This is a genomic window from Marinovum sp., from assembly GCF_048263515.1.
Taxonomy (GTDB): domain Bacteria; phylum Pseudomonadota; class Alphaproteobacteria; order Rhodobacterales; family Rhodobacteraceae; genus Marinovum.
In genome coordinates, this window is the sequence record NZ_JBLXEC010000028.1 from 1 (window position 1) to 49960 (window position 49960).

The 49960-nt window shown below is 65.5% G+C and carries 41 protein-coding genes and 2 tRNA genes; 23 read left to right on the plus strand and 20 right to left on the minus strand.

The genetic code is table 11. The features are described from left to right. Positions 1-821 precede the first annotated feature (821 nt). The gene (locus ACN0SE_RS18625; RefSeq protein WP_417526035.1) at positions 822-2054 is read right to left on the minus strand and encodes a urate hydroxylase PuuD; all 1233 of its coding nucleotides are present in this window, start codon (positions 2052-2054) and stop codon (positions 822-824) included. Positions 2055-2153: 99 nt separating this feature from the next. On the opposite strand from ACN0SE_RS18625, the gene ACN0SE_RS18630 reads away from it, so the two are divergent. Next, entirely contained in the window at positions 2154-3080 is a 927-nt protein-coding gene (locus ACN0SE_RS18630) for a LysR family transcriptional regulator (RefSeq protein ID WP_417526036.1), read from the plus strand. 288 nt (positions 3081-3368) lie between these two features. On the opposite strand, the gene uraH is transcribed toward ACN0SE_RS18630, so the two are convergent. Then, on the minus strand, positions 3369-3725 hold the full coding sequence (gene uraH / locus ACN0SE_RS18635) for a hydroxyisourate hydrolase (protein ID WP_417526037.1): 357 nt from the start codon (positions 3723-3725) through the stop codon (positions 3369-3371). Positions 3726-3872: 147 nt separating this feature from the next. Between uraH and puuE the strand changes: the two genes are divergently transcribed. The 3 genes from puuE to ACN0SE_RS18650 are packed head-to-tail and all read left to right on the plus strand — an operon-like array spanning position 3873 to position 7249. Further along, positions 3873-5288, plus strand: coding sequence for an allantoinase PuuE (puuE, locus tag ACN0SE_RS18640; RefSeq protein ID WP_417526038.1), 1416 nt, complete (start codon positions 3873-3875; stop codon positions 5286-5288). Beyond that, positions 5285-5773 carry an ureidoglycolate lyase gene (locus ACN0SE_RS18645; protein WP_417526039.1) on the plus strand — a complete coding sequence of 163 codons (489 nt, stop codon included), beginning with the start codon at positions 5285-5287 and terminating at the stop codon, positions 5771-5773. Before puuE ends, ACN0SE_RS18645 begins: the two co-directional genes overlap by 4 nt. Before the next feature lie 60 nt (positions 5774-5833). Further along, complete coding sequence (locus tag ACN0SE_RS18650) at positions 5834-7249, plus strand: uracil-xanthine permease family protein (protein WP_417526040.1); 1416 nt, start codon at positions 5834-5836, stop codon at positions 7247-7249. A 165-nt stretch (positions 7250-7414) separates the two neighbouring features. Here the strand turns inward: ACN0SE_RS18650 and ACN0SE_RS18655 are convergent, their stop codons facing one another. Further along, positions 7415-8389 carry a type I glyceraldehyde-3-phosphate dehydrogenase gene (locus tag ACN0SE_RS18655; protein ID WP_417526041.1) on the minus strand — a complete coding sequence of 325 codons (975 nt, stop codon included), beginning with the start codon at positions 8387-8389 and terminating at the stop codon, positions 7415-7417. Between the two features lie 197 nt (positions 8390-8586). Here ACN0SE_RS18655 and ACN0SE_RS18660 point away from each other — a divergent pair, with 197 nt between their 5' ends. Genes ACN0SE_RS18660 through ccmI form a run of 4 tightly spaced genes read left to right on the plus strand, consistent with a single transcriptional unit; the run spans position 8587 to position 12764 of the window. Next, positions 8587-10578, plus strand: a complete 1992-nt coding sequence (locus ACN0SE_RS18660) for a heme lyase CcmF/NrfE family subunit (RefSeq protein WP_417526042.1) — start codon at positions 8587-8589, stop codon at positions 10576-10578. Between the two features lie 6 nt (positions 10579-10584). Beyond that, the gene (locus ACN0SE_RS18665) at positions 10585-11139 is read left to right on the plus strand and encodes a DsbE family thiol:disulfide interchange protein (protein WP_417526043.1); all 555 of its coding nucleotides are present in this window, start codon (positions 10585-10587) and stop codon (positions 11137-11139) included. Beyond that, positions 11136-11615, plus strand: coding sequence for a cytochrome c-type biogenesis protein CcmH (locus ACN0SE_RS18670; protein ID WP_417526044.1), 480 nt, complete (start codon positions 11136-11138; stop codon positions 11613-11615). The genes ACN0SE_RS18665 and ACN0SE_RS18670 overlap by 4 nt, the downstream gene beginning before the upstream one ends. A 3-nt stretch (positions 11616-11618) precedes the next feature. Then, positions 11619-12764 carry a c-type cytochrome biogenesis protein CcmI gene (gene ccmI, locus ACN0SE_RS18675; protein ID WP_417526045.1) on the plus strand — a complete coding sequence of 382 codons (1146 nt, stop codon included), beginning with the start codon at positions 11619-11621 and terminating at the stop codon, positions 12762-12764. A 117-nt stretch (positions 12765-12881) separates the two neighbouring features. Here ccmI and ACN0SE_RS18680 read toward each other — a convergent pair whose 3' ends face one another. Continuing rightward, positions 12882-14909 carry a protein-disulfide reductase DsbD family protein gene (locus ACN0SE_RS18680; protein WP_417526046.1) on the minus strand — a complete coding sequence of 676 codons (2028 nt, stop codon included), beginning with the start codon at positions 14907-14909 and terminating at the stop codon, positions 12882-12884. Between the two features lie 202 nt (positions 14910-15111). Then, positions 15112-18228, minus strand: a complete 3117-nt coding sequence (locus ACN0SE_RS18685; RefSeq protein WP_417526047.1) for a hypothetical protein — start codon at positions 18226-18228, stop codon at positions 15112-15114. 239 nt (positions 18229-18467) lie between these two features. Between ACN0SE_RS18685 and ACN0SE_RS18690 the strand changes: the two genes are divergently transcribed. Then, entirely contained in the window at positions 18468-19127 is a 660-nt protein-coding gene (locus ACN0SE_RS18690) for an SIMPL domain-containing protein (protein WP_417526048.1), read from the plus strand. Positions 19128-19135: 8 nt separating this feature from the next. On the opposite strand, the gene ACN0SE_RS18695 is transcribed toward ACN0SE_RS18690, so the two are convergent. From ACN0SE_RS18695 to ACN0SE_RS18715, 5 genes are all read right to left on the minus strand, one after another. Beyond that, positions 19136-19882 carry an FkbM family methyltransferase gene (locus ACN0SE_RS18695; protein WP_417526049.1) on the minus strand — a complete coding sequence of 249 codons (747 nt, stop codon included), beginning with the start codon at positions 19880-19882 and terminating at the stop codon, positions 19136-19138. Positions 19883-20019: 137 nt separating this feature from the next. After that, on the minus strand, positions 20020-21312 hold the full coding sequence (locus tag ACN0SE_RS18700; protein ID WP_417526050.1) for an O-acetylhomoserine aminocarboxypropyltransferase/cysteine synthase family protein: 1293 nt from the start codon (positions 21310-21312) through the stop codon (positions 20020-20022). A gap of 585 nt (positions 21313-21897) precedes the next feature. Continuing rightward, positions 21898-22899 (minus strand): hypothetical protein, encoded by a 1002-nt coding sequence (locus tag ACN0SE_RS18705; RefSeq protein WP_417526051.1) that lies wholly within the window; start codon positions 22897-22899, stop codon positions 21898-21900. A gap of 134 nt (positions 22900-23033) precedes the next feature. Next, the gene (locus ACN0SE_RS18710; protein ID WP_417526052.1) at positions 23034-24143 is read right to left on the minus strand and encodes an alkylphosphonate utilization protein; all 1110 of its coding nucleotides are present in this window, start codon (positions 24141-24143) and stop codon (positions 23034-23036) included. 437 nt (positions 24144-24580) lie between these two features. After that, a complete protein-coding gene (locus ACN0SE_RS18715; protein ID WP_417526053.1) occupies positions 24581-25492 on the minus strand; it encodes a LysR family transcriptional regulator in 912 nt (303 codons plus the stop codon). Positions 25493-25617: 125 nt separating this feature from the next. On the opposite strand from ACN0SE_RS18715, the gene ACN0SE_RS18720 reads away from it, so the two are divergent. Continuing rightward, positions 25618-26589: an NAD(P)-dependent alcohol dehydrogenase gene (locus ACN0SE_RS18720; protein ID WP_417526054.1), complete on the plus strand. Its 972-nt coding sequence runs from the start codon at positions 25618-25620 to the stop codon at positions 26587-26589. 489 nt (positions 26590-27078) lie between these two features. Here ACN0SE_RS18720 and ACN0SE_RS18725 read toward each other — a convergent pair. Next, positions 27079-27162, minus strand: a tRNA-Tyr gene (locus tag ACN0SE_RS18725). Between the two features lie 169 nt (positions 27163-27331). Between ACN0SE_RS18725 and rlmB the strand changes: the two genes are divergently transcribed. From rlmB to ACN0SE_RS18760, 7 genes are all read left to right on the plus strand, one after another. Further along, entirely contained in the window at positions 27332-28114 is a 783-nt protein-coding gene (gene rlmB / locus ACN0SE_RS18730) for a 23S rRNA (guanosine(2251)-2'-O)-methyltransferase RlmB (RefSeq protein ID WP_417526055.1), read from the plus strand. A 58-nt stretch (positions 28115-28172) separates the two neighbouring features. Next, positions 28173-28511: a hypothetical protein gene (locus tag ACN0SE_RS18735; protein WP_417526056.1), complete on the plus strand. Its 339-nt coding sequence runs from the start codon at positions 28173-28175 to the stop codon at positions 28509-28511. A 17-nt stretch (positions 28512-28528) separates the two neighbouring features. Then, positions 28529-29161: a CDGSH iron-sulfur domain-containing protein gene (locus tag ACN0SE_RS18740; protein WP_417526057.1), complete on the plus strand. Its 633-nt coding sequence runs from the start codon at positions 28529-28531 to the stop codon at positions 29159-29161. An 81-nt stretch (positions 29162-29242) separates the two neighbouring features. After that, a complete protein-coding gene (gene ribB, locus ACN0SE_RS18745; RefSeq protein ID WP_417526058.1) occupies positions 29243-30355 on the plus strand; it encodes a 3,4-dihydroxy-2-butanone-4-phosphate synthase in 1113 nt (370 codons plus the stop codon). A 5-nt stretch (positions 30356-30360) separates the two neighbouring features. Next, entirely contained in the window at positions 30361-30912 is a 552-nt protein-coding gene (locus tag ACN0SE_RS18750) for a 6,7-dimethyl-8-ribityllumazine synthase (protein ID WP_417526059.1), read from the plus strand. After that, the gene (gene nusB / locus ACN0SE_RS18755; RefSeq protein WP_417526060.1) at positions 30909-31406 is read left to right on the plus strand and encodes a transcription antitermination factor NusB; all 498 of its coding nucleotides are present in this window, start codon (positions 30909-30911) and stop codon (positions 31404-31406) included. The genes ACN0SE_RS18750 and nusB overlap by 4 nt, the downstream gene beginning before the upstream one ends. Positions 31407-31521: 115 nt before the next feature. Then, positions 31522-31851: a hypothetical protein gene (locus ACN0SE_RS18760; RefSeq protein WP_417526061.1), complete on the plus strand. Its 330-nt coding sequence runs from the start codon at positions 31522-31524 to the stop codon at positions 31849-31851. 978 nt (positions 31852-32829) lie between these two features. On the opposite strand, the gene ACN0SE_RS18765 is transcribed toward ACN0SE_RS18760, so the two are convergent. From ACN0SE_RS18765 to dctP, 3 genes are all read right to left on the minus strand, one after another. Further along, the gene (locus ACN0SE_RS18765) at positions 32830-34122 is read right to left on the minus strand and encodes a TRAP transporter large permease (protein ID WP_417526062.1); all 1293 of its coding nucleotides are present in this window, start codon (positions 34120-34122) and stop codon (positions 32830-32832) included. After that, positions 34119-34622 (minus strand): TRAP transporter small permease, encoded by a 504-nt coding sequence (locus tag ACN0SE_RS18770; protein WP_417526063.1) that lies wholly within the window; start codon positions 34620-34622, stop codon positions 34119-34121. Before ACN0SE_RS18770 ends, ACN0SE_RS18765 begins: the two co-directional genes overlap by 4 nt. 186 nt (positions 34623-34808) lie before the next feature. After that, positions 34809-35813, minus strand: a complete 1005-nt coding sequence (dctP, locus tag ACN0SE_RS18775) for a TRAP transporter substrate-binding protein DctP (protein WP_417526064.1) — start codon at positions 35811-35813, stop codon at positions 34809-34811. Positions 35814-36306: 493 nt separating this feature from the next. Between dctP and ACN0SE_RS18780 the strand changes: the two genes are divergently transcribed. Further along, positions 36307-37167 (plus strand): carbon-nitrogen hydrolase family protein, encoded by an 861-nt coding sequence (locus ACN0SE_RS18780; protein ID WP_417526065.1) that lies wholly within the window; start codon positions 36307-36309, stop codon positions 37165-37167. A gap of 48 nt (positions 37168-37215) precedes the next feature. Beyond that, on the plus strand, positions 37216-40881 hold the full coding sequence (gene putA / locus ACN0SE_RS18785) for a bifunctional proline dehydrogenase/L-glutamate gamma-semialdehyde dehydrogenase PutA (protein ID WP_417526066.1): 3666 nt from the start codon (positions 37216-37218) through the stop codon (positions 40879-40881). Between the two features lie 255 nt (positions 40882-41136). On the opposite strand, the gene ACN0SE_RS18790 is transcribed toward putA, so the two are convergent. Together ACN0SE_RS18790 and ACN0SE_RS18795 are read right to left on the minus strand one after the other, a co-directional pair. Further along, positions 41137-41883: a hypothetical protein gene (locus ACN0SE_RS18790; protein ID WP_417526067.1), complete on the minus strand. Its 747-nt coding sequence runs from the start codon at positions 41881-41883 to the stop codon at positions 41137-41139. Beyond that, the gene (locus ACN0SE_RS18795) at positions 41880-43214 is read right to left on the minus strand and encodes a hypothetical protein (RefSeq protein WP_417526068.1); all 1335 of its coding nucleotides are present in this window, start codon (positions 43212-43214) and stop codon (positions 41880-41882) included. The genes ACN0SE_RS18790 and ACN0SE_RS18795 overlap by 4 nt, the downstream gene beginning before the upstream one ends. A 108-nt stretch (positions 43215-43322) precedes the next feature. Here ACN0SE_RS18795 and ACN0SE_RS18800 point away from each other — a divergent pair, with 108 nt between their 5' ends. Then, positions 43323-43790: an MmcB family DNA repair protein gene (locus tag ACN0SE_RS18800; protein WP_417526069.1), complete on the plus strand. Its 468-nt coding sequence runs from the start codon at positions 43323-43325 to the stop codon at positions 43788-43790. A gap of 3 nt (positions 43791-43793) precedes the next feature. On the opposite strand, the gene ACN0SE_RS18805 is transcribed toward ACN0SE_RS18800, so the two are convergent. Further along, entirely contained in the window at positions 43794-43988 is a 195-nt protein-coding gene (locus tag ACN0SE_RS18805; protein ID WP_417526070.1) for a DUF6324 family protein, read from the minus strand. 70 nt (positions 43989-44058) lie between these two features. Here ACN0SE_RS18805 and ACN0SE_RS18810 point away from each other — a divergent pair, with 70 nt between their 5' ends. Both ACN0SE_RS18810 and ACN0SE_RS18815 read left to right on the plus strand, forming a co-directional pair. Further along, positions 44059-44541 (plus strand): GNAT family N-acetyltransferase, encoded by a 483-nt coding sequence (locus ACN0SE_RS18810; RefSeq protein ID WP_417526071.1) that lies wholly within the window; start codon positions 44059-44061, stop codon positions 44539-44541. A 71-nt stretch (positions 44542-44612) separates the two neighbouring features. Further along, positions 44613-44689 (plus strand) — tRNA-His (locus tag ACN0SE_RS18815). A gap of 926 nt (positions 44690-45615) precedes the next feature. Here the strand turns inward: ACN0SE_RS18815 and ACN0SE_RS18820 are convergent. The 3 genes from ACN0SE_RS18820 to ACN0SE_RS18830 all read right to left on the minus strand — a co-directional run bounded on the left by ACN0SE_RS18820 (position 45616) and on the right by ACN0SE_RS18830 (position 49156). Beyond that, positions 45616-46239, minus strand: coding sequence for a glutamate synthase-related protein (locus tag ACN0SE_RS18820; protein ID WP_417526072.1), 624 nt, complete (start codon positions 46237-46239; stop codon positions 45616-45618). 11 nt (positions 46240-46250) lie between these two features. Next, positions 46251-47789, minus strand: a complete 1539-nt coding sequence (locus tag ACN0SE_RS18825; RefSeq protein ID WP_417526073.1) for a recombinase family protein — start codon at positions 47787-47789, stop codon at positions 46251-46253. Positions 47790-47983: 194 nt separating this feature from the next. Next, entirely contained in the window at positions 47984-49156 is a 1173-nt protein-coding gene (locus ACN0SE_RS18830) for a type IV secretory system conjugative DNA transfer family protein (RefSeq protein ID WP_417526074.1), read from the minus strand. Between the two features lie 197 nt (positions 49157-49353). Between ACN0SE_RS18830 and ACN0SE_RS18835 the strand changes: the two genes are divergently transcribed. After that, on the plus strand, positions 49354-49884 hold the full coding sequence (locus tag ACN0SE_RS18835; RefSeq protein WP_417526075.1) for a DUF3768 domain-containing protein: 531 nt from the start codon (positions 49354-49356) through the stop codon (positions 49882-49884). The last annotated feature ends 76 nt before the right edge of the window (positions 49885-49960 follow it).

Genomic DNA, 49960 nt, shown 5'->3' on the forward strand with positions numbered 1-49960 from the left:
GGATGACACCTGCACAGAAACTGAAGATGGCCGCATAAATTCTACGACCAAGCCCCCGCAAAAACGGGGGGATTACCTTTTGGTGGACGTTAGGGTATAGGCACCCTTCCGATGAACTTGGAACTTCTCCACCAGGTCGGCAGTCGGACACCTCGATGCCCGCCGTCCTTTCGGCGGCAATCTCTTGGGAATGATTGTCAACTCAGTCCCGAAGGACCGGCAGTCTGGATTCCCGCACGAGTTCAGTCTCAGCGGACCTCCCGGAGGGAGCATCTCTTCGAGATCGATATTGAAACTTGCCAAACTTGCCATGGACCCTCGGGATTTTCCGCGAATCCACCCTTCTTTTTTTCGGACCGTTCTAAAGAACTGTCGACGAGAGTGAAGAGGACTGGCGGAAATATTGAGACTAACAAGGCCGCAGGTAAAACTTGCGGGACAAGAATATTGGCCGTGTCTTCAGAAACAGAAGGAGAAATCTGCCCCTCGTGCGGATTTTTCCATGCACCGGGCGATCAATCGGTTTTGCGTAGAAATTAATACGCAAGTTCGTCCGTGTCGCCGGTCGCGTCAGGCGAACAAATCACGTAAAAATATGACCTTGCCGACGGATCGCCGACAAGGTCTGGTCTTTGTGCCCCACTACGCGGAATGCGTCACTTTGAGGGGCCGCCCTTTTTCATGTGGTGCGCTGCGCGCTCGGGTTGGTTTGCGTTCAGGCCACGCAGGCCTTGGGGGCTCAGCCCCCAAACCCCCGAGGGTATTTTCAAACAGAAGAAGGGGTGGGGTGGGACCCTTTTGGCGGGCGGAGGGCGAGGGGGTCAGTAGGCCTTGGCAGCCTGGTACCAGGCGACGAGGGTTTGGCGTTCCTCGGGGGCGATCTCGGTGATATTGGCGGGGGGCATCGCGTGGGTGACGCCGGCGTGGAGGTAGATGGCGCGGGCGTTCTGGGCGATGTCGCCGGGGGTTTCCAGGAAGACCCCCTTGGGTGCCCAGCGGATGCCGTCCCAGACCGGCTCGCGGGCGTGGCACATCGAGCAGCGGCCGGTGACGATATTGGCGGCGTCCTCGAAGTGATCGGCCTGGGCGAATTTCTCCTCGTAGGGGGTCAGCGCCCGGGCCTCGGCCTCGTCATAGGTGCCCCAGCCCGGCTGTGTCGAGAGCCAGGCGGCGAGGATGAAGAGGATCACCGTGACGGCCCAGGTCCAGTTCGGCGCGGCTTTGCGGGCATGCGTCGAGTTGAAGTAATGCCGGATGGTGACGCCCATCAGGAAGACGAGGCAAGTGATCAGCCAGTTCCACTCGGTGGCAAAGGCCAGCGGGTAGTGGTTCGACAGCATCAGGAAGATCACCGGCAGGGTGAGGTAGTTGTTGTGGGTCGAGCGCAGCTTGGCGATCTTGCCGTACTTCGGGTCGGGGGTGCGGCCGTTCTTCAGGTCGTCCACCACGATGCGCTGGTTCGGCATGATGATGAAGAACACGTTGGCGGTCATGATCGTGGCGGTGAAGGCGCCCATGTGCAAGAGCGCCGCCCGGCCGGTGAAGATCTGGGTGTAGCCCCAGGACATCGCCACCAGGATGACGAAGAGCAGCAGCATCAGAAGCGTCGGGGTTTCGCCGAGCTTCGACTTGCAGAGGAAGTCGTAGCAGATCCAGCCGATGGTGAGCGAGGCGGCGGAGATCAGGATGCCCTGCCAGAGCGCCAGGTCGGCCTTGGCGGCATCGATCAGGTAAAGCTCGCCGCCCACCCAGTAGACGATCATCAGCATCGCTGCGCCCGAGAGCCAGGTCGAATAGCTCTCCCATTTGAACCAGGTCAGGTGGTCGGGCATCTCGGCCGGTGCCACCAGGTATTTGCGGATGTGGTAGAAACCGCCGCCATGCACCTGCCATTCCTCGCCATGGGCCCCGGGGGGCAGGTCGGGCGCCTTGCGCAACCCGAGGTCGAGGGCGATGAAATAGAACGACGAGCCGATCCAGGCGACGGCGGTGATCACGTGCAGCCAGCGGACGGCAAAGGCCAGCCAGTCCCAGAGAATTGCAGCTTCGAACATGCGGGGAATACTCCTGTCTTCTTTGCCGTCAGACTAGCGGACCTGTGGCTTTTCTTGTATTGCAGAGAAAAGCGCATCTGCATCAAAAATTGACGAAGAATGTCCTATCTCGACAATATCCGCACCTTTGTCCGTGTCTATGATCTTGGCTCGATGTCGGCCGCCGGGCGCGATCTGCGGATTTCTCCGGCAGTGACATCGGCGCGGATCTCGCAGCTTGAGCAGCATCTGAACGTCAGGCTGTTCCAGCGCACCACCCGGTCGCTGACGCCGACGGAGCAGGGGCGGGCGTTTTACGGCGGTGCCTGCGCGGTGCTCGAGGCGGTGGAACATGCCGAGGCGCAGGTCTCCTCGATCACCGAGAATCCCAAGGGCGTGCTGCATATCGCGGCGCCTTTGGGGGTGGGGCGTCGGTTGATCGCGCCGCTGGTGCCTGAATTCGCCGAGGCCTATCCGCTGATCGACATTCGGTTGCGGCTGACGGATCGGAACGTGGACCTGACGGCGGAGGGGCTGGACGTGGCGTTCTTCCTCGGCCAGCCGGAGGATTCGACCCTGCGCATTCGCAATATCGCCGACTGCAAGCGGGTGGTCTGTGCCGCACCGGAGTACGTCGCGGCACGCGGCATGCCCGACAGCGGCGAGGCGCTGGTGCGCGACAAGCACAATTGCCTGAACCTGCGTTATCCCGGCGCGCCGGAGTTCCAGTGGCGGCTGCAGACCGCCAATGGCACGCAGCGGTTCCGGGTCTCGGGGCGGTTCGAATCGGATGACGGTGACGTGCTGACCGATTGGGCGCTCTCGGGGCAGGGGGTGATCCTGAAGCCGGTCTTCGAGGTGGTCGATCACCTGAATTCCGGGGCGCTGGTGCCGGTGGCGGTGGAAACGCCGCCGGAGGATATCCAGATGGCCTTTCTCTATACCCACCGGCGGCACCAGGACCCCAAGACGCGGCTGTTCATGGAGTTCATGATCGACCGGCTGGGGGCGACGATGCGGCGGATGGAGAAAGAGGCGAAGGTCTGAGCGAGCCGCGCGGTCGCCGGACCGCGGGGGCCGGCGGCCTTCCGCATTGGTCGCTATGACAACCGCAGCCCCAGACGTGATCCGGGGCCTCCACGTTGGGCGAGAGGCCCCGGATCACGTCCGGGGCTGCGGGAGTGCGGCGTTTGATGGCGTGCCCGGCTGTCAGCCGGGAGACCCCGGATCAGGTCCGGGGCGTGGATGCGCGACAGTAAAGGGTGAGCCTTCACGCAGGCCATGACGCCCCGGATCAGGTCCGGGGCGCGAGGCACCTGGCCAAGTCGTAAACACTCAGCTCCCCCGGTAGGTCGAATACCCATAGGGCGAGAGCAGCAGCGGCACATGGTAATGCGCCTCGGCGTCATTCATCCCGAAGCGCAGCGGGATCTCGTCGAGGAACAGGATATCCTCGGACACTTGGCCGGTGCTCCGAAGATACTCTCCCGCGTGAAAAACCAGCTCGTAGCTACCGGTTTCGAAACGCTCGGCCGGCAGGATCGGCGCATCGGTGCGGCCGTCGTCATTGGTCACCGTCTCGGCGATCTGCTCGCGCGACCCGGACGACAGACGATACAAGGTGATCCGAATGCCCTCGGCCGGGCAGCCGCGGGCGGTGTCGAGGATATGGGTGGTGAGATAGCCGGACATGACATCCTCCTGCATTTGAACCTGCGCCCTATGTGACCGGAAGCGCCGGCCAAGTGAAACCCCGAGATCCGGAGAGTGCTTCAAAGATTTTTTGGTAATTCCCGGCATTGTTCTGATTTAACGTAGCCTCAAATTCTGGAGGCAGACGTGACAAGATATCCCCGTGACATGATCGGCTATGGTCCCCGCATCCCCGACGCCCAGTGGCCCGGTGGCGCCAAGGTGGCGGTGCAATTCGTGCTCAACTACGAAGAGGGCAGCGAGAACTGCGTGCTGCATGGCGATGCGGCCTCGGAGGCCTTTCTTTCCGACATTCCCGGCGCCGCCATGTGGCCGGGCCAGCGCCACTGGAACATGGAATCGATCTACGAATACGGCGCGCGGGCCGGATTTTGGCGGCTGCACCGGCTGTTCACCGGCGCGAATATCCCGGTGACGATCTACGGCGTTGCCTCGGCCCTGGCGCGGTCGCCCGAGCAGGTGGCAGCGATGCAGGACGCCGGCTGGGAGATCGCCTCTCACGGGCTGAAATGGGTTGAACACAAGGACATGCCCGAGGAGGAGGAGCGCGCTGCCATCGCCGAGGCGATCCGGCTGCACACCGAGGTGACAGGTGCGGCGCCGCGCGGCTGGTACACCGGCCGCTGCTCGGAAAACACCGTTCGGCTTGTCGCCGAGACTGGCACGTTCGACTACATCTCGGACACCTATGACGACGATCTGCCCTATTGGCGCGAATACGGCGACCGTGATCAGCTGATCATTCCCTATACGCTCGAAGCCAATGACATGCGCTTTGCCACTGCGCCCGGCTGGGTCACCGGCGAGCATTTCGGCAGCTATCTCAAGGATGCCTTCGACACGCTCTACGCCGAGGGGCAGGAGGGTTCGCCCAAGATGATGTCGATCGGGCTGCACTGCCGGCTGATCGGACGTCCCGGCAAGATCGCGGCGCTCAAGCGCTTCATCGACTACATCCAGGGCTTTGACGATGTCTGGTGCCCGACACGGCTCGAGATCGCCGAGCATTGGGCCAGCACCCATCCGCACCAGCGCCGGGAGCGGCCGTCGCAGATGTCCAAGGCGGATTTCGTGGCGAAATTCGGCGGCATCTTCGAGCATTCCGCCTGGATCGCCGAGGGCGCCCATGATCTGGAGCTCGGCCCGGCGCATGATACCGCCGCCGGCCTGCACAACGCCCTGTCACGGGTCTTCCGCAGCGCCAGCGAGGACAAACGCCTGGGCGTGCTGACAGCCCACCCCGACCTCGCCGGAAAACTGGCCGCCGCCGGACGCCTGACCGCCGAGAGCAGCTCGGAACAGGCCGGCGCCGGTCTCGACATGCTGACCGACGCCGAGCGCGAGACCTTCGCCCGGCTCAACACCGAATACGTGGAAAAACACGGTTTTCCCTTCATCATCGCGGTGCGCGACCACGACAAGGCCTCGATCCTCGCGGCCTTTGACCGGCGCATCAACAACGACCGCGAGACCGAGTTTGCCGAGGCCTGCCGACAGGTCGAGCGCATCGCCGCCTTCCGGCTGAAGGACCTGCTGCCGTGAGCGAAACCATCGTCATCACGCCGATCACCGCCGAGGGCTTTGCGCCCTTCGGCGACCTGCTCGACTGCGCCGGCGCGCCGGACAAGCTGATCAACCAGGGCAAATGCGGCCGTTACCACGACCGCGCCAGCCTCGATTTCACCGACGGCCGCGCCGGGCTCAGCCTGTTCAAGGCCGAGCTGCGCCGCCTGCCACTGACGCTCGACATGATGGAGCGCCACCCGCAGGGCTCGCAGGCCTTCATCCCGATGTCACATGACGCTTTTGTGGTCATCTGCGCCGAAGATGCGGGCAACCGCCCGGGAAAACCGCGCGCCTACCTGACCGAACCCGGTCAGGCGATCAACTTCCACCGCAACACGTGGCACGGAGTCCTGACACCGATCTCGGGATCGGGGCTGTTTGCCGTGGTGGATCGGATCGGCGCTGGCGAGAACCTGGAAGAACACTGGTTCGACACTGCCTATCAGGTGGTGGAGGGCTGAAAACCGGGCCGTCAGGAGGAGTGATGGCCCATCCAAAAACAGCTATACGGGGAGAGAACTATGGCTGACACGACAATCGGGACGGCAGCACAGCTGCGCGATCCCAACTACACGCCGCCGCTGGCAAAGGCGGTGCCGCTGGGCATCCAGCACGTGCTGGCAATGTTCGTCTCGAACGTGACACCGGCGATCATCGTCTGCGGCGCGGCGGGCTTCGGCTTCGGCTCGAACTCGCCGGACTTTCCGCAGATGATCTACATGATCCAGATGTCGATGTTCTTTGCCGGTCTGGCAACGCTGATCCAGACCATCGGCGTCGGGCCGGTGGGCGCCAGGCTGCCGATCGTTCAGGGCACGTCTTTCGCTTTCCTGCCGGTGATGATCCCGCTGGTGGCGGGCAAGGGTGTCGACGCGGTGGCGGTCCTGATGGGCGGCATCGTGGTGGGCGGTCTGTTCCATGCCACGCTGGGGCTCTTCATCGGCCGCATCCGCTTTGCCCTGCCGCCGCTGGTGACGGGCCTGGTGGTGACGATGATCGGTCTGGCCCTGGTCAAGGTCGGCATCCAGTATGCCGCCGGCGGTGTGCCGGCCATCGGCACCGAGGAGTACGGCTCGGCGTTGAACTGGTTCGTGGCCTCGGTGGTGATCCTGGTGACGCTGGGGCTGAAGTTTTTTGCCCGCGGCATGATCTCGGTCTCGGCGGTGCTGCTGGGGCTGCTGGTGGGTTACGGCGTGGCCTGGGCGCTGGGCATGGTGAACTTCGGCAATGTCGGCAATGCCGCCAGCTTCGCGCTGCCCAATCCGCTGCACTTCGGCATCGAGTTCTCGGTGGCGGCGATTGTCGGCTTCTGCCTGATGTCCTTTGTCTCGGCGGTGGAAACCGTGGGCGACGTCTCGGGGATCACCAAGGGCGGCGCCGGTCGTGAAGCCACCGACAAGGAGATCGAAGGCGCGACCTATGCCGACGGTCTGGGCACCGCGGTCTCGGGGCTGTTCGGCGCGCTGCCCAACACCTCGTTCTCGCAGAACGTCGGCCTGATCGCCATGACCGGGGTGATGAGCCGCCACGTGGTGACCATCGGCGGCATCTTCCTGATCCTCTGCGGGCTGGTGCCCAAGATCGGCGCGATCATCTCGACGGTGCCGATCGAAGTGCTGGGCGGCGGCGTGATCGTGATGTTCGGCATGGTGGTCTCGGCCGGTATCTCGATGCTGTCTGACGTCAACTGGAACCGCCGCAACATGGTGATCTTTGCCATCGCTCTGTCGCTGGGCCTCGGCCTGCAACTGGAGCCCGACGCGCTGCAGCACCTGCCGCAGACGCTGAAGGTGCTGGCCACCTCGGGCATCCTGCCGGCGGCGCTGATCGCCATCGTCCTGAACCTCGTGCTGCCGGAAGAGCTGGCCGACGAGGCGACCGAAGAGGTCTCCGGCGGTCTGGCCGGCAAGGGCACGGGCTCGATGCCCGGCGAGTGACCGGTGGGTTGAAAACCCACCCTACACAAGGGACCCCGGGTGTCGCGTCAGGCACCCGGGGTTTCTTTTTGTCCGGCGTTGGTGTGGCGTATTTTGCAAAGAGAAGAAGACCTGGACCGGTCCTGTCATTCTTCTCTTTCCAAATACGCCAAGCAACGTTTGCCCTCACGCCATGCGGCGGGCCATGTCGAGCATGCGAGCGGAAAAGCCCCATTCATTGTCGTACCAGCCGAAGATCCGCAGCACGCCGCCCTTGGAGACCGAGGTTTCGCGGCCGGCGACCACCAGCGATTCCGGCCGGCCGCGCAGGTCGGTCGAGACCAGCGGCAGGTCGGTATAGCCAAAAAGCGTCGGATCGGCGGAGGTGACCAGCCCGTTGAGCGCCTCGGCGGTGATGGCGTCGCGGGTCTGCACCGTGAGGTCGATGGCCGAGACCGAGGCGGTGGGCACGCGGATCGCGCGCGCCTCGATGCGGCCGGCGAGATGCGGCAGCACCGTGCCGATCAGCCGGCCGGCCGAGGTGGTGGTGGGCACCATCGACAGCGCGGCGGCGCGGGAACGCACCAGATCGCCACGCGGCGCATCCACCGTGGGTTGCGAGCCGGTGTAGCAATGGACCGTGGTCATGTGGCCGCTCTCGACGCCGGCGGCCTCGTCGAGCAGGCGCAGCAGCGGCGCCAGCGCATTGGTGGTGCAGGAGGCGTTGGAGATCACCGGCTGGTCGCCCAGAAGCTCGGTATTCGCGCCGAGGACGATGGTTTCGTCGGCGGCATCCGACGGCCCCGAGATCAGGATGCGGCGGGCGCCGGCGGTCAGGCCGCGGCAGGCCACGTCGCGGGTCTGGGCCTTGCCGGTGCATTCCATGACGATGTCGACGCCCGTCAGGTCGAGGCTCGAGATGTCCGGCGCATGGGTCACCGGCAGGGCGCGGCCGGCGGCATGCAGCGTGCCGTCACGGCCAGAGGCACCGCCGGGGAAGGGGCCGAAGACGCTGTCGAAGGCGAAGAGATAGGCGCAGGTTTCCAGCGAGGCAATGTCGTTGATGCCGACGATCTCGACGTCCGGGTGATCGGTCAGGACCATCCGGGTGATCGTGCGGCCGATGCGTCCGAAACCGTTGATGAAGATGCGAAGGCTCATGGCGGATCCCGAGGCGTGTGCAAGGTCAGCGGATGTGACCTGATTGCGCCGCAAGAGGCAATGCCCCGGGGGAAACTTTTGCCGCCATGCGTGGCTGCGACCAAATGATACGACAATCAACGAAATGGTGACTTAAATCTTCACGCCCCAAGGGCTAGGAAGATGCAACGATCTGACAGCCCTTGGGGAGTGGTGCGATGATCCCGGAACTCGGACAATTTGCCTTGGCGCTGGCGCTGGCGCTGGCGCTGGTGCAATCGCTGGTGCCGATGATTGGCGCGGCACGCGGCAACCTGGTGTGGATGCGCTCGGCGCAATCGACCGCGCTGGGGCAGCTTCTGTTCACCGCCGTGGCCTTTGGCGCGCTGATGTGGGCCTTCGTGGTCAGCGATTTCACCGTGCGCAACGTGGCCGAGAACTCCAATTCGCTGAAACCAATGATCTACAAGGTCGCCGCGACCTGGGGCAGCCACGAGGGCTCGCTGCTGCTCTGGACGCTGATCCTGACGCTCTTCGGCGCGGGCGTCGCGGTCTTCGGCTCGAATATCCCGCATGCGCTGCGGGCGCGGACCCTGTCGGTGCAGGCCTGGATTTCGGTGGGCTTCCTGACCTTCATGCTGTTCACCTCGAACCCGTTCGAGCGCATCCTGCCGCCGCCGGTCGATGGCAATGACCTCAACCCGCTGCTGCAGGACATCGGCCTCGCCATGCATCCGCCGCTGCTCTACGTGGGCTACGTCGGCTTTTCGATCGTCTTCAGCTTTGCCGTTGCCGCGCTGATCGAGGGGCGGGTCGATGCTGCCTGGGCGCGCTGGGTGCGGCCCTGGACGCTGGCGGCCTGGATGAGCCTGACCGCCGGCATCGCTCTGGGGTCATGGTGGGCCTATTACGAGCTCGGCTGGGGCGGCTGGTGGTTCTGGGATCCGGTGGAGAACGTCAGCTTCATGCCCTGGTTGCTTGGCACGGCGCTGCTGCATTCCGCCATCGTCACCGAGAAGCGCGGGGCCTTCAAATCCTGGACCATCCTGCTGGCAATCCTCACCTTTTCGCTGTCGCTGCTGGGCACCTTCATCGTCCGCTCGGGGCTTTTGACCTCGGTGCATGCCTTTGCCGTCGATCCCGAGCGCGGGGTCTATATCCTTGGCCTGCTGGGGGTCTCCATCGGTGGCTCGCTGACGCTTTACGCGGTGCGGGCCCCGGCGATGGAGGGCGGCGGGCTGTTCGCCCCGGTCAGCCGCGAGGGCGGACTTTTGATCAACAACCTGCTGTTGGCGGTGGCCACAGGCACGGTGCTCTTCGGCACGCTTTATCCGCTGTTTCTCGAGGCGGTGACCGGCGACAAGATCTCGGTCGGGCCGCCGTTCTACAATGCCTCCTTCGTGCCGATCATGCTGCCGCTGGTTTTTGTCATGGCGCTGGGGCCGTTCCTGACCTGGAAGCGGGCCGACCTGAAGGGCATCCTGCAACGGCTCTGGCTGGCGCTGGGGCTGGCGGCTCTGGCGGCGCTGGTGGTCTGGTACATGGTGACCGGCGGGCCGGTGCTGGCGGTGCTGGCCTTTGGCCTGGGTATCTGGCTGATGGTTGCGACGCTGCAGGAATGGGCGAACCGGATCAAGCTGTTCCGCGCGCCCCTGGGCGAGAGCCTGCGCCGGGCGCGCAACCTGCCGCGGGCGAGCCACGGCATGACCCTGGCGCATCTGGGCCTTTCGGTCTGCATCCTGGGGTTTGTCGGCTCTTCGGCCTGGAAGGAAGACGTGATCACCTTTGCCAAGCCCGGCACGCAGGTGCAGGTCGCGGGCTTCGACGTCACCTTCGAGGGCGTGGAAGAGGTGCCGGGGCCGAACTACATGGCCTTCCGCGGTACGCTGGAGGTGCGCCGTGACGGCGAGTTCGTGCAATACCTCTATCCCGAGCGGCGCAACTACCCCGTCGCCCGCAGCCAGACCACCGAAAGCGCCATTCGCCATTCGCTGGCCGGCGACCTCTATGCCTCGATCAGCGAGCCCGCCTCGCAGACCGTGGGCGAGGCCTGGACACTGCGGGTGCTCTACGAGCCGCTGGTGAACTTCATCTGGCTGGGCTCTTTCATGCTGGTTCTGGGCGGGGCGCTCAGCCTCAGTGACCGGCGGCTGCGCATCGGTGCGCCGCGCCGGGCCAAGGTGCCTCAGATGGCGCAACCTGCGGAGTAAAGTGACATGCAACGTATCCTCGTCCTGCTGCCGATCGCGGTGGTGCTGGTCATCGGCGGCTTCTTTGTCTGGGGGCTGAACCCGGACCGCGACCCCAATGCCATCCCCTCGGTGTTGATCTCGAAGCCGGCGCCGGAATTTGCCCTGGCGCCGATTGCCGGGGTCGCCGTGCCGGGGCTGGCGACGGCCGACCTGGCGACCGGCGAACCGGTGCTGGTCAATGTCTTTGCCTCCTGGTGCGTGCCCTGCCGGGCCGAGCACAAGGTGCTGACGCGGCTGGCGGCGCAGGAGGGCTTTGCGCTTTTCGGCATCAATTACAAGGACAAGCCCGAGGCAGCGAAGGCATGGCTCGAAGAGCTGGGCAATCCCTACCAGCGCATCGGCTCGGACGAGAGCGGGCGCGCGGGGCTTGAATGGGGCATCTCCGGCGTACCGGAAAGCTTTCTGATCGACGCGTCGGGCACCGTGGTCTGGCGGTATGTCGGGCCGATTGCCACTGAACAGGCGCAGGACGATCTGCGCGCGGCCCTGGCGGCGGCGCGGGCGGAGGCGGGCTCGTGAGGGGGCTGCTTGCCGCGCTGCTGATCGTGCTGGCCGGCATGGCGGCGGCGGTGGAGCCTGACGAGATCCTCGACGATCCGGTGCTGGAGAACCGCGCCCGCGTGATCTCGCGCGATATCCGCTGCGTGGTCTGCCAGAACGAGCCGATCGACAGCTCCAACGCCGGCGTGGCGCGCGACCTGCGGCTGCTGATCCGCGAACGGCTGGTGGCCGGCGACAGCGATGACGAGGTCAGGCAATACCTCGTCGACCGCTACGGCGATTACGTGCTGTTCAAGCCGCCGTTCAAACCTTCGACCTATGCGCTCTGGCTGGCGCCCTTTGTCCTTCTGGGGCTGGGGGCGGTGGCGGCGGGCGTCGCCCTGCGGCGGCGCGGCGGGCGCGGCAGCTCCGAGGCGCTGAGCCCGGAAGACGAGGCGCGCGTGGCCGAGCTCATGTCGCGCTATGACCAAGAGCAGACCAAGAAAGACGGCTGACGCATGACATTCTGGATACCCGCTGCCGCCATGGCGCTTGTTGCCGTGCTGGTGATCCTTCTGCCGCTCTGGCGCCGCGAGGGCATCGCGGTCGATCACCGCGACGGCGCCCTGGCGATCTTTGTCGACCAGCTGCGGGAGATTGACGCCGAAGCGGCGCGTGGGCTGATCTCGGCCGGCGAGGCCGATGCGGCGCGGCTGGAGATCAAGCGCCGGATGCTGGCGGTGGAACGCGAGGAGGGCCGTGGCCCGGCCCGTGTCGGTGGCGCCGTGGTGCTGATGGTGCTGGCGGTGCTGGTGCCGCTGCTGGCCGGCGGGGTCTATGCGCTGATCGGCGCGCCGGGGGCGCAGAGCCTGCCGTTCGCTGAGCGCGCCGCCGAGCGCGAGGAAGACCAGAAGATCGTCGAGCTCACCGAGCGGCTGCGCGCGCGGCTCTTGTCTGACGAGGACGGCGGGCCGACCGAAGGCTGGGAGCTGCTGGCGCAGACCTACATGAAGATGGGTCGCTACGGCGCCGCCGCCGAGGCGTTGGGCCGGATCGTGACCCGCGACGACGCCCACTCCGGCCATCTGACGCAATGGGCCGAGGCACTGATCGCCGCCAATGACGGTCTGATCACCGCCCAGGCGGCCTCGGCCATCGATCAGGCGCTCGACATGGACGTGCTGAACCCGGCGGCGAGCTACTACAAGGCGCAATGGCTGGAGCAGGAAGGCCGCGGCGCGCAAGCCCGCGAGCTGTTGATGCTGCGCTTGCGGCAGGAGCGCGAGGCGCAGCCGTGGATGGAGATATTCGTCCGCCAGATAAACCGACTGGGCGCCGAAACCGGCGCCGAGCCTGTAGCGCTGAGCGATTTCGTCACGCAGCGCGGACCCAGCGCCGCGGATGTCGAGGCGGCGCAGGAGATGACCGAAGAGGAGCGCGGCGATTTCATCCGCTCGATGGTGGCTCGGCTGGCGGAACGGCTCGAGGACGAGCCCGACGACATCGACGGCTGGCTGCAGCTCGGGCGCGCCTATGGCGTGCTGGGCGAGCGGGAGAAGGCCCTGGAGGCCTACCGCGCGGCTGAAGGGGTGCTTGGGGGGCTGGCCTCTGACGATCCGCGGCGGCGCGCGGTGGCCGAGGGGCTTGCGGAGTTCGGCGGGTAGTTCTCTTGTCGGGTAGCGGGAGCGAGGGGCCAGCCCCTCGCGCTCCCCGAGGGTATTTGCAGCAAGAGGAAGATGGGGGCGGGGGCTGTTGGGCAGCCGCGCGCCCTTTTGGTGTGGTCAGCCGCCGGCCTGGGTGATGGCTTCGAAGATCGCGGCTTCGGTCAGGATTTCGGGCAGGGGGATGCCATTGGGGGCGGCGGGGCCGTAGACGGCGTTGAAGGGGATGCCGTAGCGGCCGAAGCTTTCCAGGTAGGCCGAGATCGCGTCGCTGGGGCGGGTCCAGTCGGCCTGCATCGGGATAATGGCGTCGCTGGCGAGGGCCTCCGAGACCGGGCCACGGTCGAGGACCAGCGCCTTGTTGGCCTTGCAGGTCAGGCACCAGTCGGCGGTGACATCGACGAAGACGATGCGGCCGTCCTTGACGTGGCTAGCGAGGCTTGTGGCGTCGAAACTGGCCCAGTTGGTGGCGCCTTGGGCGGCGTCTGCCGGGGCCGGGGCGCGCAGGGCGGGCAGGGTGATCGCCAGCGCTGCGAGGGCCGCCACGGTCAGGGCGCGGGCCGGCAGGCGGCGGAAGGCCAGGGCGGCGAGGATCAGCGCCATCAGCAGGGCCGTGAGACCCGCGGCCTGAAGTCCCGAGACCGCGGCCAGGACAAAGAACAGCCAGGCGGCGGTGAGCGCCAGCAGGGCGCCCATCACCAGTTTCAGCGCCAGCATCCAGCGGCCGGGTTTCGGCAGCAGGCCCACCACGCCGGGGAAGGCTGCGACCGCCAGATAGGGCAGCGCCAGGCCGAGGCCAAGGGCAGTGAAGATCACCGCGATCTCGCGGCCGCCACCAGACAGCGCATAGGCCACCGCGGTGCCGAGGAAGGGTGCCGAGCAGGGCGTGGCCAGCACCGCGGCAAAGGCGCCGGTGGCGAAATCGCCCAACCGGCCCTTGCCGCCGGCGACCGACAGGCGGGTTTGCAGCGTGGACGGCAGCGACAGCTCGAAGAGGCCGAAGAGGTTGGCGGCGAAGAGCACCAGGATCACGATCATCGTCGAGAGGAACACCGGGCTCTGGAACTGCAGGCCCCAGCCCACGGCCTGGCCCATGCTCTGCAGCCCCCAGGTGACCGCGGCCAGCGCCCAGAAGAACACCAGCACGCCAGCCGCCGAGAGCAGGAAGCCGGCGCGCACGCGGGCGCGGCCCTGGTCGGCCTTGCGCACCGCTGAAGCGAGCTTGATCGACAGCACCGGCAGCACGCAGGGCATGACGTTGAGGATCAGCCCGCCCAGCACCGCGATCAGCGCCATGGTGACAAGACCGCGGGCGGCGGTTGGCGCGGCCGGGGCGGTCTCGGTCAGCGCGGATGTGACGGTGCCGGCGATGGCGCCATCGGTGACCGTCAGGCGCAGCGCCTCGGGCGTGCCGTCGAGCGGGTAGAGCAGGGGTACCCGGGCCCAGAGGCGGGTGCGGTCGTCACCCAGGCGCAGTTCGGGCTTGCCGAAGATCGCCGTGCCAAGCTCGGGGAAGACATCGGGGGTGCGGAAGGCCGTGGCCTGGCGCACCGCGAAGGTCAGGGCGCTGTCTGACAGATGCGCGGCCTCGATCTCGAAGCCAGAGGCGGCGCCTTCTTCGGGCACCTGGTCCAATGCCGTGGCCAGTATCGCGGCGGCATCGGCGTCGATGCCGGTGCCTTGCGGCAGCGCGAGCGTCAGGTCGAAATCCTCGGGAATGCAGATGTCTTTGCAGACCAGCAGCCGCACGCGGGTTGTCAGATCGACCGGCTGGCCGGGCCGGTCCAGCGTCAGGCTGATCGGAAAGGTCACCGCATCGCCATAGCCGAAGTTTTCGATGTCGAAGGCGGTAAACCGCGTCGGCGCGGGAAAGAGCAGCTCGGCGCCGGCAAGGTTCTGCGCCTCTGACCAGTCGAGCTCTGGCGGCAGGCCGACCTCGCCGGGGCTGCGCCAATAGGTCTTCCAGCCTTCGCCCATCTCGATCACCAGACCGGCCGACAGGGTGCTGGCATCGGGCGCCACGCCCTGCTCGGCGGCGATCAGCCGGGCAGTCAGCGCCGGAGAGCTGTGGGTCTCGGACGTGGCGGCACCGGCGGCCAGGGGCAGGGCAAGGGTCAGCAGGGTCCAGAGGACGCGGGCAAGGCGCATGAGATCTCCTTTGATGAGAGATATTAGCCGATCACGCGCCGGTATGCGCCATCCGCCCGATCACGTCGAGGGGGGCGGGGTGTCACTTTGGCGCGAGGCCTGGCCGCACGGCGATTCAGTGTCTGCTGGTGACGCGTCGGAGACCCGAAGGCCGGCGGTGACCCGGGGAACCGCAGGGCGCGCAATCGGCCGGCGGTGAGGCTCAGCCGCGCGGCATCCGCAGGACGATGTTGCGGCCGCCTTTCACGTAGCTGAGCTGGCCGTCGCTGATCGCCGAGACCCGGCCGCCGTCGATCCGGTCGCCGACCTTGACCTTCTGGTAGCGCCCATTGGCCAGACGCACCAGGGCGCGGCGGCTGGAGGGTTTGCCGTAGACGCCGATCAGGTTGACCTTGCGCAGGTTGATGGCGTTCTTCTCGGTGGCGGCAGCGGCCACGGAGGACCGCGACGGGATGCTGGGCTGCACCGTGCGCGGCTGCACCGCGGCGGTCTGGCGCGCGGTGGTCTCGGCCTCGGCATTGCGGGTGGCACGAGTGACCAGGGCGGCAATGTTGGCCGGGCGCGTCTTGGGCTGCGGCGAGGCGGCGACGGCGAGCGCGCTGGCCTCGATCTTGGCGGCCTCTTCCGCGTCGTCTTCGGCGATGTCCTGGGCGAGCGAGGCGGCGGCGGCCGGGCGTTCGACCTCGGGCCGCGGGCGCGGGCGCTTCTGGCGCAGCTCGGCCAGGCTGACGCCGCCGAGGTTGGCGCGTTCGTTCTGTTCCTCGAGATCGCCGGGGCGCGGCCGGGGCTTGAGCCCGGCCAGCGTCTCGTCCACCACGGTGGCGATGCTGGCGGCGGGTTCCTCGGGCTCGGTCACATCGGGGGTGACCGGTTCGTCGGCATCAAGATCGGCGTCGGTCTCTGGCGCTGGCTGCGCGGCCTCGACCGGGCGTTCGGCACCGGGGCGCAGCGGCGGTTTCAGCGGCGGCGGGCCCTGGACCAGCAGGAAGCCGGCGGGGTGGCGCACGCCTTCGGGGGTGGGCAGGATCAGACCGTTTTCGTCAAAGGTCAGGCCGGCGTCGGCGGGATAGGGGTTGATCTGCGCCGGCGGCGGAAGGTCCGTCTGCGCCTCGAGGCTGGTGGGAATGGCCACGGCGTCCCCCACGGCGACCGAGGGGTCGATCGAGGCGACGTAGACATCGCCGACGAGGTTGTGGCCGGGTTCCGCCGGCGGCAGCGGTGCGCGCTGCCAGATGCCGGTGGCGGCATAGCGCGCCTCGGCCTGTTCGGGCGTCAGCGCCTCGGCCTCGAAGGGCACCGACAGGCCGTCGACCTGGTCTTCGACCAGATCGCGTGACAGCGCCGGCACGCCGGAGCTGAGCGCCGCGAGGTTGATCGCGGCCGGGTCCTGCGGGTCGATCTCGGTGCCGCTGTCGGGCAGGGCGAGCGCGGTTTCCGGCAGCGGTTCGACCACGGCGGGCGGCGTGTCGGGATTCGCCGTGGCGGCGGCTGCCGGCTCGGCAAGGGTGGCGGCCGGGGGCTCGACCGCGGCGACCTGTGTCTCGGGCGTGCGGCGGAAGAATCCGGCGAGCCCTTCGTCGAGGAAGATCGAGGCCATGGCGGCCACGGCCAGCATCGTCAGAAGCAGCACGGCGGTCAGGATCAGCCCGAGGAAGCGCGGCTTGCCGCCGATCTTCTGCTGGCCGCGAGCGCCGAATACAGTCATCCGCTCGCCTTCGTCCAGCACGGCGCTGCCGCCGGCGGTGGCCGCGGCGCCCTTGCCCCTGGCCTTGCCGAAGGCGGGCTTGCGGATGTCGGCCTCGGGCTTGCGCGGCTTGCGACGGCTGGCAAAGCCGATGGATTTGCCGGTCGCATCCGGCACGGCCGTGCTGGCGGCGATGGGGGGCGTGTCCTCGGCGGTGGGCTCGTCAGGCTTGGCCTTGGGGCGCATCGAGAACGAGGCGCGGGCCTTGGCGGCAAGGTCTTCGCTGACGTCGCGGGCCTTGGGCGCGGCCGGGGCCGGCGCGTCGCGGCGGCCGGGCATCTCGTCCTGGACGGCGCTGATCGGAGTGACCGGGCGCGGCGCCGGGGTGTCGCGATGAGCACGAATGCTGGCAAAGCTGGGCGCGGCCACAGGATCTTCGGCGGCGGGCTTGGGGGCCGGGGCCTTGGGCGCGGCGGCTTTCGCCGGCGCCTTGGCGGGAAGCTTGGGCTGCGGCTTCTGCGCCGCCGGGGCGGGTGCGGGTTTCGACGCGGCGGCTTTGGCGGCCGGCGTTGGCGCAGGTTTCGGCGCGGCGGCCTTGGCGGCGGGCTTGGGCGTCGGCGCGGGTTTGGGTGTGGGAGCAGGTGCGGGCGCGGCCTTTGCGGCCGGCGTCGCCTCTGGCTTGGGCTGCGGCGTCGGAGCCGGCTTCTGCGCTGGCGCGGCCTCTGCCTTGGGGGCGGGCGCGGGTTTCGGCGCCGGTTTTGCCTCTGCCGCCGGAGCGGGTTTGGCTTCCGGCTTGGGCGCTGGCTTCGGTTCAGGCTTGGCCTCTGCCTTGGGTGCAGGCTTCGGATCAGGCTTGGGTTCAGGCTTAGCTTCTGCCTTGGGCGCAGGCTTTGCGTCCGGCTTGGCCTCAGCTTTTGGGGCCGGCGTTGCCTCGGGCTTGGGCTCAGGCTTCGGAGTGGGCTTCGCTTCGGCCTTGGGCTCCGGCGTCACCTCTGCCTTGGCGTCCGGCTTCGGAGCAGGCGTCGCGTCAGGCTTCGGTTCCAACTTCGGCGCTGCTTCGACCGGCTTCGGTGCCGGGCGCGGGACGACGGTGATCGGGGCCGGGTCGGCCTGGACCTTTACGCCGGGGGCGAGCGAGGTCAGCGCGGTCTCGGTCGGGCCGAAGAACGGCTCGCGGCTGAAACCGGCGTCAGGCCCGATGTCGGACACAAAGGCCAGCGGGTGGAAGCCATGCGCGGCGGCAAAGCTCTCGGCCTCTTCCAGCGTCTCGCGCGCGACGGCGGCAATCTGCACCCGACCGTCGCGCTGCTCGTAGTCGTAGACCAGATCGTCGATCGCATAGGGCGTGGCCCCGTCGAGCGCCGATTCGACGGCCTCTTCCACGGAACTGCCGGCCGTCGGCGCGGGAATGTCGAGAAAGCGGACCTGTTCGGTCGGCAGGACAAGCTTGACGTCGGCCGGATCGCCCGGCAGGCCGGCGGCGGATTCCCGCAGCGCTGCAAGGGCTTTGGGCAGGTTCGACGTCTCGGGCGAGACATCGCCGAGCTTGTACCAATGGCCCGTGGTTCCGCCCTCTGCACGGCGCAGCAGGGCGATCCCGTCGAAGGACAGCAGAAGTGCAAAATCAGGTTTCATTCGTCCGGCTTTCGCACTCCTTCACGGGTCACACAAGTCACGACCGCCTCACGCAATATTTAGGGCAGCTTCCCGCCGAGAAAACCCTTTGCGCCGCTTCACGGCCCCCCATAGACTTGGCGCGACCACGGCGCGCGCGCAAGATGCGGTGAGGCCGCAGGTAGTATAGCACAAAGGTTGCGCCAATGTTGAGACGTCTGATTATAAACACTTTTGTCACTCTGATCGCAACGATTCCCGTGGCCGCGCAAGAGACGCTTTCGCCCCGGCAGATCGTGGTCACCGGCGAAGGGCTGGTGCAGGCGGCACCCGACATGGCGACGCTGTCGATCGGCGTCGGCCACGAGGCGCCGAGTGCCGCCGAGGCGATGGCCGAGGTCAGCGCCACGGTGCAGCAGGTCTTCACCCGGCTGACCGAGCTGGGGGTGGCGCAGCGCGATGTTCAGACCGCCTCGTTGCGGATCGATCCGATCTGGCGCGAGCGCAATCGCTCGACCCCCGAGGAAGTGCCCGAGATCGTGGGCTTTCGCGCCAACAATGACCTGACCATCCGCCTGCGCGACATGGCGCAGCTGGGCGCGATCATCGGCGTGCTGATCGCCGACGGGGCCAACCGGCTCTCTGGCATCGGTTTCGGGGTCGAGAGCCCCGAGGTCTACCTGACCGAAGCGCGGCGGCTGGCGGTGGTCGACGCCCAGGCCCGCGCGGCGCTTTATGCCAAGGCGGCGGGGGTGGAGCTGGGACCGGTGCTTGAGATCGTCGAGCCCAATGGCGGCGGCATGCCGGGGCCGATGTACGCCCGCGCCGAATCCATGTCGATGGCCAGCGACGTGCCGGTGGCGGCCGGAGAGATGACCTTCAGCGCGCAGGTGCGCATGACCTTTGCCATCGCCCGCTAGGGGCGGCGTCAGACCGGGTCGGGCAGGTAGAAGGCATTGCGTTCCATCAGCCCGACCAACCGGTAGCCGAGGCCGGGAAAGTGCTCCGAAAGCTGCGCCTCGTAAGCGCGCTGCGCCCAGGGCTTGTCGGCCTCGAGCACGATCAGCGGCCGCCGGGTCTCGATCACCCGCTGTGCGCCGAGGATGCCAGGCCATTCGTGACCCTCGAGATCGAGATGCAGGATCGACACCCGCCGCGAGGCGTCGACCAGATCGTCGATCGGCACCACCGGCACGCTCTCGGTCTGCCCTTCGATCGCGCTGTCCACCACCCGTGCCCTGGCCGCCATCGGCCGGCCGCTGTCCGAGACCGTCTGAAGATGCAGCGTGCCGGGCTCGGCGCCCACGGCCACCGGGTGCAGCGCCACGTTGTCGAGCCGGTTGAGCGTGATGGTGATCTGCGCGGCGGCATGGCTGAGCGGCGCGGGTTCAAACGAGTGTACCGTCGCGCCGGAGGCCATGACCTGTGACAGCGCGGGCAGGAAATCACCCACGAAGGTGCCACCGGTGATGATGTCGCCGTCGCGCACCCAGCGCCGCATCAGCCGCAGGGTGTCGGGCTCGTAGACCCCGCCCGAGAGCAGCACCCGCGGCACCTCTCGCCGGGCATAGGCGTCGGGCACGCAGTAGAAGCCGTATTCGTTGACGGCCGTTGTATAGCCGAAGTCCGGACCTGCGGTCTCGGCGCCTTTGACGGGGATGGTTCTGTGCTGCATCGATCTGCCCTTTGCGGCATTTTTCAGCAGTATAGGCCCATGCGTGTCCGCGCCAAAGACAAATCGCGCCCCGAGGGTGCCCGGGGCGCGATCTGTTGCTCAGCGTCTGTCGTGGCGCGGGGCGCCGCGGCGTCGGCTCAGGCCGAGGCGGCCTTGAGCGCCTGGTCGAGATCGGCGATCAGGTCGTCGGCATCCTCGATCCCGATCGAGATCCGCACCACATCGGGGCCGGCGCCGGCGGCTTCCTGCTGCGCCGGGGTCAGCTGGCGGTGGGTGGTCGAGGCCGAGTGGATCACCAGCGAGCGGGTGTCGCCGAGGTTGGCCACATGGCTGAAGAGCTGCAGCGCGTCGACGAACTTGACGCAGGCGTCGTAGCCGTCCTTGAGCTTGACGGTGAAGAGACCACCGGCACCCTTGGGGCAGAACTTCTCCTTGCGCGCCTTGTGCGGCGAGCTGTCGAGGCCGGCATAGGTCACGCCCGCCACCGCGTCATGGGTTTCCAGCCATGCGGCGATCTTCTCGGCGTTCTGCACGTGGCGCTCCATGCGCAGCGACAGCGTCTCGATGCCCATCAGCGTGTAATGCGCCGCCTGCGGGTTCAGAGTCATGCCGAGATCGCGCAGGCCGATGGCGATGCCGTGGAAGGTGAAGGCCAGCGGCCCGAAGGTCTCGTGGAACTTGAGCCCGTGGTAGGCCTCTTCCGGGGCGCTGAGCGAGGGGAACTTGTCCGAGGCCGACCAGTCGAACTTGCCCGAGTCGACCACCACGCCGCCGGTGACGGTGCCGTTGCCGGTGAGGTATTTGGTCATCGAATGCACCACCAGCGTGGCGCCGTGCTCGATCGGCTTGCAGAGGTAGGGCGTGGCCGAGGTGTTGTCGACGATCAGCGGGATGCCGGCCTCGTCGGCGACCTTGGCGGCGGCGGCGATGTCGGTGATGTAGCCGCCGGGGTTGGCAATCGACTCGCAGAAGATCGCGCGGGTGTCGTCATCCACCGCCGCTGCGACGGCATCCATGTCGTCGAAGTCGACGAACTTGGCCATCCAGCCGAAGCGCTTGATGGTCTGGCTGAACTGGGTGATCGAACCGCCGTAGAGCCGGGTCGAGACCACGACGTTCCTGCCCGGTCCCATCAGCGGAAAGAGCGCCATGATCTGCGCCGCGTGCCCCGAAGAGCAGCAGACCGCGCCGACGCCGCCCTCGAGCGTGGCGACGCGTTCCTGCAGCACCGCGATGGTGGGGTTGGTCAGGCGCGAGTAGATGTAGCCCACTTCCTGGAGGTTGAAGAGCGCCGCCGCATGTTCGGCATCGCGGAACACATAGGCGGTGGTCTGGTAGATCGGCGTCTGCCGGGCGCCGGTTGCCGGATCGGGGCGGGCGCCGGCGTGGATTTGCAGGGTGTCGAAGCCGTAGGTCGGGGCGTCGGTCATGAGGTCCTCCGTTGAAATTGCGCGGAGGGTATGCAGAGAGCGGGGTATTGGCCAGACCTGAAATGGCCCTTGGGTCAGCTTGGGCTTTCGGAGCGGAGCCGCGCATCGACGGGCCGCGGTGCGGCGACCAACGGCCAGTTCTACGGAACTTTATCCCAGCCACTTCCGCAAAAGACATGAGCGGAGCGCCTACGTCAGCCCAATCGCCGTGCCGGGGGGCGGCCCGGCGAAGCGCGGCGGCCTGTGGCCGCTGTTAACGCGCTTGGGGAAGAGGCCGTGGGGGAGGGGTTTTGGGGAAGGCGCACCCTTACCAACGCCAGCCTCAAGGAACGAGACGTGCATCGACGGGCCGTGGCGCGGCGATCCGCAGTTAGCTCGGCAGCACTTTATCTCAGCCCAGCCCGGAAAAGATCGGAGCGCCGTGCTTACGGCCGCCGCGCATTGCCGTGCCGTGGGGCGGCCCGGCGATGCGCGGCGGCCTTTGGTCGCTGTGAACGCGCTGGGGGTGTAAGTCAGCGGGAAGGGACCAGGACTGGCGCGGCGGCCAGCGATCACTGTCAACGCTCCGGGAGAAACCTGCGGCAGTTACCGCATCCAGAATCCCTCTCGCCGGATCTGGTTGCGGATCGCTTGTTCCTTGCGCGGCAGGTTGTCCTGGTCGAACATGTCGCGCACCTTGTGACCGCGCCCCTGGTAGATCATCCGCAGCGCCGGCTCGTAATCCTTCAGCCGTTTCTTCACCTTGTTCGGCGCCGCCACGATTTCGAGCGTGTCGACCACATGCTTGCCCTCCCGGGCAAACAGCAGCGGCAGGAAGCGGTAGTGACAGGAATGCGTGCCATCGAGCATCCCCCCGGGCAAAGTATCCCGTCCGCCGCCCAGCGCATGGATCACCAGCGGCAGCGCCACCTGGTCGAGCCACGGCGTCAGCGGCTGACAGACCAGCGCGGCAGGCGGATCGTCTCGGATCGCCAGGGCATACTCCAGAAACTTCGCGCCGAACTCCCGCGGACAGCGGTAGAAGAAGAACCCGGCGTTGAAATAGAGATAGCGCTGCCAGTATTCGTCGGGCTGCGACAGGTCGAGCGAGCTCTCGAAATCCAGCCCGAACTTGTCGTAGAGCGACTTCCAGATCTCGGTATAGCCCGGCCCGTATAGCTCGATCTTCGGCCAGGTTCCCTCGCGCCGCATCGAGGCGGTGGGGCGGTCGAAGTCGAAGGGCACCTCGCGCAGATCGCCGGTGATCAGCGTGTCGGTGTCGAAGAACACGAAAGGCTCGCCCTCGGGCAGCGCAAACAGCGCCTCGATCTTGTTGCCATGCGGATAGCTGTGGCCGAAGTGGCGGCTCTCGAAGGGCAGGAACTCGGCGCCCAGTTCTAGCAGGAAGTTGCGCAGGTCCTCGTTCTTGATCCGCGGGTCATTGGGCCAGAGCGGTCCGGGCTGCGGCTCGGCGATGAAGAACTTGCCGCGAAAGCCGCGATTGTACTGCCGGAACGAGGCGGCAAACAGCAGCGCCTCGTATTGCAACCGCCCGGCCTGGGCCACGATCACGATGTTGAACGGCGTCTCGCCTGCTGCCTGTGCCACTGATGTCCCCGGCTTGGTTCTTGATCTTTTGCAAGGGACTATAGGCCGGAACCCGGCGCGCCAAAAGCCGTCTTGACGGGGAAATTTCGAGCGTCATTCGGGCTTTGCGGGCAAGGCGCGGCCCCTGCGCCGCCTCAGGTTGCGCACCTGCGGTCGGGGCCGCGCGGGCCTTGGGTCGGATGCAGGGCAAGGGCGAAATCCGGGTTGCGATAGGTCCAGCGCCCGCCAGACATGGTGGCGGCGATGGCGCCGCTGGCGCGGTGCATCAGCACCAGGTCGGCGCGCTGTCCCGGCACCAGCCAGCCGCGGTCCTTCAGCCCCAGCACCCGGGCCGGCCGCGCCGAGATCAGCGACCAGGCCCCGGCCAGCGGCAGCACGCCGCTGCGGGCCAGCTGCAGCGCCGCCTGCATCAGGAGCTCGGGCGCGCCGTCGGACACCAGCGCGTCGCACATGCCCGCCGGGATCAGGTCGCGCGGATCGGGGCCGGTGCCTGCGCCGGGACAGGCCAGGGGCGCGGTCACCCCGGCCGCCGGCAGCACCACCGGATCGGACCAGGCCCGCGCCACGGCGGCAGCGCCGGTTGCGGCGGGGGCCACGCAGATCTTGGCGCCCATCATCGCCAGCTTCTCGCGCGATTGGCCGTCGCGGTCGCCGTAGCTGCCAGAGCGGATGTTCATCACGTCGAAGGCATGGGCGAGGTTGCACAGAAAGCGCGGCACCTCGTCACCGCGCAGCCTCAACGCGCCGGCGATGGCGCGCTCTTCGGGCGCAAGCGCCAGGGTGTTGTCGCCCAGGCTGTCGACAAAGAGCACCGCGCCCACGCCGTAGCGCTCGATCAGGTCGAGCAGGCGGGTCTCGCTGTCCATCATGTGGGTGTCGCAGTGCAGCAGCACGCGCAGATCGGTCCTGGCCAGCATGCGGTGGTGGGCATGCGCCTCGAGAAAATCCGCCGCCGCCTCCGGCGCCTCGGCCCCGCCGCGCCAGCTCCAACCCTGCGCCACCCAGGCCGTGGTGATGCCCTGCGCCGCCAACTGCCGGTCGAGCGCGCCGAGGCTGGCGGTCCCGGAGGTGCGGGCGTGGATGTCGACGATGCCGGGCAGGATGTCGAAGCCGGGCAGGGCGATCTCGGGCGCGTCTCCTCGAGAGATCAGCCCGTCAGAGAGGGTCAGCGGGTCGGTCGAGAACCCGGTTTCGCCAAGGACACGGGCACCGGTGAGGCGCAGGGGCAGGGACAGAACGGACATCGGCACTCTCGCGGTTCGGGGCGTGAGGGGAGCGTAATGCGGGAATGTTGCGGGGGCGTGACAGCGCGGCGTTGTGGTGGGGCTGCGCTCGGTGGCTGGCGGCGAGGTCCCGGCGCGGGGCCGGGACGGCGTGGTGCGAGGGATTGGGGGATCGCGCCCCGGACTTGATCCGGGGCCTCGTGCGGGACGGCTGGCCGTGAGGTCCCGGCGCGAGGGCCGGGACGGCGGAACGCTATGGATGAGCGCCTCGCGCCCCGGACTTGATCCGGGGCCTCGCGCTCGGCGGCTGGCCATGAGGTCCCGGCGCGGGGCCGGGACGGCGTGGTGTGGGGGATTAGGGGATCGCGCCCCGGACTTGATCCGGGGCCTCGTGCGATACGACTGACCGTGAGGTCCCGGCGCGGGGGCCGGGACGGCGGAGTGCGAAGGGGCGGGCGTTACGCCCCGGCGCCCTCGCGTAGCCTGGCGCGCAGGTGGCGATCCAGGGTCTCCCAGACCAGACGGATGCGGCGCGAGGATTTGACCTCGCGGTGCGCCACCAACCAGACCGGATAGCGGATCGGGCCGTGGCCGGGCAGCAGGCGCACCATGCCGGGGGTGGCGCGGCCGAGGAATTCGGGGGCGATGCCGATCGCCACGCCCTGCCGCGCCAGCTCCCAGTGCACAAGGTGGTTGTCAGAGCGGATTGCCAGCATCTCGCGGCTGAGGGTGATGTCGAACCCGGCGAAGGCGCTGATCATCCGTTCGACATTGTCCATCGCGATGAATTCGTGACCGGCGAGGTCATCCAGCCCCTGCGGCGTGCCGCGGCGTGCGAGATAGCTCTCTGAGGCAAAAAACCAACCGGTGTCATCGGCGATCCGCTTGGCGGTGAGCGCCGGGTCCTCGGGGGCGGCATTGCGGATGGCGATATCGGCCTCGCGGCGGCGCAGGTCGGTCACCGCATTGGTGGCGGCGATCTCGATCTCGAGGCCGGGGGCGGTATCGCGCAGTTCGGCCACCACCTGGGGCAGCAGAAAGGCCGAATAGATCTCGGAGGCGGTGATGCAGACCCGCCCGGCGATCTCCTGGCTCTGGCCCGAGGCGGCCAGCGAGATGCGCGTCGCGGCCTCGCCCATGGCGCGCACGTGTTCGACGAGGTCGAGCCCGGTGGGCGTCAGCTCGAGCCCGCGGCCGGCGCGTTCAAAGAGCGCCACGCCCAGTTCCTCCTCGAGCGCGCTGACCTGCCGGCCAAGCGTGGGTTGCGCCATGCCGAGTGCGCGGGCGGCGGCCGAAAGCGAGCCCTCCTCGGCGGTGACCAGAAACGCCCGGGCGCGGTTCCAGTCGAAGGTGATGCTGCGCCAATCCATGCGGAATTGCATATCAGCCCTGCCGCATTGGTCAATTCCCGGACAAGGCCCGCATGGGTAGATTTCGCCCAGGGATGAACGAGACGGATCATCCCGCGAGATGCGACCTTGAAAGGAGGCCCGACATGAAAGCGGCGATCTATCGGAACTATGGCGGGCCGGAAGTGGTCCGGATCGAAGACACCCCCCTGCCCGAACCGGGCCCTGGCGAGATCCTTGTGAAGGTGGCCCATGGCAGCGTCACCACCGCCGACTGGCGGCTGCGCGCCGCGGCCTTTCCCGGTATCCTGGCGGTGCCGGGGCGGCTGATGTTCGGCCTGCGCCGCCCGCGCGCAGCCGTGTTGGGCAGCGAGTTCGCCGGCCATGTGGCGGCGCTGGGTGAGGGCGTGACCGGGTTTGCCGAGGGGCAGGCGGTCTTCGGCTTTGTCATGCTGGGGGCGCATGCGGAATATGTGGTGGTCAAGGCCGATGGCGCGGTGCTGCCGGTGCCCGAGGGGCTGGCCCTGGAGGAAGCGGCGGCGCTGCCCTTCGGCGGGCTCTCGGCGCTGGTCTTCCTGAGGGATTTCGCCGAGGTCAAGCCGGGGCAGAAGGTGCTGGTGATCGGCGCCTCCGGCGGGGTCGGCGCCTATGCGGTGCAGATCGCCCGGGCGATGGGCGCCGAAGTGACGGGCGTGGCCTCGGCGGCGCGCGAGGGCTTCGTGCGCGGCTTGGGCGCCGAGGCCTTTGTCGACTATCGGAGCCAGTCGTTGCGGACTCTGGGCGCTCGGTTCGATGCGGTGATCGACACGGTCGGCGCAGTGGGATTTGCAGAGGCCAAGGCGGTGCTGAAGCCGCGCGGGGTCTTCGTGCCGTTGAACTTCGGGCCGAAGGAGATGGGGCAGGCGCTCTGGACGCGGGTCTTCGGCGGGCGCAGGGTGCGCCTCGGGGTAAGCGGGGACACCAAGGCGGACCTTGGGGTTCTGGCCCGTTGGGTCGAGGAGGGGCGGCTGCGGCCGGTGATCGACCGACGGTTTCCGCTTGCGGGGATCCGCGAGGCCTATGCTTTGGTGGAGACCCGGCATCGGCAAGGGGCGGTGCTGCTGGACATGGCGGCGTGAGGTTGGGGCCTGTCGGTGGGTCTCTGCCCGGCGCGGAACCAAGGCCGTCAGGCCGCCGCTCCATCGCCGACCCGCCCCCCGGGGCGGCGATTTGGCTGACCTCAGCGCTTCGCTCGGATTTCGTCTGGATTTGGCGGGGATAAAGCGCTGCAGAACGACGGCTGCTTCGCCACCCCACGGGTCGGCGACGGCACGGCTTTGGCCAACGCCTGCGATTCCCCTTCGGGTTGTCCGTTGCCACGGCACGGAATCAAGGCCGCAGGCCGCCGTGCCATCGTCATGCCAAAGGCATGCCTCCGGCATGACCCGCCCCCCGGGGCGGCGATTTGGCTGACCTCAGCGCTTCGCTCGGATTTCGTCCGGATTTGGCGGGGATAAAGCGCTGCAGAATGACGGTAGGATCGCCACCCCCACGGGTCGGCGATGGCGCGGCTCGCGCAAAAACCCAACCCGGACAGGCCCGCAATCGGTGTGCTTTATCGAGAGAAATGGTGGGCGACCCTGGAATCGAACCAGGCGTGCGTCTCCGCGAGGGAGTTACAGTCCCCTGCCACACCTTGCGGCCTGTCGCCCACTGTGTGGGGCTGATTAATGATGGCACCGGGGGAGGTCAAGCCGGAATTCCGGGAAAATTCGCCCGCCCGCATCTTTTCTTGCGGGCGGCATTCCGGAGCGCTAAAGCCCGGCGGGTTGCGCCACGGGGCGCGGGCGGCCATTGTCGCCCAAGGCAAGGGGGACAGTGATGAAAAAGCCCAAGTGGGTCATCGAGAAGGAACAGGGCAAACGGGCGGCCGCGGCCGAGACCGTCTGGCTCTTTGGCATCCACGCGGTGCGCGATGCGCTGGAAAACCCGGCGCGCGAAAAGCTCAGGCTGATCGTCACGCGCAATGCCGCGGCCAAGCTGGAAGAGGCGATTGCCGCCAGCGGCATCACCCCCGAAGAGGTCGATCCGCGCAAGTTCAACGCGCCGCTCGATCCGCAATCGGTGCACCAGGGCGCGGCGCTCGAGGTCAAGCCGCTGGGCTGGGGCTCGCTCGAGGACGTGGCCCTGGCCGACGGGCCGGGCGCACAACGGCTGATCCTGCTCGACCGGGTGACCGATCCGCACAACGTCGGCGCCATCCTGCGCTCGGCCGAGGTCTTTGGCGCCCGCGCGGTGATCGCGCCGCGGCACCATTCTGCCCCGGAAACCGGCGCTCTGGCCAAGACCGCCAGTGGCGCGCTGGAGCGCCAGCCCTATCTCAGGGTGCGCAACCTCGCCGACACGATCATCGCGCTGCAGGAGATGGGCTATATCGTTCTGGGCCTCGCAGGCGAGGCCGAGCAGACCATCGAGCAGGCACTCGAAGGCCGCAGCGATCGGCCGGTGGCGCTGGTGCTGGGCGCCGAGGGGCCCGGGCTGCGCGAACGCACGCGCGAGAGCTGCGACGCGCTGGTGCGGATCGATTTCGCCGGCGCCTTCGGCTCGCTCAACGTGTCGAATGCCGCGGCGGTGGCGCTTTATGCCAGCCTGAACCGGGGCTGACGCCTTACACTCCGCACCGCGCTGCATACCTTATGGCTGGACCGAGACGGAGACCCCCATGCCGCAGGGCACCAAGATCGCCACATGTTGTTACTGCGGCACCCGCGCCGCTCTGGTCCTCACCGGCAAGACCCGCCACGAGCTCAGCTGCCAGGGCTGCGGCGCGCCGCTGCATGACCTCAAGATGATGCCGTCGCCGCGCGCCGAGGTGCCGCAACAGGCGGCGATCTGCACCAAGGGCAAGACGCCGAAACGCAAGGGGGTCACACCCAATCCGCTCTGGGAGATCAAGCGCGACACCGGCGACCGGCGCAGGAAGAAGAAAAAACCCAAGAAACGCGGCATCAGCTGGTTTCTTGACGAGGCCTTCGACGTGATCGAGGATATCTTCGACTGAGGAAGGGAGACCCAGCGATGCCCAGGCCGAGAACCTACGAGGGCGAGGCGATCGCCATTTCCTTTGACATGTCGCGCTGCATCCATGCGCGCAATTGTTTCCTCAAGTTGCCGCGGGTCTTCGATCCGGCGCGCCGGCCCTGGGTCGATCCCGATGCCGCCCCGGCCGAAGAAATCGCGGCGATGATACGCACCTGTCCCTCCGGCGCATTGACATTCGCCCGCCGCGATGGTGGCTGCGACGAGCAGCCGCCGCGGATCAACCGGGTGAGTGTCTGGGAAAACGGGCTGCTGGCGGTGGCGGGGGACCTCACGCTCGGCGACGACAGGATGCAGCGCGCCACGCTTTGTCGCTGCGGCATGTCCAAGATCAAGCCCTACTGCGACTACAGCCATGTCGAGGCCGCCTTTCACGCCACCGGCGAGCCGGCTGAAGCCGAGGGCGCGCCGCAGGAACCGGGACCGCTGGAGATTACAGCGCGGGAAAACGGCCCGCTGGTGCTGATCGGCCCGGCAGAAGTGACCACCGGCACCGGGCGCCGGGTAAAGCAGGCGGGCAAGCTTTTCCTCTGCCGCTGCGGCCACTCCAAGAACAAACCCTTCTGTGACGGCAGCCACAAGGAGGCCGGCTTTAACGCCGATCCCGTGTGACGCGGCGCGGCAAGCGCGGCTTGGTCTTTCCAATTCCCGCGGCCTCCTTTATCCCGGCGATCAGAATTCAGGAGGCGTGCCATGGAATATGTGACCCCGGGTCAGGTCGAAGAGAGCTGGAGCGACGCGATCTCGCCGGTCGAGGAGATCATCAACGAGGCCCGCAACGGCCGGATGTTCATCCTTGTCGACCACGAAGACCGCGAGAACGAGGGCGACCTGGTGATCCCGGCGCAGATGGCGACGCCGGATGCGATCAACTTCATGGCCACCCATGGCCGCGGGCTGATCTGCCTGACGCTGCCGGGCGAGCGCGTCGATGCGCTGGGCCTGCCGCCGATGGTGTCGAACAATGCCTCGCGCACCGAGACGCCCTTTACCGTCTCGATCGAGGCGCGCGAAGGCGTCAGCACCGGCATCTCGGCGCATGACCGGGCGCGCACCGTGGCAGTGGCCATCGACTCGAAATCCACCGCCTCCGACATCGCCTCGCCGGGCCACGTCTTTCCGCTGCGCGCCCGCGATGGCGGCGTGCTGGTGCGGGCCGGCCATACCGAGGCCTCGGTCGATGTCAGCCGACTGGCGGGCCTCAACCCCTCGGCGGTGATCTGCGAGATCATGAACGAGGACGGCACCATGGCACGGCTGCCGGAACTGGTGGCCTTTGCCCAGAAGCACGGGCTCAAGATCGGCACGATCTCCGATCTGATCGCCTATCGCCGCCGCCACGACAATCTGGTCAAGGAAACCGCCACCCGCGAGGTCACCTCGGCCTTTGGTGGCGACTGGATGCTGCGGGTCTTTACCGACCTGACCGAAGGCGTCGAACATATCGTGTTGACCAAGGGCGACGTGACCACGCCGGACCCGGTGCTGGTGCGGACCCATGCGCTCTCGGCGCTGGAGGACGTGCTGGGGATCGGCAATTCGGGCGAGCTGCGCAAGGCGATGGAGATCATCGCGCGCGAAGGCCGTGGCGTTGTCTGCCTGTTCCGCAACCCGCAGGCGCGGGTGCTGCGCGAAGAGGCGGAAAAGGGGCCCCGGACGGTGCGCGAGATCGGCCTCGGCAGCCAGATCCTCTCGACCATGGGCCTGTCGAAACTGGTGCTGCTGAGCGACCACGAGGCGACGCGCTACGTCGGCCTCGACGCCTACGGGCTTGAAATCGTGGGCACCCGCCCGATCACGGAGTAGATTAGATGGCCGAAGCCGAAACCCATTACATCCTGCCGCGCCCCGAGTTCGACAAGCCGGTCAAGCTGCTGATCGTGGTGGCGCCCTATTACAAGGCGATTGCCGACAATCTTGCGGCCGGCGCCAAGGCCGAGATCGAGGCCGCCGGCGGCAGCTGGGAGATCGTCGAAGTGCCCGGCGCGCTCGAGGTGCCCACGGCCATCGGCATTGCCGAGCGGATGAGCAACTTTGACGGCTACGTGGCGCTGGGCTGCGTGATCCGTGGCGAGACGACGCATTACGACACCGTCTGCAACGACAGCTCGCGCGGGATCACCCTGCTGGGTCTTCAGGGGCTCTGCATCGGCAATGCCATCCTGACGGTCGAGAACATGGAACAGGCCGAAGTGCGCGCCGATCCGGCCCGATCGAACAAAGGTGGCGGCGCGGCCGCGGCGGCCTTGCATCTGATCGCGCTCAGCCGTAAATGGGGCGCTTCGCGTGACGGCGTGGGATTCCGCCCGGCCCGTGACGAGTACCAGATAGCCGGCGAGATGAAGAGCACCCCTACCGCATGAGTGACGAGACCGAAGCCACGGCCCCCAAGGCGCTGTCAGGCAACCAGAAGCGCAAGATGAAATCCGCTGCCCGGCTGTATGCCGTGCAGGCGCTGTTTCAGATGGAAGCCAGCGGCCAGACCGTACCTTCGGTGACCCGCGAATTCGTCGACCACCGCTTCGGCGCGGTCTACGAGGGCGACGAGATGATCGAGGGCGACGTCAGCCTGTTCGGTCAGCTGGTGGCGGATGCCGTCAACAACCAGGCCCGGATCGACCAGATGACCGACCGGGCGCTGGTGGCGAAATGGCCGATCGCGCGAATCGACCCGGTGATCCGGGCGCTGTTCCGCGCCGCGGGCGCCGAGCTGACCGAAGGCGAAGCGCCGCCGCGGGTGGTGATCAAGGAATTCGTCGACGTGGCCGGCGCCTTCTTTCCCGAAGGCAAGGAACCGCAATTCGTCAATGCGGTGCTCGATCACATGGCACGCGAAGCCAGACCCGAGGCGTTCTGAGCGAAATTACGCCGGGTTTTTATCTGCTGGCACCTCTTTTCATATCGCTTTGGCGTGATTACCTGTAAGCTGATCGCAAGCGCCGCATGTTTGCGGTTCGGGTTGGAGGGGTATCATGCGTGAGCCGGGTTTGCCGAAACTGATCAGCCAGTACATCAAGCATGTTCTGATAGGCTTTTGCGCCTCTGCGGTCTTTGTGGCGCTGCTTCTGGGCTACAATATCGCCAACCTCGGACATCTCGTCTCGACCTCGCCTGTCGGCATCCTCGCCGTGGTGATGCTCTGGGTGTTCAACGGCATCGTCTTTGCCGGCGTGCAATTCGGCATTTCGATCATGACCATGGGGGATGACGACGACGACACCCCCGGTGGCGGTCTGCGGTCGCCGGTGCGGGAATACGCCCCGGTGCGGGTTCCGGTGTCGAAGCCGCGGCGGAAGATTTGATCCTGGCGTGAGAGTGTCGAGATGGTGGGCAGAGATTGCCCACCCTGCGGGAATTGCCGGAGGTGTGCAGGAGCTGCGCACCTTTTTTGTTTTTTGCGGGGTGAGTTTTTCTGCTTTTGCAAGCATTTGCCAGCGCCGCGCGCTGAGGCAAGGGGAAAATCGGCGGGCCCGCAAACGCGACCGTGGGGTTCTCTCATTCCCGAGGACCTGCATGTACAGGTGGGCGCCAGGTAACCAGGCCAGGGCCAGGACAGAGCCAGCTCCCTCGGAATTATTTAAGGCCACCGGAATGCAACCGTACACGAGAAGGGCAGCACCCGCCTGACTGCGAAATAGGGCCTGCGACAGGCCGCGACAAGGGGTGGCGAGAAATAACTTCGGGCTGCGTTTGTGGCAGGCGGTGATCGGGGGCGCTGCTCAGCTGAAAATTAGAACTGCTGCCAAGTCATTTCGGGCTTTTGTTGTGGGCAAATTCGCCCGTGTGCATGGTCTTGCGCGTAGGTGAGGAACGATCAGACATGCTTAACCTTCGTGTGTCCAAACGTGCCTCACGCGGTCAGAAGACAATAGTTCTGAGCCTGGGGTGCGGCGCAGAATGCTGCGAGGCGGTGCAATCGCGCATATGATTACGGTCCATCGCAACGCGTTTGTCCGCTATGCAGGTGCAGCATAGCGACTATGTGATTTGTGCTGGTGTGCAAGGTGGGTCCGCAAGCATATGTGCGGTCTATCGCAATCGCTAGTTCTAAGGAGCAGCACAATGGCACAACGTGTCAATGACGTACTCGGCATCGGCTCGGCAATCGCGGCAACCGCAGCGTTCATCAGCCTGCATTCGTGGATGATTGTCCACTAGGGCTGACATGGCACCGGACGTGCTGTGACCACGGGTCTTCCGGCCTCCGGCCAGACCATCCCGCGGAATGGAAAAGGGGCGCCCGCATGCCGGGCGCCCCTTCCGTTTCCGTACCGGCCGGCTTACTTGCCGAGCAGCAGATCCGGCAGCCACAGCGCCAGTTCCGGGATGAAGGTCGTGAGCATCAGTGTCGGCAGCCAGGCAAAGACGATGAACACCAGGGTCGGCCAGAGCATCTTCGACACCGGTGTGTCGCACACCTGTGCGCCGAGGTAGAGCAGCGGCGCCGTCGGCGGCGTGATATTGGCCATGCCGAGGTTGACGCCGATCACGGCCGCGAAGTGGATCGGATCCATGCCGGTGCTCTGGGCGATGGGCAACAGGATCGGGGTCGCCAGAAGCAGGCCCGAGATATCGTCCATCAGCATGCCGATCAGGATCATCACAACGTTGATCATCAACAGGATCACGATCGGGTTGTCGGACACCGAATAGACCATGTCCTTGGCCAGCTGCGGCGCGCCCTGAGCGATCAGGTTGTCGGACACGATCAGCACCATGAAGATCATCACCATGACCACGCCGATGGTCACGCCAGAGTTCTGGATGGTCTGCGCCAGGGTCCGCCAGGTCAGTCCGCGGTAGAAGTAGATCGCGATCGGGATGGCATAGACCACGGCGATGCCGGCGGCCTCGGTGGGCGTCATGATACCGCCATAGATGCCGCCCAGAATGATGATCGGCATCATCAGCGCCGGCCCGGCCAGACGGCCTTGCTTGCCCAGTGTCGGCAGGAAGGGCTTGGGGCGCTCCTTCAGCTCGATATTGTCGTATTTCCTTAGCATGACCTGGTTGGTGATGATCAGCAGGGTGATCAGGATGATCGCCGGGATGACCGTCGACAGAAAGCATTTCAACACGTGCTGCTGGGCGATCCAGCCATAGAGGATGTGCGACGAACTTGGCGGGATCAACAGCCCCAGCGGGCTGGCACAGACCAGCAGCGCGGCGGATTGCCCGCGCGGATAGTTGGCCTGCCGCAGGTGCGGCATCATGATCGAGCCGATGCAGGTCAGCGTCGCGTTGGCGGCGCCCGAGATCGACCCGAACACCCCGCAGGCCAGAACCGCCGCAGCGCTCAGGCCGCCCTTGATGTGGCCGATGAACATCTCCGCCAATGAAACCAGCGGGGCGGCGATGCGGCCTTTCTCCATGACGCCGCCGGCGATCATGAAGAGCGGGATTGCCAGCAACACCAGTGACCGGATGCCGGTGGAGCCGGTGGGCAGGTAGCCGGTGATCGATTGATCCCCCACCACCGCGATGAACATCAGAACCGCGCCGAACGCCACATAGACACTGACGCCCAGAAGCAGCATTCCGCATACGATGACAAGACTTCCAGTGATGATCACTTGGTGCCCTCCTTGACAGTCTCTGACCTGAGCGGCAGGCCAAGACCCTTGCGGATATGAACGTAGAGATAGGCGCTGGTGAACAGCGCCATGAAGCCGAAGGCGCACATGATGGCAATCCGCCAGGACACGAAGGGGATGCGCAGCACGGGCGTGGCCCGCAGCCTCGGGAACGCGAAGTCATCGAGCAGCGAGACGTAGCAGGCGTAGAACAGGAACAGGATCACGACCAGTTCGATCACCAGCACGAGTGTGCCGCGCCACCAGATCAGCTTGGGGTCCTTGATCACGATGCCGAGAATGTCGGCGTTGATGTGCAGGTTGCGCGACGAGGCCAGGACCGCACCGGCAAAGAAGCCGACGATGCTGATGGCCAGAAGCCATTCCTCATAGGCAAAGAGATCGCCCCCGAAGCCGTATCTGATGACAACGACGGCCCCGAAGGTGAAGGCCATGATGAAACCGGCGACCGTCACGATCACGCGCATGACGAGGGCCACGAATTTCAAGGGATACCCCAGGATCGGCGGTAGTTCGTCTGTGATTTTCCGTTGGCCCTGAGTGACGGCGTAGCCAAAGAAAGTCGGTTTGTCGACCCGTGTTTCCGACATGCCACCCCCTTATGTGATTGTTTTAAATAGTAAAGTGGGGCCGGGTTTCGGGCCGGCCCCTTGATGTCTCAGCGCTCAGTTCTTGCTTTGCATCATGCGGTCAATGATGTCCTGACCGACGTTGTCCGCCATCATCGGCCAGATCTCTTCGCGGACCTTCGCCGCCATCGCGGCGTGTTCTTCGGGGCTGTATTTCAGGACGGTGTAGCCCGACTCCTTGAGCTTTTCTTCGAATACCGCATCGTTTTCGCGGTTGTAGGCAAAAAAGTCGTCGGACGCCTTGGTCAGCGCCGCGTCCAGCGCCGCAAGCTGTTCCTCGTTCAGTTTGTCGAGCGTGCGCTGCGAGGCGTAGTAGGTGGTCATTTCCTGGATCGCGTTGACCTCGACAAAGTGCGTGCCGACGTCGGATTGCGCAAAGATGGAATAGGTCGCCGTCTTGGTGCAGCAGATCGCGCCATCGACGATGCCCGACTGGATCGCCGGGAAGATATCGCCCCAGGCCATCGTTGTGGCCTTGTAGCCAAGCGTTTCGACCATGCCTTTGACGATGGGCGAAGACCAGACGCGGATGTTCATGCCCTTGTCTTCAAAGGTGTTCCAGTTGTCAGGCTCGCGGGTCGCGACGATGCCGACAAAACCTTCGGGGTTCTGGGCGAAGATGTGCACGCCGTATTCGTCGGTGATCTCTTGCAGGACCTGATTGTACTCGGAATCCATGTTGCGCATGATGCTGTCCATCTCGTCCCATCCGCTGACGAGGAAGGGCATGGACAGGTAGTCAAAGCGCGGATCGGTGTCGGCGTAGATGAAGGCCGAGACCATGTCGATGTTGCCGCGGGCCACGTCTTCGAACAGCGCCTCGCCGGAGCCGAGCTGGTTGGCCGGAAAGACTTCGATGGTCAGTCCGACGTCCGCCGCCGCGACATCTGCGGCGACCTGCTCCATCATCTTGGTGCCCTGGTGGTCAATTGGAAATGTGCCTGCAAAGCGCAGTTTCATATCTTGCGCGAACGCCGAGGTCGACAGGGCGGTACCCAGTGCGGCGACCGTCAAGACTTTGGAGATCTTGGTGAAATTCATAGATCAACTCCCGTTGGGATTCTTTGAGATTTGGCCATGGTCGTGGGCAGAAGGTCACATGGCATTCAGGAACCCTAGGCGCTTAGAGAGTTTGCGGCAAATTATTTCGCCGCCTGCCTCGTTTGAGCAAGAAAATTAATCCTGATGCTTGCGGATCGATGGAATGGCGAACAGGTGCCTGCTCTCTCTCGGCAATTCCGGGCGCCAGCACTGCTGACCTCTCGTGAGTCCAAGTATGCCGCGCTCAACGCGCTTTGGGCCCAAAGCTGCGCGTCGGCGCTGGAAGTCGTGCTGGAACGGACGTGAGAAATCATGCTGGCCTTGACTGTCGTTCTGGTGCAGCCTTGCAGGATCGGACCGGTGTGGCTGGCTTTGGCGACACCGGTTCTTCGCCGGTCGGGTAGGATCATCCGTCCCGATCCGCGACCGCAGCACGACGCGGACGGCACGGCACGAGCAGCACCAGAGCTTTCGCGGATAGGGTTTGCGTCGCATGAATACTTCTGACCGCCTGTCGCTGCTGGCCTGCCAGATCACCGTGCCGCCCACCACAAGCGCCGAGGCCCGCGATCGCCATCTTGCCGAGACCGCTGCAAAGGTCCGGGCCCGGCTCACCGAACGGCGCGCCGACATCGTGGTTCTGCCGGAGCTGTCCAGCATCGACTATTCCCGCGCGGCCTTTGACCATCTCGACGAGATATCGGAGCCGCTCGACGGGGCGTCATTCCGGACGTGGGCGGCGCTCGCCATCGAGTTTGGCGTGCATGTCAGTTACGGGTTTGCCCGGCGCGACGCGACGGGCACCCATATCGCCTGTGCGGTCGTCACGCCCGACGGCACGTTGGCCGGGCATTATGACAAGCTGCACCTGTGCCAATACGGCGCCTCGATGGAGAAGGAGTATTTCTCCGGCGGCAGCGGCATTTTCACCTTTGACGTCAAGAGCTTCACCCTCGCGCCGATCATCTGTTACGACATCCGCTTTCCCGAGCTGTCGCGCACGCTCGTGCTGCAGCACGGTGTCGATGTCATCCTGCACAGCGGGGCGTATTTCAGGGATCCGAGCTTTCCCACCTGGCATGCCTTTGCCACCACGCGCGCCCTTGAAAACCAGGTGTTCTTCCTGTCGCTGAACCGCGCGGGGCTGGACTATGGCAACTCGCTGTTCTGCTATCCCTGGATGGATGAAACCCGCGGTCCGCAGCATTTTTCCGAGCATGACGAAGACTTTCGCCACATCGAGATCGACCGGCAACGCATGCAGGACGCGCGCGCCGATTACACGTTCCTGAAGGACCGCCGGGACAGCTACGATCTGCCCCGTGCCGGAGCCTCGATGACGTCGCGACCCTGAGAAATTTTCGATTACCGAACACAGACATACAACCGGGAGACACGCACCATGACCAAGGCTTCTGCAGCAACCAAGGACATCGACAATCCCTGCCGCGCCCGGGTGCGCGCGAATTACACTGCCGAAGAAGCTGCGCTGCTCAAGTCTCTCGCCTCCGGCATCAAGCTGTCCAGGGAAGAGCGCGAAAAGGCCGCTGCCGCCGGTGCGCAATACGTCAAACGCGTTCGCAGCGAGACCAAGCCGTCGATGATGGAGGCGTTTCTGGCCGAATATGGCCTGTCGACCTCGGAAGGGGTGGGCCTGATGTGTCTGGCCGAGGCGCTGCTCAGGGTGCCGGATGCGGAAACCATCGACGACCTGATCGAAGACAAGGTGGCCCCCTCCAACTGGGGTGCGCACCTCGGCCATTCCTCATCGTCGCTGGTCAATGCCTCGACCTGGGCGCTGATGCTGACCGGCAAGGTGCTGGACGATGAGCCCAAGGGCCCGGCGCGGGCCTTGCGTGGGCTGGTCAAGCGCCTGGGCGAGCCGGTGGTGCGCAACGCGGTCGGCCAGTCGATGAAGGTGCTGGGCCGTCAGTTCGTGCTTGGCCAGACCATCGAAGAGGGCATGAAGAACGCCCGCGAGTTGGAGAAGAAGGGCTACACCTATTCCTACGACATGCTGGGCGAAGCGGCGCGCACCGATGCCGACGCCGTTCGTTATCACGCCGCCTATGCCAAAGCGATCAGCGCGATTGCCAAGCAGGCCAAGGGCGATGTCCGCTCATCCCCCGGCATCTCGGTCAAGCTCTCGGCGCTGCATCCGCGCTATGAATACACCCACAAGGACACGGTGATGGCGGAACTGGTGCCACGCGCGGTCGAACTGGTGAAACAGGCTGCGGCCGCGGGCATCGGCTTCAACATCGACGCCGAGGAGCAGGACCGGCTCGACCTGTCGCTCGACGTTATCGAAGCGATGATGGCGACGCCAGAACTGGCCGGTTGGGACGGCTTCGGCGTGGTCGTGCAGGCCTATGGCCGCCGCGCCGGGCCGGTGATCGAGACGCTCTATGACATGGCCGAGCGCTACGATCGCAAGATCATGGTGCGGCTGGTCAAGGGCGCCTACTGGGACACCGAGATCAAGCTGGCGCAGGAACTTGGCGTCGAGCGCTTCCCGGTCTTCACCCGCAAGAACAACACCGACGTCAGCTACATGGCCTGTGCGCAGATGCTGCTGGACCGGCGCGACCGGATCTATCCGCAGTTCGCCACCCACAACGCCCACACCTGCGCCGCCGTCGTGCAGATGGCCGGCAATGACAAGGACAGCTTCGAATTCCAGCGCCTGCATGGCATGGGCGAATCCCTGCACCAGATCGTCAAGGAGTCCGAGGGCACCCGCTGCCGCATCTATGCGCCGGTGGGCGCGCACCAGGATCTGCTGGCCTATCTTGTCCGGCGCCTGCTGGAAAACGGGGCGAACTCGTCCTTCGTCAACCAGATCGTCGATCCCGCCATTCCCGCCGAGGCGATTTCCCGCGACCCGGTGAGCGAGATGGAAAAGCTGGGCGATCAGATCCCCAATCCGACGATCCGGCAACCCTCCGAATTGTTCGCGCCCTACCGGCGCAATTCCAAGGGCTACCGCATCAACGAACCGGCCTCGATCCTGCCGCTGATGGCGGCGCGCGAGGAATTCGCCGATGCCACCTGGGATGCGGGTCCCATGCTGGCCGGTGGCCGCGTCTCGAACGGGCCAAAGCGTGAAATCCATTCGCCGGCTGACAGCGGCCGGCGCGTCGGCACCATTCAGGAAGCCTCGGCCGAGGATGTCGCCGCCGCGCTGGATGCCGCCGAAGAGGGCTTCAAGGAATGGTCGGCGCGCCCGGCTTCGGAACGCGCCGAGGTGCTGCGCAAGCTGGCCGACATGTACGAGGACCACACCGCCGAACTGACCGCGATCACCACGCGCGAGGCTGGCAAGACGGTGCTCGACGGTATCGCCGAGGTACGCGAAGCGGTTGATTTCCTGCGCTTTTACGCCGACGAGGCCGAGAGGCTGGACGAAGAGGAACCGGGCAGCCCGCGCGGCATTTTTGTCTGCATCAGCCCGTGGAACTTCCCGCTGGCCATCTTCACCGGCCAGATCGCCGCGGCGCTGGCCGTGGGCAATGCGGTGCTGGCAAAACCCGCCGAGCAGACCCCGATCATCGCCGCCCGTGCGGTGCAGATGATGCGCGACTGCGGCTTGCCAGAGGCGGCCCTGCAACTGCTGCCCGGCGACGGGCCCACGGTGGGCGGGCCGCTGACCAGCGATTCGCGCATCGCCGGGGTCTGTTTCACCGGCTCGACCGAGGTGGCAATGATCATCCACAAGGCGCTGGCAAAGAACGCCGGCCCCGACGCGGTGCTGATCGCCGAAACCGGCGGCCTCAACGCGATGATCGTCGATTCCACTGCGCTGCCCGAGCAAGCCGTGCGCGACATCCTGATCTCGTCGTTCCAGTCCGCCGGTCAGCGCTGTTCGGCGCTGCGAATCCTCTATGTGCAGGAGGATGTGCACGACAAGCTGATGGAGATGCTCTCCGGCGCGCTCGACGCGCTGGTGATCGGTGACAGCTGGAATCTCGATGTCGATGTCTCGCCTGTGATCGACGCCGACGCGCAGCGCGACATCATGGGTTACATCGACCAGCACCGGAAGGCAGGCACGCTGATCAAGACCCTGCCAGCCCCCGAGGGCGGCACCTATGTCACCCCGGCCATCGTCAAGGTCGGCGGCATCGCCGACATGGAGCGCGAGATCTTCGGTCCCGTCCTGCATGTCGCGACCTTCAAGGCCAACGAGATCGACAAGGTCGTCGATGCTATCAACGCCCGCCAGTATGGCCTGACCTTCGGGTTGCACACCCGGATCGACGACCGGGTCGAGCAGATCATCGAACGCATCGAGGTGGGCAACTGCTACGTCAACCGCAACCAGATCGGTGCCATTGTCGGCAGCCAGCCCTTCGGCGGCGAAGGCCTGTCCGGGACCGGCCCCAAGGCCGGCGGCCCGCTCTACCTGACGCGCTTCCGCAAGGTCGGCAGGACGGACACCTACCCCGCCCCGTCAGGGACTGCGATCGACCGCAAGACGCTGACCGCGGCGCTTTCGTCGCTCGACGCGCGCAACTGGGCGGCGCGACCCGACCGGGTGCAGACATTGCGCACGGCCCTCAGTGACCGCACGGGCGTGGTGCGCAAGGCCCTGTCGGAAACCGCGGCCTTTGACATGGCGCCGCAGACGCTGCCGGGGCCGACGGGCGAGAGCAACCGGCTGAGCACCTACCCACGCGGGAACGTGCTCTGCCTTGGCCCGACGCCCGAGATCGCCCTGGCGCAGGCGGTGCAGGCGCTCGGCGCCGGCTGCGGCGCCGTGATCGCGGTTCCGGGCGGCGCGGCGCTGGCCAGGCCGTTGTCGGACGCCGGCGCGCCTGTGACGTCACTTGATGGCACTGTCGACGCCGATGTGCTGAAGGAGGTCGACGGCTGTGACGTCGTCTCGGCCGCGGGCGCCTCGGACTGGACGGCCAGCTTGCGCATCGCCCTGTCGCAGCGCGATGGACCGATCGTTCCGCTGGTGGTCGACGCGATCGCGCCCGAACGCTACGTCCTCGAGCGCCACCTGTGCGTCGACACCACGGCCGCGGGCGGCAACGCCAAACTGCTGGCGTCGGCGTCGTAAGGCGCACCTTGGGCCTGCCCGATTTCTCATCGGGCAGGTCAGAGTTCAGTGCGCCAGTCCTGAGGTGCTTCGGGACCGCCAATTAAAAAGGGCGTGAGGGATGCTTACGTCATGCCACTTGAGACCGTGGTGCCTTTCAGGCTCATCGGTTGACGAACAACGAAAGGTGCAATCCACAGCTGGTCAGGGGGCGCTGCCCCCGTCGCCATGGGCGACTCCCCCGAGGGTATTTTCGGCAAGAGGAAGCCTGAAGGGTTACTCTGCAGGGCTGGCGAGGCGGTAGGTTTGCAGTTCTTCGGGCAGCAGCAGGTAGACCTCGTCCGGCGGGGTGGCGAGGGCGTGGCGCATGATCAGCGGGTCGATGCCCATCTCGGCGAGGTAGGTCATGACCTCGCCCTGGCCGCGCTGGATGTCCTCGACGGCGACAAAGGCGGGCAGCAGGGAGTTTTCGCCGAAGTAATGCTGATGAACGCCGACCGAGGCCTCGGGGTCGATCCGTCGGGTGGTGCCGCCGGCGAGCAGGTAGGGGCAGGCGGAATAGCAGACCTCGCCGGCCAGCATCCTGGTGCCGATGCCTTGGAGGCGGAGGTGGCGGCCGAGGGTGAGGGCCTCGCCCACCGCGCCGCCGGGGGATTGCAGGATCAGGCTGTCTGGCGGGGTGTCGGCGGCGGTGAGCTGGTCAATGATGCGGTCTGCGTCGCCTTCGGCGATGGTGCCTTCGAGGCGCCAGGTGTCATCGGCACCGGGGGTCAGGACCAGCCGGCGGGGCAGGTCGCCGGGATCACGCAGCGGCTGGGTCGCAGGACGGTCGCGGCGTGGGTTGTAGACCCGGCGCTGGTCGCCGGGGCGGACCGGTTCCGACAGGCGCGGCGTGTCGGTCCAGAGCCTGGGCAGGCGCAGCCCGCCTTGCTGCACGTCGCCCAGCACCAGCAGAACGCCGATGCCGACCTGAAACAGCAGCACGCCGGTCAGGATGCGGGCGATGCCGGAGCCGGGGGTCATGGGGTCTTGCCGGTGAGCGGGTGGATCTTGCCCGGCTCCTTGGGCGGTTCGGCAGGGGCCTCTGGCGCGGGTTCGGCCGGCGCGGCAGGCGTGCTGTCGGGGATCTGGCGCATGGCGGTTTCCACGTCGCGCACGGCGGCCAGGGCGGCGCGCAGCTCGGCCAGGGTCAGGGTGTCCTCGACGCTGGCGCCCTCGCGGCCACCGCGGATCGCGGCCTGGGTGATGGCGAGGATGAAGACCAGCACCGCCGGCAGCAGGTCGATGGCGATGGCCCCGGCCCAGGAGGGCACGAAGTTGCCGGCGTAGCGGATCACCGCATCGGCCGAGGAAAGCGGCGCATAGCTGACCTCTGGCGGCGGGGCGAGGGTGCGCACGTCGCGGGCGGCGCTTTCCAGCGTGGCGGCGCGGCGCGCCAGCACGTCGAGCACCGAGGTGATGGTGGCGGCCTGGTCGCCCCGGCGTTCCTCGGTGGTGGCGTCGAGCGTCGGCAGCACTACCGAGGCCGAGAGGTCCTGCGCCGCCCGTTCCACCAGCGGCGCCACGGACAGCTGGCGCAGCTGGGTGATCAGCCCCTGCAGCTCCACCGCCAGTTCGGAAAACTCGACCGAGCGCGGCTCGACCGCGCCGCGTTCGACCGTCAGGGCGCGCATCTGGCTGAGCAGCACGTTGCCCTGGGTGAAGGCGGCCTCGACCCGCGGGGTCTGGGCGGCGATCTGCGCCTCGAGCGCCGCCAGCTCTTCGGATTTCTGCCGCAGTACCCGAAAGACCGCGCCGCGCCCGGCGAGGCCCGAGAGATTGCCGTTGGCCTCCTGCTCGGAGAGGTCCTGAAAGCCCTGGCGGGCGCGGGCGACGTCACGCTCCAGCGCCTGGCCGCTCAGCGCGACCTCATGGGCGCGCTCCAGCGAGGTCTGGTAGCGTTGCACCGTTTCGGCCAGGTGCTGCTCGACCGCGGCGGACCCCGCAAGCGCGGCGGCATTGAGCCAGGAGGACATGGCGACAATCGCCAATGATCCCAGGCCCATGGCCGCCAGCAGGCCGATCCGCGCCTGCGCCGTGCGCACCGCCGGAAAGAGCCGCATCATGTAGGACCAGAAGACGAAGATGCCGACCGAGACCGCCACCGAATAGGCGATGGCGGCAAAGACCGACATGGCGCCGTTCTCGTCCAGAAGCGACGACACCCCAAGGTAGGTATAGATGCCCGAGGCCACCGCCAGCACCCCGAGCGCCGTGCCGGAGAAGGTCTCGAGCCAGCCGAGATGGCCCTGCAATTCGCGCGCATAGCGCACGCCTCGCGCCTGCGTTTCTGTCAGTTCGGTCTCTGGGGCCATGCTGTCCTCGAAGGTTGCCAGCTTTGAAAATATGGGCGCAGCGGGATTTGGCAACGGATCCGCCCGGGGGGATTGCCAACGTTCGTGGTATGTTCCAGTATTAACTGGATGCAGAGCCTGATCCGACCCGAAACCGCCCCCGATCTCATGCCCGGCCAGCTTCTGGCGCGCGGGGTCTGTCGTCACATGAGCGCGCTGGGGTTCGTCACGGTCGAGGAACTGGTGGTGACCCGCGGGCTCAGGGTCGACGTGATGGCGCTGGGACCCAAGGGCGAGCTCTGGGTGATCGAGTGCAAATCCTCGCGCAGCGACTACATGACCGACCGCAAGTGGCAGGGCTATCTGGAGTGGTGCGACCGTTATTTCTGGGCGGTCGATGCCGAGTTTCCGACAGACCTGCTGCCAGAGGGCACCGGGCTGATCATTGCCGATGCCTATGACGGCGAAGTGCTGCGGATGGGCGAAGAGAGCAAGCTCGCGCCGGCGCGGCGCAAGAAGATGATCCAGTGTTTCGCCACCCATGCCGCACGCCGCTTGCAGGCGCTGCGCGATCCGGGGGCGCGAATCGAGCTCTAGGGCTCAGCCGCGCTTGCCGGCCTTTTCGGCGGCCATGGCGGCGGCCACGATCTCTTCGGCGATCTCGCGCGCTTCGTCGGGCTCGAAATCCATCGGAATCTCGATACTGTCGGCGCTGACGAAAAGGCGCACCATGCCGGCGTCGGTGGGGCCGATCTGAAGATTGGCCTCGATGTCACGTTCGGAATTGATACCCATGATAGCCTCCTTCTGGCCGCCTCTGGCGAGGCTGGCTTGGGCTACAGGAGGCGGGGCGGAAAGGCAAGGGATGCAGGGCGTTGCACTGAGAGGACTGGAGGCGGGCGATGTCGACTGGCTGACCCGGACGCATGGCCGGCTTTATGCCCGCGACGAGGGCTTTGACGAGAGCTTCGAGGTGTTGGTGGGGCAGGTGCTGGCGCGCTTCGTGGCCGGGCATGACCCGGCGCGCGAGCGTGGCTTCATTGCCCGTCGGGATGGCAAGCGCCTCGGCAGCATCCTCTGTGCCCGCGAGGACGACGTAACCGCGCGGTTGCGGCTGTTTCTCTTGCTGCCCGAGGCGCGGGGGCAGGGGCTGGGGCGGTGGATGCTGGGGGAGTGTCAAAACTTTGCCCGGCAGGCCGGCTATCTCCGCATGGTGCTCTCGACCCACCGCAGCCACGCCGCCGCCTGCGCGCTTTACGCAAGCACCGGCTGGCAGCTTCTGGACAGCCGACCGGTGACCAGCTTTGGCGTCGCGCTGGAAGAGATGCGCTGGCAGATCGATTTGTGACAGGAGAGGGCAGATTTTTCGCCGCAAACGGCTTGCAATCGACGCGCGGCAGAGCTATTCCGCCTGCCAGTGCCGCCTTAGCTCAGTAGGTTAGAGCGCTTGATTGTGGATCAAGAGGTCGCCCGTTCGAACCGGGCAGGCGGTACCATTTCAAACCAATAGGTTACATGCCGATCCTTGTGTGGATAAGGCTGTTTAGTCTCTTTTTAGTCACATGAATCGCAGGAATTTAACGGGCTCAGCGAGGGTTTTAACTAGATTCTCGTCCGCCAAATTTGGTGTGTTATCGACAGGATCGTGGGTCATATCGGTGCGCGTCCTCGCTCTGCAACGTGACATGCCAATGAGTCACCAAAAGCGGAATCTGCCTCGACAACAGGGTTGGCGGGCCTTTCCGAGACCGCGAGAAGGCCTGTCCGAGATCTTCTAGCTTATCCACGAGAAATAGCAGCGAATAGCGCAAGACGCTGTCTTGGATTAGCTTTTCCGTCCTCTCGCCGTTTTTTGCGCGTTTTTCCAGGTTTATTCTCCGCCGACAACCCGTTGGGCCAATATTGCTCGGCTGGCGGAACGAGCGGAGAGCCCTGAAGATCACCGAACTGAAGTCGATCCCTGACACCTGGAAGCGGATGCCGTGCGAGATGTACGCGCGACGCTTCCTGGAGGATATCATATGGTCGACCGGCAGGCACAGTCCGCATTGAGGGTCGGTGGCTTCTAAAGCGCTGCGCGGCCGGACCTGCCGCCCAGGTCGAGCTCGCCCTATACCGCGAACTGATCGATGCTGCCGTGAAAGCCCTGTACGGCGTGCGCTTGGTCGGCATAAGGACTTTTTGTTGCGGTGAATGATGAATGCTGTCCGGTCAAGGAAGAAGACGCCAAGGTGCTTGGGGTCTGCTCCACGCGCGCCTGCTCCCAGTCAATCCGCAACACCTATACAACTTGGTGCGCAGGCGCTCGGAGGTCCCAGGAAGAGAGCTGCCACGCGTTGTCGGTTTTGCTGGCGATCGCCCGGCATCCTGGTGGCCCGGTTCACCAAATTGGCACCAGATATCCGGGGCAGCGGACAAGACCTCACATACCGGTGGCTTTCTGATCAAAAATGTGTGCGTCGAAAGGCTCGTAGCTCTCGGCGCACGACCGCTTCCAGCGATCCAAGTACCCAAACTGTTCCTGTTCATCGCGCAGCAGGAATCCGTTGGGCAGGTATGGCCAAATCTCTTGACCCGTCACTATGTCCCGGTCGCTCTCCCGCATGATCAAGTGATGTGGCAGAAAATCTATTGGGTGGCTTAGGCCGGCGGTCCCAGTCATCTCGGCGATAGCGTGCAACGTATTGGCGTGGAAGCGCGCAACTCTGGCTGACTTGTCGGGCACGTTCAGCGCACGCTGACGCAAGGGGTCCTGCGTGGCGACGCCGACCGGGCAATTGTTTGTGTGGCAAGCTTGGCCCTGAATGCAGCCGACAGCAAACATGTAACCCCGAGCCGAGTTCGCCCAGTCGGCGCCGAGCGCGAGCATCTTAAGAATCCGAAAAGAAGACACCAGTTTTCCCGAGGCGCCAATCTTTACCCGGTGACGCAAGCCCGCCCCGCGAAGGGAATTGTTCACGAAGGTCAGCCCTTCAACGAGAGGCATGCCGAGGTAATCGGCGAATTCCACCGGCGCGGCTCCGGTGCCGCCCTCTTTGCCGTCCACGACGCCTGAGATCAGTCGGCACAACGGTTATCAACTTCAATGGCGCGATGCCTGAGGTTGAGGAATAGTTCGAAGCATTCGACCCCCGCGGGGACACCGGGCAAATCTGTATCTGTGTGTCGCTCTGGGTCACATTCCAAGACGCTTGAGGCGGATTCGTGCGACACGAGCCATTTATATGGCTGTAAATCAACGTATTTTCCGGCGACTGAGCGGTTCGAAAAAGCGTTTTCGACGATTTCGCGTTTTTCCGGTGGGTCGGCGAATTCATAAAGCAAACAAAGGGTTTTCATCAGTTCGAGGAAGTCACGGCGGCGCCTAGCGATCTTGTTCGCATCAGGCAGACCGCTCAGCTGATCTCGTAGCTCCGCCAGACGCAAGCGCCCCGAACGTTGCCGTTCACTGTAAGTGCCGGCGTCGATTGTGGCGTCGAGGAGCAGGTCCGTGAGGCGATCCAGCCGTTTCTTTTCGTCGGCGATCTGTAGGCGCAGGGCTTTTGCCTTTTCTTCAGAGTCTTCCTCTAAACCTGACAACAACCACACCTTCTCCAACCGCTTCGCCGCGCGAGGTTTCAGTTGAAGCTGACGCAACCTGTATCTGATTGCGTCCTCAAGCCGGTCCTCTCGGATTGTCGCGGTCGGGCATCCGATGCGCTGGCAGCGATAATAGCAGCGCCCTTTCTGGATCTCGGGCGACATCGGGCCGGTGCATAGACCGCAACGGAACAAGCCTTGAAACAGGTGGTTGTGACGCGTGGTCTTGGGCCCTGAGCGGCCAGATTTGATATCCTGCACGCGCTGGAACAGTTTTGCGGGGATGATCGGCTCATGGACGCCGTCGAACGTGGCGCCGGTGCGGGAGATGGTGATCACGCCGGTATAGAAGGAATTGTTCAGAATGGTTTCCACACCGTGCAGCGTCAAGGGACGGTCGTTCAAGTTGCGCAAACCGCGTCGCGTGATCTCGGTCTGCAAGGTGCGCAGAGAGTATTGACCGCTGCCATAAAGCTCGAACATCTCGCGGATAAACGGAGCTTTTTTCGGATCGGGGGTCTTCGGCTTGCCCCGGCCATTGTCCAGGTAACCAATCGGCGCGCGAAAGGGGTAGAGACCCTGGCCCAGGCGACCATTGAGACCCTTGATCGTTTCCTCACGCAAATTGCGAATGTAGTCAGCGGCGATCACGGCTTGAATTTCGGCGGTAAGACGTCCGCCACGGGATCGGAAGTCCAGAGTCTCCGTGGCAACGTAGACGTCGATGCCGCGATCCGGCAGCTCGGCGAACATGACCCAATCCCGAGCATTTCTGGCGGCTCTGTCGATCTTATGGATGATCACGCCTTCAGCGGTGTGTTTTCGCAGGAGTCCAAGCATTTGGTTGAAAACCGGTCTGCCGCCTTTGGCTGCGGTCTGCTTTTCCTCAAACCACTTGGTGACCGTGAGATTGTGCTGACTCGCAAAAGCCGTGATGGCAGTCTTTTGCGCTTCGAGTGAAACCCCTTCGCCCTGCTTTTGGGTGGACACTCGAATATATCCAAAGCACGATTTCATGTGACGTCGTTTAGGTCCTCAGACTCTACCATAATCTCAGGATTTGGCGACTCCGTCTCTTCGCCCCACGGCCAAGTACCATCGGCTAGAATGCGCAGGTACATGCGGCGACAGAGATCGATATGTCTTTGTAAATGTTCGTGTTCTTTCATGTCTTCAGAATACTGGCTGTAAATCACGCGTAATAGGGGGGCTCAGTTGCGGGTGCCGCATATGGCCGGCAACGTGTTCATTGAAAACGCCGGGCTTGGAGCATTGTCGAGCATCATCCGGACGGTGGCGCGATAGTTCGGTTGCACGGTTAGAACGCGCGGCTCGATCCTGCCCAGTTGCGCTGCCAGCACCGGGGCATCCAAAGCGCCGACGCGGAATACGATCACCGTCCCGACATTCCCCAGGACCGAAGCAAAGACAGGGGCGGTGGTCTGTTGAGTGTGCTGCTGGCTGAGCACGAGGCCCAGCTTGTATTTGCGTGTTTCCGACAGCAGGTCGGCGAAGGCTTCGCTGGTGAAGGCGTGGAATTCGTCGACGTAGAGAAAGAACGGTCGCCGCCTGTTCTCCGATATGTCGTGGCGGGAAAAGGCGGCATGGGTCAGGCTGGACACCAGCAGGCCGCCAATGACATTGGACAGGTCCGAGCCCAGTCGTCCTTTGGCCAGGTTGATGATCAGCGCCTGACCTGACTCCATGATCTGGCGAAAGCGCAACGGTTCCTTTGGCTCACAAAGCGCCGTGCGCAGCACTGGGTGAGACAGAAACGCCCCGAGCTTGTTGGCGATCGGAGCAAAACCGTCTGCGGCGTTCTTGTAGTTCATCGCCGGATATTCCTCGGTCCAGAACCGACGGACCTGCGGGTCGCTAACGTGCCCAAGAACCTCAACCCGGAAGAGACGGTCGAGAAACATGCGGGGAATATCCCGCAGATCGGGATTGGGGAAATCAAGCAGTGCAAGGACCGCATGGCGCAACAGATGCTCCATGCGCACACCCCAAGCATCGGCCCACTGCTTCTTGAGCGCATCGATCAGACCGGAGGTCACCAGTGGGCGAAGCGACCGAGAGGTCTTGGTGAGCGGGTTGTACCCAAAAGGAGAGGCCGGGTCGGCGACGTTCCAATAGAGTGCCTCAGGGCAGCTATCAGACAGCGCTTCCGCCAGATCACCATGCGGGTCGATGAGGCAAAAGCCGCGACCGGCTTGATAATCCTGCTGGACCATTTGCTGAAGCAGGGTCGTTTTGCCCACGCCCGTTTGGCCAACGACATAGCAGTGCAAGAGCCGATCCTCTTGCCGGATAGAAAAAGGCCGCTCGCCATGGCGCGAGTAAGCCAGGCCAAGGAATGTGGGGTTGTCCAGAAGAAAAGTCATGCTGCCAATTCTCACTTTGCTGGCTCAGTGTGAGTAGTGGCCCTTCTCTGCGAGTGGGACCTGCGGATTCCGCAGATTGGGGGGAGTTGCAGCCGATGCTCGGTCTCTGAACAATAAGAATAGATCGTTCTTTCTCTCCTTTCGAGGGGTGCGCCTGAAAGCCTTTCGGGCGGCCACCCTACGGAAGGAGAAAAAACATGGGGTCCAAGAAAACCCAAGTATGGGATTTGGTCGGCGCCTATCCGATCTGCCAGATCTGCGGCTCTGAAAAAGTGGTGCGGGACGCCTGGGCGGAGTGGAGCATGGCCAGCCAGGAGTGGATCTTGAAGGCGATCTTCGATCACTTCAGCTGTGAAAATTGCGGTGACACCGGCGTTCCGGACTGGCATCTGGACGAGGACTTCCGGAGGTTGCGCATTCAGCGTCTCAACGATCTGTTGCGGCGAGGGCAAGCCGATCACGCCACCATCGTCATGACCGCCGGAGTGCAAGCAGAAGGTGACGCTTTTGTGCACCGAGCCATGGAAGAGACCATGCAGTTTGACGACTTCTGTGAGGACAACGATCCGCATGGCGAGCATGATTTCGGGGCTTTCGAAATCGACGGGCAGAAGCTCTTCTTCAAGATCGACTACTTCGATTTGGAACTGCAGCAGCACTCCCGCGATGCGGCCAACCCGAATTGTACACACCGGGTGCTGACAGTCATGCTGGCCAGCGAATATTGATGTCAATCGGCATGCAATTTTGACCCCCTATCGGCGTCCAAAAATGACCCCCTGTTTGGCGCACGTGTAGCTGGCC

Excerpts from the sequence above, each read along its gene's own strand:
- ACN0SE_RS18650 (WP_417526040.1), top strand. The coding sequence starts at position 5,834 with ATGGCTGACACGACAATCGGGACGGCAGCACAGCTGCGCGATCCCAAC.
- ACN0SE_RS18710 (WP_417526052.1), bottom strand. The coding sequence starts at position 24,143 with ATGTCCGTTCTGTCCCTGCCCCTGCGCCTCACCGGTGCCCGTGTCCTT.
- ACN0SE_RS18810 (WP_417526071.1), top strand. The coding sequence starts at position 44,059 with ATGCAGGGCGTTGCACTGAGAGGACTGGAGGCGGGCGATGTCGACTGG.
- ACN0SE_RS18715 (WP_417526053.1), bottom strand. The coding sequence starts at position 25,492 with ATGGATTGGCGCAGCATCACCTTCGACTGGAACCGCGCCCGGGCGTTT.
- ACN0SE_RS18780 (WP_417526065.1), top strand. The coding sequence starts at position 36,307 with ATGAATACTTCTGACCGCCTGTCGCTGCTGGCCTGCCAGATCACCGTG.
- uraH (WP_417526037.1), bottom strand. The coding sequence starts at position 3,725 with ATGTCCGGCTATCTCACCACCCATATCCTCGACACCGCCCGCGGCTGC.
- putA (WP_417526066.1), top strand. The coding sequence starts at position 37,216 with ATGACCAAGGCTTCTGCAGCAACCAAGGACATCGACAATCCCTGCCGC.
- ACN0SE_RS18825 (WP_417526073.1), bottom strand. The coding sequence starts at position 47,789 with ATGAAATCGTGCTTTGGATATATTCGAGTGTCCACCCAAAAGCAGGGC.
- ACN0SE_RS18800 (WP_417526069.1), top strand. The coding sequence starts at position 43,323 with ATGCAGAGCCTGATCCGACCCGAAACCGCCCCCGATCTCATGCCCGGC.
- ACN0SE_RS18695 (WP_417526049.1), bottom strand. The coding sequence starts at position 19,882 with ATGCAGCACAGAACCATCCCCGTCAAAGGCGCCGAGACCGCAGGTCCG.
- ACN0SE_RS18625 (WP_417526035.1), bottom strand. The coding sequence starts at position 2,054 with ATGTTCGAAGCTGCAATTCTCTGGGACTGGCTGGCCTTTGCCGTCCGC.
- ACN0SE_RS18740 (WP_417526057.1), top strand. The coding sequence starts at position 28,529 with ATGCCCAGGCCGAGAACCTACGAGGGCGAGGCGATCGCCATTTCCTTT.
- rlmB (WP_417526055.1), top strand. The coding sequence starts at position 27,332 with ATGAAAAAGCCCAAGTGGGTCATCGAGAAGGAACAGGGCAAACGGGCG.
- ACN0SE_RS18630 (WP_417526036.1), top strand. The coding sequence starts at position 2,154 with ATGTCCTATCTCGACAATATCCGCACCTTTGTCCGTGTCTATGATCTT.
- ACN0SE_RS18680 (WP_417526046.1), bottom strand. The coding sequence starts at position 14,909 with ATGCGCCTTGCCCGCGTCCTCTGGACCCTGCTGACCCTTGCCCTGCCC.
- ccmI (WP_417526045.1), top strand. The coding sequence starts at position 11,619 with ATGACATTCTGGATACCCGCTGCCGCCATGGCGCTTGTTGCCGTGCTG.
- ACN0SE_RS18760 (WP_417526061.1), top strand. The coding sequence starts at position 31,522 with ATGCGTGAGCCGGGTTTGCCGAAACTGATCAGCCAGTACATCAAGCAT.
- ACN0SE_RS18835 (WP_417526075.1), top strand. The coding sequence starts at position 49,354 with ATGGGGTCCAAGAAAACCCAAGTATGGGATTTGGTCGGCGCCTATCCG.
- ACN0SE_RS18685 (WP_417526047.1), bottom strand. The coding sequence starts at position 18,228 with ATGAAACCTGATTTTGCACTTCTGCTGTCCTTCGACGGGATCGCCCTG.
- ACN0SE_RS18830 (WP_417526074.1), bottom strand. The coding sequence starts at position 49,156 with ATGACTTTTCTTCTGGACAACCCCACATTCCTTGGCCTGGCTTACTCG.
- ACN0SE_RS18700 (WP_417526050.1), bottom strand. The coding sequence starts at position 21,312 with ATGACCGACGCCCCGACCTACGGCTTCGACACCCTGCAAATCCACGCC.
- dctP (WP_417526064.1), bottom strand. The coding sequence starts at position 35,813 with ATGAATTTCACCAAGATCTCCAAAGTCTTGACGGTCGCCGCACTGGGT.
- ACN0SE_RS18665 (WP_417526043.1), top strand. The coding sequence starts at position 10,585 with ATGCAACGTATCCTCGTCCTGCTGCCGATCGCGGTGGTGCTGGTCATC.
- ACN0SE_RS18660 (WP_417526042.1), top strand. The coding sequence starts at position 8,587 with ATGATCCCGGAACTCGGACAATTTGCCTTGGCGCTGGCGCTGGCGCTG.
- ACN0SE_RS18790 (WP_417526067.1), bottom strand. The coding sequence starts at position 41,883 with ATGACCCCCGGCTCCGGCATCGCCCGCATCCTGACCGGCGTGCTGCTG.
- ACN0SE_RS18720 (WP_417526054.1), top strand. The coding sequence starts at position 25,618 with ATGAAAGCGGCGATCTATCGGAACTATGGCGGGCCGGAAGTGGTCCGG.
- ACN0SE_RS18805 (WP_417526070.1), bottom strand. The coding sequence starts at position 43,988 with ATGGGTATCAATTCCGAACGTGACATCGAGGCCAATCTTCAGATCGGC.
- nusB (WP_417526060.1), top strand. The coding sequence starts at position 30,909 with ATGAGTGACGAGACCGAAGCCACGGCCCCCAAGGCGCTGTCAGGCAAC.
- ACN0SE_RS18655 (WP_417526041.1), bottom strand. The coding sequence starts at position 8,389 with ATGAGCCTTCGCATCTTCATCAACGGTTTCGGACGCATCGGCCGCACG.
- ACN0SE_RS18795 (WP_417526068.1), bottom strand. The coding sequence starts at position 43,214 with ATGGCCCCAGAGACCGAACTGACAGAAACGCAGGCGCGAGGCGTGCGC.
- ACN0SE_RS18750 (WP_417526059.1), top strand. The coding sequence starts at position 30,361 with ATGGCCGAAGCCGAAACCCATTACATCCTGCCGCGCCCCGAGTTCGAC.
- ribB (WP_417526058.1), top strand. The coding sequence starts at position 29,243 with ATGGAATATGTGACCCCGGGTCAGGTCGAAGAGAGCTGGAGCGACGCG.
- ACN0SE_RS18735 (WP_417526056.1), top strand. The coding sequence starts at position 28,173 with ATGCCGCAGGGCACCAAGATCGCCACATGTTGTTACTGCGGCACCCGC.